The sequence below is a fragment of the Microvirga yunnanensis genome (genome assembly GCF_025460875.1).
Genome location: NZ_JAMXFI010000001.1, coordinates 1 through 57,671 on the forward strand (window position 1 = coordinate 1; position 57,671 = coordinate 57,671).

Consider the following 57,671-nt stretch of genomic DNA (forward strand, 5'->3'; position numbering starts at 1 on the left):
TTCGTCAGGCGTGTGCCGGCGGATCAGCGCGCGGACCTGCGCTTCCTGCTCGGCCTCGAGAAACCGTCCCGTGCCAGGGGCCGGGCCGCGCGGCCCGCTGGCCAACCCCGCCCGGCCCTGCTCGGCGAAGCGGCGGCAGATGTCGAAGACGCCGGTGCGGGTCAGACCTACCTGCGCGGCAATGGCCTCATAGGTCAGCCCGCTCTCGCGCAGGCCGATCACCTGCCGCCGGCGCTCCTCTTGCGCGGCTGCTGGCAGCTTGCGCATATCCACATGCTTCATCCCGCCGACTTGGGGCAACTGACCGCGGATTTCAAGAGCACCCGAGCCGGATCAATAAAAAGCTTGAGGACAGATCAAATCCACAATGGCGCGATGTAACGAAAAGCCTTTCTGACAACCTGGTCAGCGAGACACCAACCGGGCGCTCTATGACGGCCAATGAGGTTCAGAAGCAGCTTCTCCGGCGCCTGGATCGGCAAGTCTCCACCCGAATTCCGACGGGTCTGCGAGCACTGGACGCGCGGCTAGGTGGCGGTCTCCACCCAGGTACCCTCACGATGCTGGGCGCCTTTGGGAAGACCGGGAAAACCACGCTCTGCGCCACCATCAGCTACAACATGGAGGCCGCGAATATCCCTCACCTGATGGCGTGCCTGGAGCGGGGTGGAACCGAAGTCGAGGAACTCAAAACGGCCAGACGGCTCGGCTGCAAGGGCTTCGACCTCGGTAAGTACAAGGACAAGATCGCAGCTCTCGCTCCAGCCAAGCGCTGCTGCCACTATGTCCACGACACGGCCATGACCGTCGACGACCTCCGACACGAAATCCTGTATCACAGACGACGCCACGGTATCGTCGCGGCCCTCATCGACTTTTGGCAGTTGATCCAGGGGAAGGAAAAAGGGGAGTCCCTTGATGCACACCTTACCCGGGTTGCTCAGAGGCTTCAGGCTACCAGTGTCGATGCCGATATCCCGATCTTCATGACCAGCCAGCTCAGCGACAACGGCCGGAGCCGTGACAGTTCAGCTGCGCTAACCGCCTCAAACCTCTTCCTCATCCTCCACCGGGACAAAGATGCTTCCGAGGCGTGGATGGAAACCATCGTGAGCAATATCACCGACGAACTCGATATCGGCAGCATCGGATCTCCCCAATTCATCCTCGACCGGGAGGCTGGGCCCCATTTCCGGGACATCACCACACTATAAGGGACGGAAGGAGCATTTCCGATGAACAAGCCGACCCAGCTCGCTCGCCTGAGGACACAGGCGGGGCTGACCCAGAGGGACATGGCCAGTCTGCTTAAGACCAGCCAGCCGTGGGTTTGCCGCCTGGAAGCGGACCCCGATGCGGCGACTGTCCGATCGCTACGGCGGTATCTCTCGGCGTTGGGCTACGATCTGGCTCATGTTCCCGCAATAAATGGCAATTCCGCTTCATAGTAATTCGTAAAACGGTTATAGAGTGATCCTCGGAACGAATTCCAAACCGTTCACGAATCATAGGTGGCATGTCGCCTATCAGCAGAGAGGGTTTCAATGAGGTACAAAACGCATCTGGCAGTCGCGGCCTGCGCACTTGCCGTAACGGCGCTGATGGCTGTCGACAGCTCGGCGTCCGCTCAGGTGTTCGGCGCCCTGGAGACAAAGGGCAAGAACGCCTTCGAAAATATCAAGAATCTGTCGTTTCTGGTTGGTGGCTTCGGCATCATCGGCCTCGCCGTAATGGCCTATTTCGGCCGTTTTCAGTTCAAATGGCTCTTCGCCCTTGTCGGCGGCCTTGCGCTGATCGCTGCCTCCGGCAGCATGATCGACTACGTTACCCAGAGCGGTAGCAACTCCGAGCAGGTTTCGATCACCCAGACGGACTTCGGCGATACGCTGACCGCGCGCTAATCTGTTGATCGACGGTCGAAAGTTTAACCAAGGGGGCCCTTTTCGGGCCCCTTTTTGTCGACGACTGCTCCCGAGCCGAGGTAAAAGGGGGGACCGAACTAAAATTCTCGAATCGTACAGAACAATTCGCTAAGCAGATAAAGGTGCCGTCGTGCAGGACATCGACACCAAGATTTACCGGCCCGTCTCGATGCCTCAGAAATTCGTCGGCGCTCCCCTGCTGCCGGCCGTGTTCTCCCTGTGTTTCTCCGTCCTCAGCTTCCTTTTCCTCGTCTTTTATGACTTTGGGTTGCCGAACGCGCTCGTCGTTCTGGGCTTCCTGGTCTCGATCTTTGTCGGCCACGGGGCTCTCGTCATGCTCGGGGGGAAAGAGCCGCACATGACAACCCTCATCCAGACAATGCGCTACTCGCTCCAGAAGTGCCGCCGGATTGCCGGCAAATCCCAACGCCGGTTCTGGCCCTGATCACTCGCCCTTCACGTCGTCACGAAAGCCGCTCACATGAGCCAAACCCTAGACCTTCTCCTCACCTATCAAACAAGCCTTCGCGCCGTTGCGACGGTTCTTGGCGCCGGGGCAGCGGCCGCGGGCCTCGCCTTTACGATTCCATCGGTTGTTGACCGCCTTCGGCCCCCTGCCCGCCAGGAGACCTTGGCCGACTTCTTGCCGTTCATCGAGTTGCTGCCGAACCGCAAACACATCAAGTGTGTCGCTGACCGGTACATATCCATCGTCGAGATCGGGGGTGCGGAGCTAAATCTCAGCTCCTTCGAAACCCGGGCCGAGCTCTTTCTGGCCCGAAAGTACATGCTGGACGAGGCCCAGCGGTCAGCTTTTGCTGAAATCCGGCTGTTCACGACCAAGGAGCGCCTCCCGATCAAGGCATCGCCAAACCGGACCAATCCTCTGCTCCAGGCAATCTCAGAGCAATGGAATAAGGATTTCAGCCACGCATACTCCTTGCGCCACTTCGCGCTATTGGTGGTCAAGTCCAGCGACGACCAGGAGGCCTCAGAACTGCTGAAGCAGTCCGAGGATTTCATCCTCCGTACGCTCAATGCTTATGACTGTCGGGTTCTCGAGGAAGGTCCGGATCCGACAACAGGTCCGGCGGCAGTACTTGCCCGCCTGATTAGCCCTGTCAGCCGCCCGTCCCCCAAGGTGGCGGGACTGGAAGAGCGGGCAATGAACCGAATGATCGCCGTGGATTCGATTGACTTCGGCTCTGACGACAGCGGCATCTTGCATTTCTCGAATGGCCGTGAAGAGAAGCTCGCAACCATTCTCGGCGTCCGGGATTGCGGCGAGAAGACCTCGGAGAATGCCTATAGGGAAATCATCGGCATCGATGCCGAGTTGGTCATTCACCATGCCATTCAGCCCCTGAATACCTCGCTCCAGATGGCGAAGCTGAAGCAGGAGCAGATGGCCGCCCCCATGATGACGCTGTCACAAAATGCGTCCTACGAGATCATGGAGGCTATCAGCCTTCTCGACGGGCAATCCGAGATGAAGGCTACGCTGCACAACTACTCGATGAATGTTGTGATTTACGGCCAGACCCCAGAGGATATCGGGGAGATTGAGAACGAGATCGTCTCGACGATTTCCCGGACCGGCGCCACCTGCGTTCGTGAGTTGATCACCGCTCAGGCCGTCTGGTTCTCGATGTTCTCCTTCGACCGGCTTTGGCCCCGCCAATTCAGGTTTATGAGCCAGAACGTCGCCACCAACCTGGTCCTGCATAAGCCGAACATCGGCCTAAGAAAATCGGACTGGTGCAACGAGCCCCTCAGTTACTTCCGTTCTGTAACCGGCGAGGCCTACGCCTTCCAGTTCCACGCAACCGAGGACAAGGAGGCGGTGCCCCACTGTGTCTCGATTGGGCCAACCGGAACCGGTAAGACGACCCTTGTGAGCTTCCTCGCTGCCCAGGCGCTCCGCTTGCCTGACCTTAGGGTTTACCTGTTCGACCGCCTCAACGGCTGTGAAGTGTTCGTCCGGTGCGCCGGCGGCGACTATGTCACTTTCGACGGCGATGCCTCCTCCGCCAAGATGAACCCGCTCCTGCTGGCGGACACCCCCGACAACCGTCAGTTCCAGCAGCGATGGCTGCGCCTGCTGGGCGACGCTAAGGATGCCTTTGATGAGGAGGAGATCACCCGAGCCCTAGACATCAACTATGCGCCTTACCTCGATGCCAGCTTCCGGAAGCTGGACTCTCTTCACAAGGCAGCCTTCTCGCCTCACGGCAATCTGAGGAAGTCTCTTCAGCCTTGGGTCGATCCCAACATGCTCGGCGGCTATTTCAATGCCGAAGAGGATAATCTCGACCTGACAAAGACCCGCCTTGCGGGCTTCGACATGACCAAGATCCTCGGGGACCACCGGTTGGCTCCCCCGATCGTCGACTACATCATCCACCGTATCAGGTCGAACGCCACCACCACCGGGTCGCCTTCGCTCGTCTTCGTCGACGAGACCGAACCCATGCTTCAGAACGAGCTCTTCCGGAACAACTTCGTGAAGGTTGGTCTGCAGGAGGCGAGAAAGCTCCGCCAGGCCTACATCTTGGCCTTCCAGCGGCCGGAAGCCATCAAGGCGACCGGGATGTCCGAATTGATCCGCGGCCAATGCCAGACCGTCTTCTTCTATCGAAACCGCAACGCCAAGGCTGAAGACTACGACGATTGGGGTCTCAACGAGAGCGAACTGGCCTTCGTCCTCGGCAAGGACTTCGCCGGGCCGGAGCATAAGTACGCCGTCCTGGTGAAGAAATACTCCACCGGCCAGTCGGCCATCCTCGACATCGACCTGTCCGTTCTGGGCCGCTACCTCAAAGTGTTCTCTTCCGGCCGTCCAGCGGTCATCGAGCTCACCAAGGCAATCGAGAAATACGGCAAGGACGCGTTCCTCGAGCCCTACCTGAACGGCGAATTCGCCGCCCGCTAGTCCGCCCCCCTGACCAACAGAGGCTATCATGACCCTACGCTCCCTTCGATCCCGGGCATCGGCCATCACGTCGATGCTGGCTGTTATGCTCATGTCCGTCTGGCTCAGTGCGGCAGGCGGAAGTTTCGCCAACGCCCAGGTGCCTGTTCTGGACTCCAACGTTTTCGGCCAGGTCCAGCAAACGATGAAGACCGTGGCTAACCAACTGGGTCAGTTGCAGAACATCCTTGGCACGGTGAACCAGTTGCAGCAGGCAATCGGCCAGCTTGGACCGAGCCAGATCTCCGGGATCCTCGGCCACCTCTCTTCCATGTTCTCGGAAATCAAGGGCGCCGGCGGCATCGGTCAGATGATGAGTTCTCTCCATGGGATCAAGGCCACTCTGGGCTCCCTCGAGAGCTTCGGTAACCTTGGACGCAATGGCAGCTTCACGTCTTCCTTTAACACCCTGCAGAATGCGTTTGGCCAAGCCTCACAGGGCGTCGGAACGGTCCAGAGCGGCATCACACAAGCGCTCTACGTGAACAAAGCCGCTGGTACCCAGGCGGATGTCGAAGCCATCAATGCAGTGCGGGCCATCAACACTCGCACCGCGGCAACCAGCGCCATGGCAATTGCCATCCAGGGCAAGGACCAGGTTTCCAAGACCTCTCAGGACATCCAAAAGATCTCGGATCAGGCCAAGCAGTCTCAGGACATGCGCGGCGACCTCGCGGTCAACAATGCCATCATGATCAAGATGTTGGAGCAAGTCATCCAGAGCAATGCCCAGCTCTCCGCCATGCTTCATCTTCAGTCGGCCAGTGCTATTGGCAACGACAGCTACAACAGCCAGTCCAGCGGCCAGTAAGTCGCCTGTTCCCGCCAACGAAATGAGAAGTGCCATGCAACGCAAGAAGGTCGTACTCGCTTCCACGGCGATTATCGTCGGGCTCTTTTCCAGCGATATGATCGGGCAAGCCAATCGGCCTCTCATCTCGGAGGCTGCCGGCAGGTACCATCCAACCCCATGCGAGATCGCTTCCGGCGGTACGCTGTGGGGTTGGTTCCCCTGCCCCATCATCGATCCCAAGCGTCTGGCAGATGAAGTCCAGACGACGCTGGACGAGAACTTGAAGCTGGGTGCCCTCGTGGAACAGCTTCAGGAATGGCAAAAGACCCTCAGCAGCGTCACGGCACCGATCTCCCAAGTTAAGGCCTTCCTCACCAGTCTCTTCTCATTTGCTGGTTCAGCCGGGCCTCTCACGACCTTCATGGATGACGGGAGGGTCAACCTTCCCCAGGTGATGGCCTCAGCCAACCCAGCGAACGTCCCCGACATGTCACGGGCGGTCGCAGACTTCTTTTTCCGCCCTGGAACGTCCAATCCGGCAGAACGGACGCAACTGTCCCGCTCGGTCTACACCGACGGCTTGGGGGCTGCAGTGGCCGCCAAGTCCGTGGTCACCAAGAACCAGGATGAAATCAAAAAGTTGTCCGAGGAGGTCGGAAAAGCCAAGACGCTCCGCGATGACTTTGTCGTTAACGCCAAGATCCGCCTGACGCTCCTCCAAGCTCTTGAGGAGCGCAATCGCCTCGTCGCCCGCCTCACATCAGGCCAGGCCGTCAGTCACCTTCGGCAGATGGGCCAGGATACCTTCGCTAGCAACAGCAGTTGGACCTCCAACTCCAACGCGTACGGAAATCCCCAAGCCTATGCGAACAGTGTGGAGCAAGAAGCCCGATCCGAAGAGGCTGTAAGCGCGAAAGCACTGTTGCAGGCTCAGGATGCTCTAAACGCCGGCCGCCAGTCACTTGTGTATGCCGTCGAGCTCCACAACGGCCTTATCACCGGCCACAATCTGAACCAGAGCATTCAATCCGGCGGCGCATCCGACTCCAACTACTTGAGAGAGGAACTGCAAACCCTCAGCCAACGGTATGGCGCTTCTCTCGATACACCAGAGCAGGTCCATGCCTTCATCAACAAGCTCGCAGCGGAGACCCAAAAGGGCATCCGCACCGCTACGCAAATCATGCAGCAGCATCCCTCTCTCGCTTCAGAAACATCGCTGCGCCGGGTGATCACCGACCAGCAGATCGTTCTGGAAAATCTACGAAACGATTCGAGTTACCAGTCATACATCTCGGTTAACGCAAACGTGCCTCCATCAGGCACTCTGACCGACTGAACCGGCCTGTATTAACCATTTGAAACTATTACATTTTAACTTACCTAGTCATTTCCTACTCATATCCCCGCGGATTGTTCCCGACCCCGGCGAAATAGATTGGACGACCGAATTTAAAGGTATAGAAGCGAATTAAAGAACACCGATCACCAGGAAAGATCGAATGTTGATTCGCATTTTTGTCGTCGCTCTTACTGCCCTTACTCTCAGCGCCTGCGGAACATTGACCCAGGACGACCCAATCGGCATCGGCCGCTCGCCCAACGACCTGAAGAAAAGCCCTTGCGCCTGCATTCAGCTGCCAAACGCAGCGAATGACGTGCCTGTGCTGCCAGTTTAATCCTTTCAATCGGCGTCGTTTACCATGACCTCCAGCGTCTCCCGCCTCCAGCGTCTCACCGATCGTATTTCTCCTAAGAAGGAAGGGGATGCTGCACCCGCAACCTCGGCGCCCGAGCCCCAGATTCATGCTGAGCGTGTGGCCCTCTTCCCCTCCGTCTCTAACCAGAAGCCCAAGGACAAGATCGGCGGCTACCTGCGTGACCATGATGCGCCTCATGCCGCTGGCCGGCGCGCTGCAGTCTCGGACAAGCTCCTGATTGCCGTCGCGGGCGTGTCGCTTGCCATCAATGTGGTGCAGGCTGTCGCGATCATGCAGCTTATCCCGCTCTACCGGGTCGTACCTTTCTTCGTCACCTGGTCCGACAAGTCCGATCAGGTCGTTCGCGTCGAGCCGCCGACCGGCAATCTGAAATCGCTGGCGATCCTCGAAGAGGCGAACGTCCGTGAATACGTGACGATGCGCAATACGATCACGGATGATCCGCAGCGCACGATCTATCAGTGGGGCACCATCGTCCGGCTGATGTCCTCTAAACCCGTTTACGACCAGTTCCTTGCTGAGACGAAGCCTGTTTATGACTCCCTCAAGGAGAGGCGCTTTACCCGCAGCGTGTCGCTCAAGAGTGTTCTGAAGATCCAGAATGGCTACTGGCAGGTTGAGTTCGACGTCATTGACCGGCGCATCGGCTCCGGCCTCACCGACGGTGGCGACGAACGCAGGACCTTCGTTGCCCAGCTCCGCGCTCAGAATGTCGAGCAAAGCATCAGCTACGACAACCGCTTCCTGAACCCACTCGGTTTCACTGTTACCGCTTACACAGTGGCGTCCAAAAAAGACTAAGCCGTCGCGGCGCCAACAAGATTACCAGGACCTTACACAATGACCTCCTCGCGCTCTCGTCACCTCTCAACCGCCGCGCTGGCTGCCTTCATTGCCACTTCTGGATTGAATGCTGCTCTCGCGCAGGGCACTCTGATGGGCCCTGCCGGGCAGATCACCCAGGCACAGGCAAATGTACCGGTCGACTACGCGAAACCGGGGGTTCCCGGCCTCGCGCCGGAGCCTCTCGATATGCCCTCGCAGGTGACGGCACAAGGAACGGCCAGAATTGCGACGGCCGTCGCCTCGAAGCCCCTCGGCCTGGAGCAGAAGGCTTGGCTCGACCCGAACAAGCATAAGTCCCCTCGCCAGACGCGCCCTGGTTTCGTGAAGATTTCCTGGCGTCCCGATGATGTGATGGAGGTCAACGCTCGTGAAGGCCTCCTGAGCGTGATCAAGTTCCCGCGCCAGGAAGAAGTCGTTCAGGTGATGTCCTCGGATCCCGGTTCGTTCGAGACCTCGACTGCCCCCAACAAGCGGTCGGTTGCCATTCGCGCCATTTATCCAGGCGTAGACGGTAACCTGATCGTCTATGGCAGCTCGGGCAACGTCTATAACTTCTATCTGCGCTCTCTTCCCTTCAATGCTGATCGCCTTCCCGACACGACGGTTGAGGTTGTGGTCGGCGGCATGGAGGCGGGAACCGGTGAGACCCTTGCGTCGACTGCACCTGTGTCGATGCCGTACACGAACTACAAGGATCTCTACGAGCCCGCTGTGAACAAGGCGACCGCCTATTTCGATGCCGGAGGACGGGAATATGCCCGTGGCGCTCCGGTCAATCCGGGCGATATGCGCAACAACATCAGCATCGAGGCCCGCTCGCAGGACGATGCGGTCATCGCCCCTATCCGCGCCTGGCACGACGGCCGGTTTACCTACCTGGATTTCGGCCCCAACGCCTCGTCAATGACCGAGTGGCCTGTGGCCGCGCTTGTCATCCAAGGTGTCGAGAGCCCGGTCGGCACCCGCGTTGCCGGCAAAGACCGATCGATGATGGTTATCGAAGCCATCGGCAATATTACGCTGCGCAATGGCGGCCGTCTTGTCTGCCTGCGCCTCGCTCGCCCTCTGGACGATAACCGTTACGCCAAGGACGCGCCGATCGTCGACCCGCGTCGTACTGTGGTGGTCAAAAAGCCGGTTTTCGTCGAGCGTGAGGTCCCGGTCGAGGTCCAGAAGACCATCGTCATCGAGAAGCCGGTCCCGGCGCCTGCGGTACGGCCTGTTCCACCCGCTCCCCAGCCCCCACTTGTCCGGAAGGGCGCGATTGAGCCCGTCGAGAAGAAGATCGTCGCATCTGCCGCTCCTCTCGTGGCTCCGATGGCCATTCCCGGCCCTGCCGTTGCGCCGGCTCCGGCCGCAGCTCCCACCCCTGCCGCGGCTGTAATTCCCGCCGCCCCGCCTCCGGCTCCCGTGTCCAGCGCGCTCATCCTCGGCCCCTACACAAAGGCAGAAGGCGAGCAGGTTTGGAATCTCTATCGGGCGGATAATCGCCTGCAGGCTGGCAAAGCAAAGCTGTCTTGGCAGTCCCAGGCCGGTGGCTCTCTCAAGGCAGCTCCCGCCTCGGGCCGGGCCATGATCAAGATCAGCGGTGTCGATCCTTCTGCGGCGACCTCGATTTGTGATGTCCGTCGTCGGCATGGCGACACCTGCCTGGTCGCGGAATAAGGGGCTAGACAATGAGCGATGATCCCAAGCGCAAAATCAAAATCCGGCTCCTTACCGCTACCAGCGCCTTTGCGCTTTTCGGTGTGACCCTGTTCCTTCTGACACTGCCTGAAAGGAATACAGCGCTTTCTATGAAGCAGGCTGCCCTGCCGCCGTCCGAGCCTGTCTTTGCACCTGCCCAGCCGGAGGCGCCAAAGGCGCCCCCACGTGAGGGTGATATCTCCCCTGATCGGGCCACGATCGAGGCACGCGACATCCCGGCCGGAAAGGAACGCTTCACGTCGACATTCTCGATCCGGGCGACGGATATGCCGGCGACCATCAAGACGGTCAACATGCCCTATGCCCAGGAAGCCGGTATCCGCCTCGATGCCAGCAACTGCGAGGGCGTCCGGCTCGAGGTTGAGCAGGCTTGCCTTGTCCAGTTCGTCTATGATCCTGCCATCCCAGGCCGCGTGGATGGCCGCATCCTGATTACGGCCGCCTCGGAGCGGTCGGACGGTTCGATCCGCAATGTCACGAAAGTGGTCAGCGTCGATGCTACCGCGATCACCCCCGTTGTCGCCGAGCCCGTAGTTCTTGCCCCGGCACCGCCGCCGGAACCCGAATACGATCCAGCAGCGGAGGCAGTTCTCCGAAACAGGCGGTCGGCTAGCCTTCTGACCTCGCAGTCGGATGCTGAGAACCTGACCTACCTGGGCCCTCAGCGGCCTAGCGAGGAGGATTGGGAGTCCATCGGCTATAAGCGGAACTCCTCAAGCTATCCGGTCGACATGAGCCGCGTCGTCACGATGGACAAACCCATCCCGGCGGTGATCAAGATCCCGATCGATACCCGCAACGCCTCCCGTGCGGTTGCTACCGTCGAGCGGGACATCTATGGCGGCGACGGACGTCTCGTGATCATTGAGCGCGGATCGACGCTCATCGGAACCGTCGAAGCTATCGGCTCAACGGGCGAGGAGAAGGTTGCGATCGCCTGGGAGCGATTGGTTCGACCCGACGGCGCGGCGTTCGCATTCCAGGCCACCAGTGGCGATGCGATGGGACGTGCCAGCATCCCCGCGCACATGGATAACCGTTGGTTCGAGCGCTTTGGGACGACAATGCTGATGTCGGCGCTCAACGTGGGCGTGACCTTGGGCCTCAACGGCTCCCAGACGGTTGTCACTTCGGTCAGCCCCTATGGAGCCGGGTCAGCCAATATCGGCCAAGACGCCAGAGGGATTGCCACCCAACAGTTCCGCGAGGATACCCAGCCCCTCATTCAGCAGTTCACCGAGGAGCAGTTGGCTCTGCCGCCCATCCGGACCGTTCCGGCTGGAACACGTATCACCGTGTTCCCAAGCACCGATCTCTGGCTCAAGCCGATCAATCCTACCCAAAAGATGCGTGAGGAATACGCCAGCAAGGTCCGCGCCACCCCAGAGTATCAGGCAGCGCGCAACAATCCTGCTCGCTCTCTAGGCCAGGGTGCAACTCAGCAGGCAGGTACGGCAGGCCCGAACCGCTTCAATGCACCGATCGGGACCAGTGTCCCGCAGTACATGCAGAACGGCGGCGTGGTTCAGAACCCGACGGCAGGCATGAACAGCCCAGTGGTTCAGGACCTAACCCGGGCGGGAAGCCAGAGGCGAGGACAAGCCGACGACAGCCTGGATTTCATCACTGCCCCATCGGCGAATGAAAAGCTTCAGCAGCGGCAGCAGTCTCGCCAGAACTCGCAGCAACAGTCGGCAGCTGGGACCCCGATGGGTCAAAACTGGTCGCCATTCTAGGAGATGGTCCCATGAGCAACACCAGCACCCAGGTCCTCCTCCAGAGATTCATCGGGCCTCTCTATGAGCGCCTCCTCCACCCTGACGTGGAGGAGATCGCCATCAACAAACCCGGCGAGATCTGGGTCCGCCGGCGCAGGCCTGACGAGCAGGGGCGCCAGTGGATCCCCGAAGAGGCTCCCGACCTCACAGGACGGTACCTCGAGAACATCTGTCACATGGTGGCCAACCTGCAGAACATCCCGAACTTCGGCGCAGCCGGAATGCCGGTGGTCTTCGGTACCGTTCCAGGCGGGCATCGTTTCGCGGCCGGAATTGGTCCCAACATTCAGTCCGAAACACCTGAGGGAACCAGCGAAGAGGGCTCGATCTGCGTTTGTGTCCGCCAATACAACAAGGAGCAGACGGTCGATCTGCAGGACTACGGCATCACACCAGGTCAGAGGCTTCGCCCTCCGGTGGCCTCGATCTTCACCCGAGCGACCGACCCTGATGATCCCTTCGCGCAGATTGTAAACTCCCTGACGCGAGGCGACCACATCCTCCTCTCTGGAGCAACCAGCAGCGGCAAGACCACCTTTCTGAACCGCCTTGTCTCGTTCCTCGACGACCGTAAGCGGATCCTCACGGTCGAGGACACCCGCGAAATCCGGGTTCTCCAACCCAACCGCGTCCACATTCTGATGAGCCGTACGCAGCAGGCCAACAAGTTCGACTATCGTGCTGTGCGCGATCTGATCGTTCGTATGACCCCCGATGTGGTTATGGCCGGCGAGATCTCGAACTCGAACGCGGCCACGATCTGGGAACTCATGACCACCGGTCACGGCCACTTCATGACGACGATCCACGCCAGATCCCCGGACGAGGCGCTGACCACCTTCATCAACTGTATCTCAAACGCCCGGTCGATGGCGGGAAACACGGATGCCATCGATCGCGACGAGCTCCGGGCTCAGATGGTCGAGCACATCCGCGTCATTCAGATCGAAAAAGACTCCCTCGGCCAGCGTCGCATTTCAGCCGTTGCCTAACATTGAGGCTCATATGATTTTCCTAGTCGCCATATTCGTTCCGCCGATCTCCCTCGTTATCCGAGACGCCAAGTATGACGCCATTGCCAGTCTGGTGATGATCTGCCTTTGCATTCTCCTCGCGCCAGCCGTTCTCCCGTACATCTGGATTGCGGCTATCGTGCACAGCTTCCAGGTTATCCGCCGACAGGACGATGACCGGAGAACCCAGGAGATTATCGCCGCGATCAAGGGGCGTCCTGCCGTGAGCGACCATGCTTCGGCTCCGGCTCCCGAAGCGACAGTAGGCGGCCAGATCGCCATGCAGGCGGGAGCATAGATCAATGGCTACGAAACTCCCGAAGGGGCAGAATCTGAACGCGACTTTGACGGCGGTCAACTCCATTGCTCTCAATGTCCTTCCTGCACAGCATTATGCGGCACATCTCCTCCCGGCTCGGATGCTGTTAAAGGGGCTGCTGCTGGCCTTCCTCGACGATCGTGCGCGAGAGCCCGCCCTGGACGACGAGGATGCTCCTGATCCGACGCTTGAGAGCTTCGCCGACGCCACACTCGCTGACCTTCACAGCCATATGGCGGGTACCAGTACCCCTCTACTGCAATGGCTCTCTGAGAAGGGCACACTCGGCAAATCGGACACACCTCTGCGCCGGATCGCCGCCACCCACCTGCTGACGGTTCTGCAGGATCAGCCAGCGGCCCGTTATGGCGTCATGGCTGTGTTCGATGCTCTAGGCCAACACATTACGGACGGCTTCGCGCTCGCAGGCGCCCAAGAAACGCCTGCTGAAGGCACTGGTGCCGAGATCCCTACAGTCCTTTCCGCAGCCGCGTGAGATCTGAGACCCGGGACACTCAACGTCCCGGGCAGCTACACCCTTCGCCCTCAATTCCGGTTTCTGTCATGAAGCTCCACAATCCGTTAAAAACCGAGTATCTGCCCGAACACATGACGGAAAGTCAGCGGAAGCATTACCGCTGGCTCGGAATCACCGCGGCTATTGGCCTTCCGCTCGCCGCTGGAACAACCCTATGCACTCCCCTTTTTCGGTGGCTCATTGATCAACCGTTGAACCAGCGAACCCTGGATGGGGTCGGGGCGTTCGTCGGCCGCGTGGCGGGTGGCGACATACTCTCGATGAACTATGCCTTTGTTGTCTCGCCCAACTACGGCGGGTTTGACGCGCTAAAGGCATATCTTGGGGTCGCATTTGTCAGCACCGTTGTTTACATGGCCCCGGCGCTCCTCAACCCCTATCTTCGCCAGGTTATGAAGGGCGGCTTTGCCGACTGGTGCGACGACGAAACCCTCGGAGAAATGGAGGCTCGGGAACAGGTCGGCATTAAAGGTGGGCACCTGATGGCCCTTGGTCGATGGCCAAAAGGCCCTCGCAAAGGGCAGATGGTCATGATGATCGAGACCCTTTCCGCTCTGTGTCTTGCACCTCCCGGAACTGGTAAAACCGCTGCCTTCGTGGTCCCAACGCTCCTAAAGGGCGACAACGTTTCCTTCATCGTCAACGACCCGAAGCCTGAACTCTACGAGATGACCGGGCACTATCGGTCGACGGTGAGCCACGTCTTTATGCTCAACTGGGCGAAGGTTGACGAGCCCAACTACATCCTGACGTTCGATACGAACAAAACGGGCCCGTTCTGGGACGTGTTTCTTGAGCTTTATGGCAAGGGCACCAAGGGGCAAATTCCCGAAGAACTGGTTGTCGGCTACAAGGCCCGCGAGGTTGCCGGAGGTAAGGAGGGCACATTCGAGGCCTCGGTCGCTCCTACTCGGATCAAATTCGTCAAGGATTGGGTTAATGAGCGGGACGGCGCGGGAGTCTATACAGTCCGCGATCCCGTGTTCTATCCGCGGTTTAACTTTCTGTCGCCGAAACTTGTCCCGCCGCAGGGACCTGACCGGGACACCTACCTAGACACCGTCGCCAAGACCCTGATCCCGAATCCGGATGGCGGTAAAGGAAATGACTACTTTGTGACCAAGGGCCGGGCCGCGCTCACCGGATTTATGCACTACCTGATCTCGAAGGTAGGCGACAAAAAGAACTATGACGGGCTGCCGGCAAAATGGAATGGTTATGAACCGTCTATCCCAATGTTGTCGGACTGGCTGGCCGTCTCCCAGTTCGAGAGCACCAAGAAGACGGGCGACGAGGATCCCATGGCAGCCATGGGTGCCGACAAGATGGGAGACTGGATTCGCACCCTCTGCGACGACGTTGTCCCTGCCGAGCAGGGCGGCAAGTTCCCCTCCCCGCGCGCCTTCGTTGAGCTAAGCTCGCTCGTCAATATGGCGGATAAGGAAAGATCCGGCGTATTCGGCACAATGGATCAGGCGCTTTTGCCATTTAAGAATGCTGCCGTTGCTCAGAGGACTTCGGCCTGTGACTTCACCCCGGATGACATGCGGGGCATGAAAGCTCCCGGATCGGACGAGATCAAGCCGGTGACGCTCTACATCTGCGTGAACCAGGCGGAGGCCGGGGCATTCGAAACCGTCACGGCCCTTCTCTATGAGGTGTTCTCACAAAGCCTGATCTCCTACGGCCCCGGAGAGTTCAATCACAAGACGGGCAACGAGCTCGGCCCCTTCCCAGTATGTTTTGCCCTGGACGAGTTCGCCAAGCTGCCGCGTATCGAGTCGGTGATCACCGGCCCCGACCTTGGCCGCTCTAAGAAGGTAAGCTACCTCCTTGCTGCACAGGACTTCGGCCAGATCCGAAAGAAGTACACGGCTGAAGACGAGTCGGTGATCATCACGACGACGGCCGTCAAATACGTTCTTGCGCAGAACAACACCGACACCATCGACAAATTCAAGAAGATGGTCGGTGAGACCACCATCCAACGGGCGCAGAAGACCTACAACGAAGGACTCTCGAAGTCCGCAAACCCAATGGCCTGGAGCCGGTCCGAGCAGATCGAAAACATCAGTTTCCTGCGCAATGAGGACGTGGCTTCTTTGAAACCTGGCAAGAACATCGTCCTCGTCCAGAACTTTCTGAACCGGCCAATGAAGCTGGATACGCCATACTTCTTCAAGGACAAGGAAATGGCCGAGAAGGTTCGCTCCCGCGGCAAGGGCCCGATTGCGACACAGACCATTCCAGACTTCATTCTCAAGGACCGCCTGAATGCCGTCGATCCCGCCGAAGCTGCGAAAAGGAAAGCCGGTCGGCTGAGGAGAGAGCGGGACGATCAGGACACACGACACCTGACGCCGGAGGTCGTGGCTTATGAGGGCTGAGGGACGGGCATAGCCCGGGTTAATGCTACTAATGCATGCTTTCCCTCCGGTACCCCCGATCTGCTAATGCCTGGATCTTGGTCGCTTCGCTGCATGCAACTGTGGCGATAATGACCTAGGTCTGATTAGGAGAGTTTGATGATCCGCCTATCCGCACAATGTGCCGCACTTGCAGTATTCCTATGTTTGTCTTCCGGCCAAGTTCTGGCATCTGGTAGCTTTCCTGTCGCGTCCTGCGCCGGATGGAGTGGAACTGCTGTTGAGCAGGATGGAATAGACACGCCGTCAGCAACAATGACCGGCATGGTCACTAAGGCGGATCTACAAGAATACTGCGAGCGTGACCCCGGTGGGGAGACAAAGCAGAACGGTGGCAAGCTCACTGTCGCTCAGTGCGTTGCAAAGTATCAAAAAGAGGAAGGACGCACAGTTCTGACCTCCAAAGCCAATTGCAGGACTGGCACGATCGAGTTTCGGTATGGCAACAACGCGCCTCAGCGAGCGCGCTTCCCTCTTAAAGATGACGAGGATACATCCTGCGCCTCGGGAAAGCCGCCTCTTATTGCGCAGTTCGTTATTATGTGCCCGCCCGCAGCACGTCGGATGAAGCTAAACTAAGCGAGCTGAACGGCGCGAGTTTCTGAATGCCCAGAATGGAAATATGGTGGATCCAAACACAACAGGATCCATCATGAATTACTGGCCCGAGGAACTCGCTCCAAAGAAAGCTCCAGACGACGCGAAAGAGCCATTCCAGGATTGGTGGCGGCGAGTCAGAAGTCGATTCCCCAATATCCCCGCTGACGTCGGAGAGCAGTGGCTTTATGATAATTGGGGCAGCTCCCCATACGGATATCTGATTTCCCAACCATATCGCTTCGACGTGGCTGTCTGGGACTCAGCCAGATTGGCTGAAATCCGGGAACGCACCTACGATTGGGAGATTGGCGGGGAAAAGTCAGAAAATAAGGGTCGGGTTATCATTAGGAACCTCGGCGAGTACGAATTCAGAACTGCCCGCTATTTGGTCGACCACCTGAGTTTTCCAAGGCCGATCATCGTTCTCGACAACCGAGACGGGCACCTTCGCAAAGGTATTCCTCCAGTCCCAGAGTCGGAGAACCTCCCCGCATCCTATTTACTCATTGAGGGACACCGCCGCTTCCAGATGGGGCTCTATCTCCAATCGATGGGGAAGCTAAATCCAACGGTTGAGCTATGGATTATGACAGCCGGTTCTCAAAACGCTTAATTGAACAGGGCCCAAAACCCAGAAAGTAACCGTTACGGCAGGGAACGAAATCAAGAGGGAGACTGAATCTCAGAGCATCTCGGAATTGGGAGCGAATTCGAATTGATCGATCAAACCCCTAGAAGAGAACGCCATGCCAGATTTAGCAGCCACGATCTCGGCACATCCGTCGAACGACACATCTCTCACAGACGGCTTGAACCCCCAACAAAAGGCAGCGGTCAAAGCTTTTCATAGACCGCTGCTGGTCCTATCCAGCTCCGGAACCGGCAAAACCCACGTTCTGGCGACCAAATTCATCTACGCGGTTCAGGTCCTCGGCTATAAGCCGGACGAGATCATGGCGGTTACTTTCACCAGGAAGGCTGCTCATGAGTTGAAGGAGCGCATCGGCCGGAAAATCGTCGCTGACGTCGAAAACCTTTATGTCGGGACGTTCCATTCTCTTTCATCCCGCATGCTCCGGATCCACCAGGCGATCCATACCGGCGAGAAGCCATTCACGATCGTCGAGCCGGAAGAGATCAAGATGACCCTCACGGGCATCCTCGCGAGCCTGGATGGGTTTGGGAACTCGTCGAGCAGCCGAGAGATCGATAAGCGGATCAACGCGCTCCTCAAGACCATCGATGCTGCAAAGAATATAGGCGTCAACCTCGGCTCCGATAGCAACTCGACATGGATCACGAGCGCTCCGGGAATCTCCAAGGAGGATAGTGATATCCTCGCCCAGTATGAAAAGACGATGCGGGAGAACCGCTGTCTCGATTACAACGATCTGATCCTGGATTTCATCCGGCTCACGAACAGCAACCCCATTGTTGCGCGGTCCTGGCGAAAGAAATTCAAGCTCGTCCTGGTGGACGAGTATCAGGACACCAATCCCGTTCAAGAACGCTGGCTGCAGATCTTCTCTGACGCGGGAAACAATCTTGCGTGTTTCGGAGACGATGATCAGGCTGTCTATGGATGGCGCCATGCGACTGTCGACAACATCCTGAACTTCGAGAAGCGGTATCCCAATTCCGTCGTCATCAAGCTGGGAATCAATTATCGCTGCCCTGAGCAGATTGTCCGGAAAGCAGGGAAACTAATTTCCGGCAACCAGAAGAGACACTCGAAGACGGTCCGATCCGGCAACAAGGGTCAGGGCGATGTCGCGAGCATTTCCTGCAACGGACAGCCGGGGATGCTCAACCAAGCTCTGGTCCTGATCCAATCAGTTGCGAAGGCCCAGCCCAGGGATATTACCATCCTTGCCCGCACGAACAGCGACGCCGATGAGGTGGCCCAGTTTCTCAGCCGCCACGGGGTTAACATCTTTCGGTTCAATCCCGATGCGGACTCTTCCCCGCAGCTCCAGACGTTTCTTGCCTGGCTCCGCCTGCTCGCAAACGAATCCGACAGCCCGGCAGCGATCAAGATCATGACCAGCCTCGCCGGTCTCGGGACCGCCCAAGCCGTCTGGCGGGCCGCCAGGATGGAGGGCGTTCCGGTAATGCAATGGCTGAGCAAGCGTGCAGATGCCGGCAGCCTGAGGCAGGACGGACTTCTCCGGCTGATGGATATCTATCAGGGCCTCAGGAGTGCGACGATGATCTCGAGCACATCCGAGATGATCGAGCTCGCCCTGACCTATACGGATCTCGACAAAGACATTGAGGCCCTCAACCCAGCCCGCCGGGCTCGCTTCTTCCGCCAGTACATGGCGATCTCGGAACACGCCCATCGGGTCGAGGATCTCGCCACAATCATCGCGACGGCCCAGACGGAGATCGCCGACGTCGATGGCCGGCCGGATAACGCGGTGGCGGTTTCGACGATGCACGCCATGAAAGGACTGGAATCGCCCGTTGTGATCTCCCCCGGATGGAGCAAAGGGAAATTCCCAAGTGGCTTCGATAAGGGAGATGAGATCGACGAGGCCCGCCGCCTTGCCTTTGTGACCATCACCCGCGCGTCAGCCCGATGCTTCCTGCTTTGGGATAGCCAACTCGGCCCCTCTCCGTTCCTGACCGAAATGGGTCTGGCCTGATACCGTCCGAATTTCAATCAGAAAGAAAATCTCCCATCATGACCAAATCACGGCTCGCTGGTCTTGCCAGCCTGGTCGGCTTTCTACTGACCGTTCCCCTCGCCAACTACTTCGTCTCGCGGATCGGCACGATTTGCCTGCCCGACGGCCCCTGTCTCATCCCAGTGGCGCCGGGGATCATGTCCCCGAGCGGCGTTATCTGGGCCGGGGCCGCCCTTATCCTCCGCGATCTTGTCCAGCGGCAGCTCGGGGTCGCGTGGAGTACGGTCGGAGTCCTGATCGGGGCCGCACTCAGCTATCTGATCAGCCCTGCCTTGGCCCTCGCAAGCGCGGTCGCCTTTTTGATTTCCGAACTCATCGATCTGGCTGTCTACACCCCGCTCCAACGCAAGGGTCTTGTCATCGCCGTCGTCGGGTCCAGCCTCGTTGGACTATTGGCGGACTCAGTATCGTTTCTCTGGCTGGCCTTTGGCTCGCTCGACCATTTCGCCGGGCAGGCCCTGGGGAAAGCGTGGATGATCGTTCTATCTCTGCCGCTCCTCTATTGGCTGAGAAACCGGGATGCACGAGAATTGAGATCAAGCAATCGCCTCCCGAAAGGACCGGCGGCCGCTCGTTTCCAGACATCGTAGTTCCAGCACGCCGGGGGAGCCCTCCTGGCTCCTCCGAGATCGCATTTCATGGCCCACTGTTCCTACCTGCGTGCCAGCCTCGTCCTTTCTGTTGTTCTTTTTGGAGCCACAGCGGCACATGCCAAGACCACAAAGAAGGCAGAGAACGTGGCCCAAGCTCCCAAAGTTGAGACCGTCAGCGCAACTCAGGTAGTCCAGCCGGAGAGTTCAACATGCCGGAAGGTTCGGCGCCGGCTTTGGGTTGAAGATCAAGGATGGGTCGTTAGACAGGTTTCGAGCTGTTCCTAGGCTCAGTGCCTCTCAGGGCGCGACCACTCCATTGGTGAGAACAAGGCTACCATTCGCTTCCTGCACAAGTCCCTCGATGCGGGCGTTACACTGAGACTTTGGAACTGGGCCACTACAGTTCGCCAAAACCCATTTCATGCTTCCCAGGTCCAGCGTACCCCGATCGAGAATGATGTCTCCCACCCGTTTCGACCCATCGTATACGGCACAGGAAGGCGTGCTCATCCCGATCAGGTAAACGGTACAGAATTCGACTGCGACGTGTTCTCCGATCACTTCCCGCCACAGGCTGATAAAATCACGGCTGTCGAGGGAGCCATTGGCAGCCCGCTTCAACTTCAGGGCCTTGCCGGAGGCGTCGGATCGATTTTCCTCCGTCCGCTCCACGGTGCATTCGGTTTCGTGAATGGTCTTCAAGTAGCGAAAGTCGCTTCCATCGAACACGAAATAGTGGAACCCGCTCTTTCCGTCGCTCGGATCATGCCAGGTACTTTCATCGTGCTCGAACTTCCCAGTCATCACGATGAGCGAACTGTCCAACTCAAATCCGAAATCTGGTCCACCCACATAATGTGTTTTGTCGCTACACCAATCCCCGGTGCCCGTGACGAGGCTGAACGGAAGCATCTTAACCTTTCCGGTCGCCACATTAACTACGGCTCCACGATTGCAGCCGGTCCCGCAGCCCCACGTAGTGATGACGTATCGGCCGGCGAAGTTCGGGGGTTGTTGAGCTGCTTCCCGGATACGGGTGCGGTAGTTGTTCTTGTCTGGATCGTCTAAAACTGGTTTTGCGTTGGTGCCCTTGTGGATTTTGCTGGCCGGATAATCCGGGAATTGTGGGACAGACACCCGAGATTTCTTTGGCAGGGCGGCCTCTGCCTTCGCGACCGCAACTTGCTCCTGGGCAGACGTCTTTGACGCCTCGAGTGTATGCACCAGTGATGGATCTGCTTCGCCCGGCTTAGGGTTTGGCTGATGAGTGCTGGGCACGGCTTGGACGGCCTCTGTCGCCACCTGGACACCGTGACCGGTACCCGATGTAACTTCGGCCTGCCGCATGACTTCGCAGCTCGTCCGTGCCCAATGCCCATCAGGCGGAATATCCGAGGTTTCTGGCTCCTGATCATTCCGCATACGGAATTGCCTAAAGGATTCCGAGATGGCGTTGAGGCTTACCGAGCCAATCTCACCAGCCGCGTCCTTATATAGGCGCAGCTCTCCTCCAAGCTCTTTCTCGGCCTCGGATGCTCCCACCGCAACCAGGATTTCCTGATTGTCGTTCCTCCGCCGTTGCTGCCGGAATTGGAAGGTCTCGCCCGTTTCGATGATTCTCAAGTCCCACGGCGCGTCAGCTTTCCGCGGATCGGAGATCAGGAAGAATCCGAAGGCGTCCTGGATAGGTGCGAAGACGATCTTATCAGTGTTGCACGGATAAGGACCGGGCGCGTACCGCAGCCGGCCGATCATCTGGTCAACCGCACGGGGCAGGTCCTGAAGGTATGCACCGGCCACGAAGCCAGACCCGGTTCCCGGGCCAAAGATCCGATCATGCTCGGCTGACATTCGGTCGACATCAGCCTTACACGCCTTGAGGCCCTCGCTAAGATGGGTAAAGACTTCCTCCGGCTGGTGCTGCCGCTTTAAGGTCCGCTGCACGTGGTCAGCGACACATTTCGTGGCAGCCCTGACAAAGGGCACGTGAGCCCTTCGTTTGGCCTCTCCGGAAGCCTCCTCCGCTGAGAGGCGAGCACCCATTCCGGTACTCGCACAGATAGCTAAAGACAAAACCCCAAGCACGAGCCCCTTAGATAGCATCCTTCTCTCGCCCCCACCCATAGCCGCCCAGTATGAATACCGTCCCAAGGGAAGTAAACGGATGCCGGGTGATCCAAATGGCGCATTGGTCGGGATCTTCTTGGGGAGCCCCTCTCGGAGAGACGAAGACAGTCAATCCCCATAAGAAAAGAGCGGCCCACCGGACCGCTCTCGTAGACGAATAGATTTGATTGATGGATCACATGCCCTGGCTATTCTGCTCCATCATCCGCCGACGCATCTGAAGGCGGGAGAGTTGTGCTGGCTGCGCGGCCTGGTTCTCCGCAGCAGGCTTTTCCTCTGTGGCCGGCGCGGGCCGATCCTGGGACTGAAGGGCAGCCTTATAGACGCCACCCTCAGACCGGCCCATCGTCAGCCGGTAGCCAGACGGCATGCCGAAACGCTCAACATGGATCTTTTCCAGCGCATTGAAGCCACGACGAAGGGAGTCCATCGGGATCTTGTCCTGCTGATCTAAAGTGACCCCGCCCCCCAAGCGCTTCTGATCGTCAAACTCGAACCGCATGAATGCGCCGCGTAGGACGAACTTTGCCTCCGTGCTCTTCCCAGACTTCAGGTTCTCGACAGCCGAGGTGATACGATCTTGGAACGCCTTATCATGGTCGATGGCTCGCGCCAGCTTCTCGACTTCCGGCAGATGGTTCTGGATCGCGTGGTCAAACCGCGCAAACTTCTCCTTGTTATCCAGTTCCTGGAAGCGCTTTACCGTCCGGTCGAGAACCTCGGTAATCTCCTCACGAGTCGCCTCACGGATCATATTTAGCTGTTGATCCCGCCGTTCCGGGTTTCGGTCACCCGCCAGCATGAGCCCGCCACGGATATAGGCCGCCACCAGCTTTAAGCCCTGCTGGCTGGCTGCCTCGGCCCTTGCGGAGTACGCAACCTGCTCGTCACTCACCTGACCCTGCTGCCGGCGCGGTGGGGTCGAAGCGACTTTGGTCGATACCGGAGTGGCAGCCTCACGGACCTTCGCCATCTCCGGCTCTCGGCTGATGGCATCCGCTGCGCCGAAAAGGATCGCCTCGAGATTAAGCTGACTCGCCCGGTCTTCCTTCCAAAGCGCATGCGATTTGGAATCCACTCCGTAACGCTGGACGGCAGTATGGTTAACATCCGGGATGGCGCCCATGGGGGCGGCGTAGCAGCCATACTCCTCGTTGTAGCTGGCCCGGATACCCGCTTGGCCGAGATCCTTAATCATTGTGTCTGCTTGGGCGCGCGGTGCGAAGAACCCGGTCAACCCTTCGGACACCAGCCCGAGAGCCACGAAATCAAGTCCTGACTTACCACTCACACCAGCTTCCACGCTCACCTGACTTGTCTGCATCGCGGGATCTCCGTCTCCGATAGCGAATTAACGACACAAGACCTGTAGCATAAATTCGGGTACAATGCACGTAATTCGGCACGATTTGCAAAACTCGGTCGCCCGAAAGGCAAAAGGCATGTCTGGTCAAACAAACCTATTGGTTTCCAATCCCCGGAAAAATCGATGAGCCCAGATCCAGACTATGTCATTCAGGCCCGATACGTCCCGACGCTCCTTGGCCTCAAAAAGACACCATCCCCTTGGGAGCTTTGGCACGTACTCAAGGGCAATATTCCCTCGGCGCAGGTCGAATCTAGCCGCGGCTTCTGGAGCCGCCGCCTCCACCGAGAGTTCGTGATCGGCCTGCAGGAACGATACTCCTGCATTCTGTTCGATCGGAGCAAGGAGCAGATTTACCCGACCAGGCAGATCCTCTCCCGCCACCTGGTAGAGGTCCGGTCTCGCGGACAGCTGCCCCTCAGCCACGATACCAAGCACATCCACTTGATCCAGATCTCATCCGAGAACTACGCGATCAACTGGAATGTAAACGGAGTTGTCCAGGCTCCTCCTTATATTGTGGCCGAAGTTCACCCGATCATGGCGGCGCTCGGCATCGAAAGCCTCGCGGTCGCTTTGATTGTGGCCGGCGGCGAATTCGAGGCATTCGTCGAGATCGATTTCGATCCTCCCCTCTGGGAAATGATCAAAGCGGCTACGACCGACTTCATCTTCTCCCTGGACATGGACGAGGAGCCGGCCCCTGATTTCGCCATCGACGGGGACGCTATCGAGAAGCGGTACCGCCCGACGAATAGCGATCCCGCCGATTACTCGGAGGATCGCGCCTTCAACAAGCTCGTCACGGAGTACGAGGCCATCACCCAGGAGATCCAGGGGCTCGAGCGGGATGTCCGGGAGAAGGACAAAGCCAAGCGCAAGCTGAAGGCTCAGCTCATCACAGCCCTGGGGAACCGGTCGGCAGCACAGGGCAAGGGCTTCAGGCTCCTCCGCGATGAACACCACGTCGGGGAGCAAAAGCGAGCCGCTTACTCCTATTCGACCCTCAAGATCGACCGCCAGACACAGGCGGTCTGATCGCAAGCTACTGATTTCAGATCAATTTTTAGAGGTTCAAATGCCTGCACGCACTAACTCAGACGTCGTGAGAGCTTTAAAAGAAAAGGTCGCCAACGAGAACAAAAAGGACCGCCAAGGCGATAATCGGTCGAAGCTCTATTATGTCAAAATGGAGTACGACGCGACCAAACTGGACGAGATTTTCGGTCCGGAGAACTGGAGCGCGGAGATTCTCAATCAGGAATCCCGTGTTTGGGAGCAGGATCTCGTCAGCTTCAAACAGAACAAGCAGGAGGTTTACAAAGCTCGGGTCGCATCGGCCTGGGTCACTGTTCGGTTGACCGTCAAATTCCCTGACGGAAGAGAAACCTTCCGCGACGGCGTCGGCGCCGGTGACGCGATCCGGCGCGCCGACAATCCAAACTCTGTGGAAGCCGAGGGTCTGGCCCTAAAAGCCGCCGGAACGGACGCCATCAAGCGTGCTGCAACCCTCCTCGGCAACATCTTCGGCCGCGGCATGGAGAAGGACGGTACGCAGCGGTACGATTATGATTACGTGCCACCTTTGGATGATGAGGCGGACGAGGAAACCCGTCCCACCTCGGACGTCGTGATCGCCAATGACGTCGGCCAGCCCCAGAATCCGCCTCAGCAGCAGGTCCAATCCCAATCTCGGCCCCAGGCGCAGACGCGGCCCCAGCCTCAGTCCCAGTCGCCGCAGCCGAGGACACAGGCTTCGGCCCAACAACCGTCGTCCCGTCCTCAACAGCATCACGAGCCAAATGTCACCAGCGGCCTGTCACGCCAGGCACCGGAACACGCTCCAGTGGCACCGACCGCCCAGCCGCAGCATGCCTCCCAGCCCGGGCCGGCGGACGACTTCGATAACGCCCTGAATCAGGCCTCCGTCGATGTCCGCACCCTCACCGATCCGCTCTCCGAGCACCTCCGGCTGATCATTCCACAGGGAAACCTGATCGAAGTTGGTATCCCTGAGCGCTGGAAGAACATCTTCTCGCAAATCAATGAGGCCCGGAAGAACTGGGTCACAACAGTCGAAGATGTAGCCACGATGAAGGCTCACATGGCCGACTTCCGGAAGCGTGCCTCTAACGAGAACATCATCTCGGGCACTTCTGCCGGTGCGAAAGACATCAAGCATTACTTCGACACGATGGACACGTTCATCGAAAAGCGCCGTCAACATATCCTTGGCATAGGCCAAGCGGCGTAGGCCTAAACGGGCCCCGCATCCTGCGGGGCTTTTTCTGTGCTCCCATCAATAATCCCTTGGAACCAGGGGAAAGTGAAAACCCCGAAAGCTCGTTGAGTACAATGTCAGAGAACCTCAAGCTCTCCGCAGGTGACCTTGCCAAACAGATCGGAAGTGGCAAGGAGCGCCGCTACAGCGACGACGAATGGGAAACGCTGTGTCCCGCCCATGATGACCGCAAGCCGTCCCTCGTCATTACGCAAAAGGGAGACCGACTTCTCCTCTACTGTCGGGCAGCCTGCGCCCAGACCGTTATCCTCGATAGGCTCCGGAGCAAGTACCAGATCGAGCCCAGGCAGCTCGGACGCACCCAGAAGCGCGAGTTGCGGTGTGATGGCACCCAACCGCGCCAGCGCGTTGCGCCCATGGAGCGCCGGAAGAAGAAGGGGCTCCCGGACGGCGCGATCTACGCGGGCACGTCCCAACAGGGAAAACCGCCTTCATTCCTCCTCAAGAACAACAATGGGGTGTGGTCTTGGCACGACAGGCATGGCCGCGAGTGCTTTTACACAGTGCGTTTCGATGACCCAGAAGGCGGCAAAGATATCAAGCCCCTCACCCCCTGGATGATTAAGGGCAAGGTGCAGTGGATCCGATATGCCCCTCCGGATCCGCACCCGATGTACGATCTTCACCTGGACGATGGTGAGTGCCCTGTCCTCGCCGTCGAAGGGGAAAAGACCGCCGAGGCTGCCAAGAAGCTTATTACCCGGCCTTCGGAGATCTTCGGCGGCGCCATCCCGTGGACCACCACCACCCTTGGAGGTTCTCGGAAGGTCCACATGGCCGATCTTGACCCGTTGGAAGGCCGGGACCTGTTCATTGCCCAGGACATGGACGCCGCCGGTCTCAGTTATGCGTCCCAGTTCCTGCGGAGTAAGGCAAGGTCCATCACTTTAATTCGGATGCCACGATCCGCGCTCCCTAATGCAAGGGGCGCTCGGGCAGAGGATATCGAGCCCGGATATGATTTGGACGATTTCCGGCAGGAAGGCTGGACACTCGACCATTTGGAGGAGATCGCCCGCAAAAAATACCTGCTTTTCCGCCTCAGATAACAGATCAAGTGACGAAACCGATATGAAAAGTGGCAAAACTGCGTTATAATTCGTTTTGCCGGGATACCCCATCCACCCTTTGTTCTTTTCATCGTGCCAGGAGCAAACTCCCGATGAGCGCTAAGTCCTTCCTGAACCACTCCGATGCCCCGTTCCGGCGAGACATTACTGTCATCACCATCGGCGATCGTCACCCGATCCAGGACCCCAACCGCCCGCAGTTCGGCAGCGACCGTGATAAGGCTGCCTCCTTCGCATTCCACATCGAGCAGTCCCTGACCCAGGACAACGAGCTTGCTCGCGCTTCCTACTGGAATGAGCTTCGCACCATCGCAGCTGTCGCCACCCGTGGCGTCCTCTCGGCCGAGCAGGGCCGTGGCCAGGTGCGCGACCGTGCCAATCAGGCTCTTGAGGCCAGCGACGTCGACCTGACCCCCCGTCAGATCGAAGGCACCATGAATGTCACGATGGCCAAGCGCCAGTTGACGGACCTGATGCCGAAGAACCTCACGGTAGCCCAGACCAATCAGGTCCTTACCCGGCTCGTCAATGAGGCGATCGGTACCGCTCAGGGCCACATCATCACTGATGACAGCGACTCGACGGTTGTTCGCCTCCGGAACACGCAGGCCTATCGCACCCTTAACAAGGCTGTCGGCGATATCTATGCCGATACGACCGTTCCCTTCAAAGATGACGAGGATGAGCTCGGGAACATCAAGGATGTCTCCGCGGACCGCCGCGAGCAGATGACCCGCCAGATCCTTCGTTCTTCTTTCGCTCCGGAGGGCAAAGCCCCGGCACAGCAGGCGGCAGACCCGTTTGTCGGCAACGAGACTTTTGAGCAGGCCGTCTACAACCGCCTGCGCCTCGGCTCGATGATCTCCGAGGTAATTTCTGACGAGAAGGAGCGCCGCATGTTCGCGGCCTTCATCGACAATGCCGCCATGGGCGTCCTCGACGGCACCAAGGACCGCCCCGAGTGGATCCTGCGTACCGACATGGACAAGCAGAAGGAAAACTACGACCAGCTGGTGGCAAGCGGCTCTGACCGGGCCGAGAAGCACAGGTTCACGGCTGACCTCAATGCGCTCGCCAAGGAGGTTCTCGCCTCAGACCTCTTCCAGAGCCAGAAGCAGGCCCTGGCCGACCTTCAGAAGAGCGGCCTGGAGCGCAATGCGATCACGGCTGCCATGGGCCGCCACGCCTCGCAGCAGATGGACCGGACTGATTTCGTCATGGCTTCCCGTCAGCAGGCGCTGATTGCCGAAGCCTGGGTCTCGTTTGCAGCCTCGGCTGGTCCGAACGTGCCATCCCGCACCGCAATCGCGAACGCCGCCAAGCAGATCCGGGAGGACTTCTCCCGCCCGGTCGAGATGGCGTCTTACAAGAAGGCCGAGGACGGCAAGATCGTCCCGGTGAAGATGACGATCCGCCCTGCCCTCTTCGGCCCCGAAACCAGCGGGCTGAAGTTCCCGACGGTCGCCGTTGAAGGCTCCCGCTTCTATAAGAATGCCGGCGCCATCAATGACTACGTGGCTCAAATCGCGGTGGCCAACAAGGCTCTTCCGCCCCACACCCGCACCAGCCTCGTCGTCACCGTGGATGACAAGTCCAAGTCCTATAAGGCTCTGACTGAGGCGGCCGAGAAGAACGGCTTTGGCGTGATCAACGCCACGGTCTCTGCCAAGACCACCCGGATGAAGATTGTCGGGGAGAACGGCGCCAAGTCGTTCAACGAGCGCAAGATGCAAATCACTGTGCCGAACCCGTCCAACCCGGATGAAGCCTTTGATCTGTACTCCCGTGAGGGTCAGCGCGCCGCCCGTGGCAAGCTCATCGTCCTGCATCCGGATGGCAAATCCGACAACCAGGCCCGTATGATCGGCTGGCAGGTCGCCCAGTCCATCTCCAACAAGGTCGCCGTCTTCGGGCTTGAGCAGAACGACTACAACACCTGCCAGCACGTCCGGCGCGGTGTCGAAGGGGGCAAGCAGATCGAGGTTCGGGACAACGCCGGCGCTCCGGTCAACTTGGAGGAAGCCTACAAGACTGCCGTCATGGGTGCTCCGACCCCTCAGGAACGAGCTCGCCGTGAAATCCAGAGCTGCGCTGCCGGTCTCATCAATCCGGAAACTCCTGGCATCAGCCCGGAGCAGAAGACCATCGCCACGGTCAACAGCCTCGCTCTGGCCCAAGTGTGCGGCATCAAGAACCTCGAGGTCATTCAGAAGCAATTCTCGACCTTGGGCGATGTGGTCGAGTTCGCGTCGCGGTCCGGTAAGAACGTCGTGACGCTCAGCAAGGAGGAAATGGCATCCCTTCGCCCGGTCGCTGCTGCCCTCCGGGGTGGTGTCGAAAAGCTTCGCAACCCGGCCGCTCTGGAGGCCCTGCTTCTCGCTTCATCCATGAAGGTTGAGGCAGCGAAGCAGAACGATATGCGCTATGACCTGACGTCGGACTTCGCCAAGGCTCGCGCCCTGCCTGTCGTGGTCTACGGAGAGCCGTCTGTAGGCAACGCTGTTGCGATCATCGGTCACGACAATGAGATCGGAGCAAAGACGAAGGGCGCTATCGAGCAGCTTGTCGTCGAGGCCCGTGACAAGGGAGCGATCATCCACACCACCGCCGAAAAGGGCATTGGTGAGGCTGTGATCGAGGCAGCTTCGAAGCATGGGGCGAAGTTCGTGGCATTCTCCCCTGACCGGGACGCTTCGGGTCTGTCCGACAAGGCTGTCGACGCTCTGTTCGATGCCATCAACAACGGCAGCGGCTCCATGGTCTCAGCCCAGGGCTTTGGCAAGAACGAGATGGCTGCGAACCGGACCAAGGTTTTGCAGATGGCTACCGAGACGGCGAAGAGCGTCGTGCTCGCCGCCGCCAACGACAAGGACGTGTCAGCCCTAATCGCGGTTGAGTCCGGTCAGACCCGTCCGGTCGCCACCCTCTCGCCGAACCCTGAGGAGTTCTTGAATTTCACGGCGAATGTCGCCCTCACCCGCGAAATGGGAACCATCACGGCCAAGACCGGCCGCGGCGGAAACACCATCAGCCCGGTGGGTGTCGGCTTCCAGGGTGAGGACGGAGTCTTCGAGAGCAACGGCTACAACGCTGACGGTGGCATGGACCCACAGTCCAGCCCGATGGTTCGCGTTGCGTCCTTCTCTCGTCCGGCCACGGTCATCATGAAGACCGGCGAAATGGGGGCGTTCATCGAAAACGTTGAAGCCGGAAAGGCCAACACTCTGACCCGCGACGACCTCAATGGTCTGACGGCGGCTCAGATTGCTCTCAAGTATGGAGTTGTGAGGCACCCAAGCGAGTACGAGCAAAAAAGTGCTAAATCCCCTGAAGAGATCTCCGTTGCCCTCGCGGACAATGACAAGCGCGAGTTGGAAACGAAGCTCTCTAAGCTGGCAGCCAATGACAAATTCCGTGTGGTTGCCAGGGCCCAGCAAAATGGGGTCGGGATGTAACCTCTTCTAACAATCTGGTGACCATCAGCCCCGGCCCTCGGCCGGGGCTTTTTCGTTTCAAAGGAGGCAGACCATGATGCAGGATGTTCAGACCCGCCAGCAGGCTTTCTTCACTGTAGGTGAATGGGATGGCCGCTCGGTTCATGTCACCCGTCGGGTCTATCAGCGCGCCATTGGCACGGATCCCGATTTCACCGGCTTCGACGGAGCCGATATGCGAGCCTTGGCCCTGGTTGAGGCTTTCGCCAGTGCCGCAGCGGCCCTCCTCCGCTCTGACCCGGAGACAAAGTCCGTCACCTTCTCCCACACAGTTGCCGATCGCGACTGGAATGGAGATCCGGAGAAAATCGAGGATCAGCGCGTTGCGCTCGTCGCCACAATCTCCCGCCGGTCTGTCACCATTGATTTCAACGTTCGCCGCGTCTCCTACGACAAGGCCGACGAGGCCCGCTGGATCGATTTGTGCTCCAAATCCCGCCGGCGCTTTGCCAGGGATGTGTGATCCCCGCGACTATTAACCATCTAATCCGGCGCACGAAATAAGAAGCGTTATTTCTGCATTACACTTCGCGCTTGAGCGGGGTATACACGGATTATGAGCTACCAAGTTTCTTGATTTGCGAATCAACGGAGAAAGCCATGTCTTGGCTTAATCAAATCTCCCTCTGCGGGATCGTGAAGGGCGATATCAGCATTAAATCCTTCGACGGTTCGGGAGGGATGATTGCTGAGTTTACCCTCACGACCAAGGCGTCCTTCACCAAGGGAAAGGGCTCTCAGAAAGCCTCTGTCGTGGAAAAGGACGAGAACCACCGGATCGTGGTCTACTCAAAGGAAATCATCACCGATGAGATCCAGGGCGTTCTCAAAGAGGGCGACTGGGTTACCTTGAGCGGCCGTCTTCAGTATCGCGCGGACAATGAGGGGGATTCTGGATCTCCCTACATCTCCATCAAGCGCGGCAACCACTTCAATCGTTTCAATTTTGCTCCCGCCGACGCGGCGGAAGTGAATCCCGAGCTGGCTGCTCCCAGCGAGCTTGCCGCATGACCCTTCGCCTCGTCTCCTCGACGGATCGAGTTTCCCACCCCTCCAACAAGCCACGTGAAGGTTTCCTAGCTATGGTCCCCCAGCCCAAACCCAATGACTCAGGATCGCGCGTCGTCGTTACCAAAGTGGTCGTCGAGCAATACGCCGTTGAAGGCCAGCAGACGCCAGCCAGCATCATCTCCAGCCTCGAGCGGCAGCTTGGCGACCAGTTCACCCTGAAGCGCATTTCCATAGCCGAGCCATCCGAAGGCGGCCTGATGGGCGCTCACGTCCTGAAAGAGTATGACGCGAACGGCAAGGATCTGGCCCGTCGCAGTGCAGACATCGTCGACCGTGACAACAAGCTGATCGTCCGTTTCCGGTTCGACGGTGAAGAAATTGCCGGAATCGAGTTCAAGGGCAACGGAAGCGCAAAAGCGGTGATTGCGCCGCAGCTCGCAGCGCTTTGGCGTGACGGTTCAATCGAGATTTGAAAGTGGCGGGAACCCAAACCCCAAAAGTTCTGACGGCCGAGGGCCGGATCGTCTTTGTCGATTTCGAGACTAAGACGGTCCACCCGACCACCGATACAGGATCAGCGGACACCGTGATCATCGGAGCACTGACTCCGGAGGGCGCGGTGAACGTGGGCGGCCGGGTTTACCGATTCATCGACATCGCTGGCAAACGTCCTGACGTCGCTGTCAGGGCGGGCCGCCTCATCGCGCTTATCGGCACAGAGGCACGCCACGAGCCCGCCACCCAAAAAGTCGCCGTACGAAGTCCCGAGAGGGCCCTAGAGCCCACCGGAGGTTAGAAGGATGGGTTCCCATGTCTCTCGATCTCGTTTCTGCCAATCCCTTTGATCAGTTTGATCTCGACGAGTCCGAGACCCCGTTCCTGCCTTCAACCCCCGACTATGCTCTGGAGGACGATGTTTTCTCCGAGATCGAAGATCATAGCTCCCTTGGGCATGCTGCGGTCTTCGATGCTGAGGAATCCCGCGTCAAAGCCCTTACCAGCCTCATCGAGATCCAGGAGGCTGCCGTCACCCACGGGATTCATCCCCTTCTGATCCTGGCCGGCGCCGGAACTGGCAAAACGAAGTCCCTTACCTCCCGCATCGGGTTTCTCGTGGGCTCCCAGCGAGTTCAGCCCCATCAGGTCCTGGCTGTTACGTTCACCCGTAAAGCCTCCCAGGAGATGAAACACCGTCTTGCCGCCATGATGGGCCCGGTGGCGAAAGCCATGGACGTCGGCACCTTCCACGCCATTTCGGCTCGCCTCCTCCGGGACAATGCCGATCGCGCCGGGCTGGAGTCCAACTTTTCCGTCCTCGACGCTGACGACCAGAAGAACGTCGTCAAGGATTGCTATGCCAGCCTGTCCTATGGCGAGCACATTGTTCCCCCGGATTCCACCGACTCCCGCCGCCAAGTCGATTATGCGTTCATCCTCGACTGCATCGAGGCCAAGAAAACCGGTCGCGGCTTCCCGCCGAACTTTAACCGCGGCACATTCCTGACGCCTCACGGAATCGAGCAGATGTACCACCGCTATGAGCGTTCCAAAGAGCGCATGAACGCGGTTGATTACAACGATATCCTGATCAAGTGCCGGGACCTTCTGCGCGACGACGAGGCCGTTCGCCGGTACTATCAGACACTCTGGCGTGCCGTCCTGGTCGACGAGTATCAGGACACCAATGACATTCAGCAGGAATGGCTCGACCTGATCACCGACCACGGGCAGGGCTGCTATTTCACCTGCGTCGGAGACGACGACCAATCGGTCTATAGCTTCCGGGGCGCCAACATCGACAACATTCTCAGTTTCGCCGACCGCTACCCAGGTGCCCGGATCATTCGCCTGGAGCAGAACTTCCGCTCGACCCGTGCCATCCTTGATGCCGCGAACCATGTGATCGCCGGAAACGAGAGCCGCCACGGCAAGGCCCTCTTTACCAAGGGGACCCAGGGTAGCCCTGTTCTCGTCCATGAATTCTCGGAAGATCGGGGGGAGGTCTCCTGGATCGTCGACGACATCGAGCGCAAGCTCAAAGCCGGGATCCGCCCGAGCCAGATTGCGATCATCTCCCGCGCCTCCATGGAGCTCAACGGCTTCCAGCCGGCGTTGACCATGCGCCGAGTCCCCTTCACCGTTACGGCAGGGCGCAAGTACAACCAGACTGCGGAGATCAAGACCCTCTCGGCGTATCTCCGCCTGATGCTGAATCGTTGCGACAACGCCGCCTTCGAATATGCGATTGACGCCAAACCCAGAGGGTTCGGCAAGGAGAGCCTCGCGAAGCTGTCGGATACCGCCCGGATCACCGAGCTTCCGATGATCGACATCCTGGCGGACCAGATTCGGAATGGCGCTATCCGCAAGGCCGCCATTGAGAAGGTCAAGGCCTTCATCGAGTTCATCGACGAGATCGGTGACGACTACCGCCTTGGTGTCCCGCTCGACGAAGTAATCCAGAAGGTCATCGCTGAGTGCGGCATCAAAGAACATGTCCAGGAACTCCGCGAGAAGGCCGAGAACCAGTCGGACCGCAAAAAGGCCGATCAGTTCCGCAAGCAGGCTTCGGCCATCGAGGAGCGGGTCGAGCAGTACCTCTTCCATGCCAAGGAGCAGACGAACATCCAGGATTTCGTCGACTCGATGAGTTTGCTGGAGACGGACAGCTCTGTCGATGATGCCGTCTGGCTCGGCACGATTCACGCGGCCAAGGGCCTGGAGTTCGATTATGTCTACCTGGTCGGCTGGGAGGAAGGGATCTTCCCTGTCGTTCGCCCCGATACCGACCTTGAGGAGGAGCGGCGTTTGGCCTATGTGGCGATGACCCGCGCCAAGCTCAGCCTTCTGATCAGCTATGCCAAAAGCCGGATCAATCGAACCAACGACGGATCAGAACGGCGCCCGAACGTCTACATTAACGATATCATCGAAGCCAATCTGTGCACGTTCAAGCAGTTCCATTAGAGCAATGCCCTTGCTTCCTTTCCCGAAGCAGGAGTTGAGGATATGACCTTTTAATTCCCCAGGTAGGAATCCACGATGATGAAGACCCTTTTGACCTTTCTCGCAGCGACCTTCGCTCTGTCCGGCGCTGCTCTGGCTCAGGATTGGCAGGTCCTGACCTACAACAATCTGACCACGCCGTCCGCTGCGCCCCCCGCAATGTTGCAGATCTGGGGTGACCTTATTGCCGACAACAACCGGTATTTCCGCGATGAGTTAAAGGATCCCCGCTTTAAGACCGGCAACGCTCCGGCCGAGTTCCTGTCCCACACTTTCACGGATGGTCAGGAACAGATCACCGTCAGCCTGATCAACATCGCTCGTCGGTGTGATAACGGCGCGAACTCGGCATCGAGCACGGACCTCCACGGGATCTGCCCTCTGCGGGTTGTGGTTACCGGCCCAAGCGGCTCTAAGACCACACGGACTACGGGTTGCTTCCTTGTTGTCCCGCCAGGCGATCCCTCTGGCCTCGACCCGCGCAAGAACGCCACCTACGCCGCCTATGACCCAAAGCAACGGACCGTCACTGTTCGCGCTCTTCGAAACGGCCGTCCACTCAACGGCTGCACCGCGACGGTGAAGATCGGGTAACAACCGAGGCGAAGTAAAAGGCCAATATGGCGAAATAAAAAGCATATCCGGATAGAAAGAGGGCTGACGCCGTGGTAACCCACGATATGGCGTCGGCCCTTTTTTTGTGCAAGGGCCGATGATTTGAGAACGCAACCACGGTATCGGCTGAATGAGAATGAGCGCCCCCTTACGCTGGATTGCCTTCCTGGCGATCCTCATGGTCGGATATGTCGGCTTCATGTCAGAGGCTTGGGCTGGGAAGTCGCAACTCGGTCCCAAGACGAATTACTCGGCCAGCGACATCGCCAACGCCGTTCGCAACTCCAATCTCAATCCGAGCCTGCGGCAGTATGCCGACCAGATGGGCAACCTCGGGATGTTCGAATCCTCAGGTAATGCCGGCATCTATAACGGTAGCTGCTGCACAGGCGTTTTTCAGCTCAACCGCTCCAATTTGGCTGCCGCCGGCTACACGCCCGAGGAATATGCGAACGCAGGCTTAGACGAGCAGGTAAGGGTGTGGGCCAACTTCACCAACCAAGGAGCCAACACTGCCGTCGTGCGCCAGCTTCAACAAATGGGGACCTTCGACGGCCAGCCGGTCGACGGCGCGATGATCATGGCCTGCATTCAGCTTGGTACAGGCAACTGTCAAAGGATGGTTCAGTCCGGCAAATGCTCCGGCTTCTCAGACATCAACGGAACCACGATCTGCGCGATGGCTCAGAAGATGCGGAACGGAGCCTCTACCCCTACCGAGGTTTCCGACCCGTTCCAGAACATCGCGGAGGGAACCGACACCTCCGATCTGTCCTCTCGCCCGGATCTCCAGGTTCAGGAATGCTGGGGCTGCGACGGCGTCGCCCGCGTTGTTGAGATCACCGGCCGCATCGGTCCCGCTCTCATCAACAAGTTCGGCACGGAGGCAGCAAAGCTCATGGGGCTTATCTTCAGCATCGTCTTTGCGCTGCTGATCGCCGGCAGGCTGTTCTGGATCTCCCGGTCGGGCGGATGGAACGACATCTTCTGGCTGGTAATGCGGTTTACCTTCGTGATCACGCTCATTGGAACCGGATCCGTCTACACCGAAATCGTCCGCCCCTATGTTCTCGTGCCGTCCATGTCTCTCGGTGGGGAACTCGGAACAAAGCTGGCCAATGTTGGAAACAACGCCTTCAAGAACAACAAATCCACCGGTGTGTGCCGGTATGATCGGATCAGCGGAACCGATCAGGAAATCATCCGGGCCGGCGAGAGCGTGATCAAGCTGGTTTGCGCTGTCCATCTGACCGTCAACGAAGCAATCAAGAAAGGTTCGGAACCAGCAAGCAAAATCGAAACGGCTGACTCCTCAGCAAGGAGCACAATAGTCAGTTTCGCCCTCTCGATCTTCTTCTTCATCGTCTTTGGGCTTTACTGGCTGGCTCTCTTGCTCTTCGCCTTCCAGATCGTAGAGGCGCTGGTTCGCATGGGCTTTTTCGTGGCCTTCGCTCCCTTCCTTGCGTATGCGTGGGTCTACAAGACCACCCAGAAGACATTCACCAATGCTCTCCGGAGCTTCTTCTACGGTTCAATTCTGCTCGTCATGTCGGGCCTCCTGTCGGCTATCGTGCTCTTCGTTCTCGCCCAGGGAATTGAGAAGGCGGGTAATCCGACCGCTATTTCGATCGGCAGCGCACAGGGAATGGGCAACGCCATCTACTTCCTGATCTATTCCTTTGCTACCGCAACAATGGCCGCTTCGATTATGCGGGCCGCCCCCAGCCTTGCCGCATCGATATCCAGCTACCAGGGCATGGCCGGCGAAAACTCGTTCGCTGCGGGCGCTGTCTCGAGCATCATGCATGGAGCCCGTGTGGCGGCCTCTCTGGGCGGCACAGTTGCCCTCGGCGCTGGAGGCCTGGCAGGCAGGGGAGCCGGGTTTGCCGGTCCCAAGGTCTGGGATTTCCTCAAAGGTGCCGCGAAGAATTCCCTTGGGGGCGCCAAGGGGATTCCGAACATCCCCGGGGCGGCTTCGACCACGCAGACGGTCAGAGCCTTCTCCGCTGGCCCCTAGCCACATCGTTTTATAATCAAGAAGAGCCCTCGGCCGGCTGGCGCGAGGGCTTTTGATTTTTGAATTAGGTTGACAACAACAGGCCCGGGAAACTCTTATGGGGCAGAGATCACTGGTGACTGTTTTGAAATGTTATTGCTGATTAGTGAAGTGTGAAAATCGGGACGCTAGAATCCCCTAAAAGAAAGATCATCACATGTTCATCTTCGCCATCATCCTCGCTTTCCTCGCGCCGTTCTTCTGGCGTGTTTTCTGGAAGAGCTACGACGAGTTCGACGAGCTGGAAGACCGGTTTCTCGCCGGCTTGCCGGAGATCGTCGGACACATCATCGGCGCTCTCGTAGTTGCCGCGCTCCTTGCGCTGGGCCTTTACAAGTTCGCCGAGTTTTCGATCGAGGCTTCCGCTGGCACCGCAATCACGGTCGCGGCCGTGCTCCTGCGGCTTAATCTCGGCACCTTCGAGAGCCGGATCATCAGCAGGATCGTCGCTTCGGTCCATGGCGGAGTGATGGCCCTTAAGGCTCGGAGCATCCGGTAGTATGACCAAAACAAAGGGGGCGGCCCGCCGGCCGCCCCCTTTTCTTATTCGCCCTTCGTGTCCTCGTCTGGCCCCCTAGGTCGCCTCGGTTGTGCGTGGCGTACCAGCCCAACCAGTCTTCTGCGGGCCTCAGGCTCCCGCGCTTGCCAGCACAGCAAGCCAATCAGCCCGAACAGAACTACGACTGAAAGGCCTAAAACAACTCTGATCACCAACTCGCCCCCGGTTGACGTCAAGAACGTGAGGCTCAGGTATCCCACCACCCCGATTACGCCCAACAGGGCCAGTTCAGCGCGGCGGCGGTATTTTCTGTCCCGGGTGCCGGAGGACTCGAACCAGCTCATGGCTTAGGCCCTATGGGTCCGAGAGGTTTCCTCCTCGAGGAGCTTTCGCTCGACATACTGGCAGAGGCTCGGGTAGGTCACCAGAAATCCATCACCCGTGGGCTCCTCACGGCGACAGAGAGCAGGCTTTAGGTTCTGATAGTCTGCCACAGAGCCCCAACACGCGAGGATATAGTCATAGATCCGCCCCTGCTGGATTTCGCGCTCCGAGATCTCGAAGTGGTGGATGAAAGGGGCGCCGTCAGAGTTCCTGAGGAAAATCACGCTGCACTTGGTTTTCGGCTCATCCTGGACGGCTCTAATTTTGGCTACGGCGTTCATCAGCGACAAGGCTCCATGGGAAAGTTTCGACAACTTGGCGGAACTCAACTTCGCAAATCAAGATTTGCAATGCGTTGGAAGGTCGGTATAACTCTTACCATAAAGGTCGGGTTATAAGCACACATAAAAACCCAAAAGGGTTGGTTCCCATGCGCGGCACACCATTTGCGATTGCCAACAGCTTCAAGAGCGCCTCGCTCGCTTTCATCTTCCTGGTTGAGATCGCTGCCCCGTACTTGCCTGACTTCGCGGCAAGATACGTGGTCGGCACGCTTCTCCCGATCAACGAGCGTTATCCCATTCTCCTTGTTCTTGTCGTGATCCTTGCAGCCCTCTTCATCGCAGCCTCCATGAAGGAAGTTCGCTATTGGATGAGGTTCGTCTTCAACGGACTTGTCACGCTGACCGTGATCACTGCACCGATCGTGGTGCTCGCCCGCTTTGTCCCTCTCACTGTTGCTGTTGCCGTCGTAACGGTATTCTTCCTTCTGACTGGGCTTATCATCACCTTCCTCACACCCCGGTCAGATAGCCGACTCGCCTGACGCAGGTCGGCTTCAACACAAGATCTAGCTCAGGACTGAAATGCACATCAGGCTGTCACGCGCTGATATCGACCGCTATTGCCAAGACACCAGAGATTACGAAGACCTCGACCAGCCGGAGCTTTGGCTGTCCCGTAAAGCCCGGAAGATCTTGTTCCATGCTTGTGGAATAAGCCCGAAGCTGCAGGACACATTGGAAGCCTACTATGGTGGGCGGCTCCCGTTCGTCTTGGCAACCGACCCATTCCGCCTTTACGCGGAGATCGACGCCGTCTCCTTCGACAAGGCCGCTCGTCTTTGGCGGAGAACCGCGGAAAGCGCAGACCGGCGCTGCATGCTCCGAGCCGCAATCCTCGAAGCGTTCGATCACTTCGAGCGGGCCGGCCACACCTTCGCTGACAGCCAGACGATTCTTGACCGGATGGCGACGACGTCCGGCGCATCCATGCAGGAGATCGAGTGGGCGTGGCGCCAAGCCCTTGAAACTGGCCTTATCGTAGAGCTAAGCCTGCATGGTATCCGGCGAGCGATGCTCAATCGGGTGTTCTATGAGGAAGCAACCATAGCGAGTGAGGTCAAGCAGCGGCTTGGAACGATACCCTTCTCGGTCACGGCTGCGGATGTAATCCGCCACGCTACGCGTCTGGGTATCCCGCAGATCGACGACAGCCAGGTCAAGGCCGTCATAGCCGCCTGCACTCACCGTACCACGATCATCTCCGGCGGACCGGGAACCGGGAAGACGACCATCATCAAGATCATTGCATCGATCCTGATGGAGGCAGACCAAGCCCTTGTCCCTCTATGCCTCTCCCTTCCCGCCCGGATCGCCAGGACGATCCACGAGAAAACCGGTTTGGCCGCAGACACGCTCCACAACCGGCTCGAGTACATCGATGGCACGTTTGGACGAAACAAAGACAACCCACTCGATGAAGGGCTCATCTTCTTGGAGGAGGCCTTCATGGTCGGGAACTCCCTCGTCCTTGCCCTCCTCCGTGCGCTGCGCCCATCGGCGAGGCTCGTTATCATTGGCGATGCGGAGCAAATCGCACCGATTGGCCGAGGCAAACCGATTGAAGCCCTCCTTGCTTCGGGGGCGGTCCCCTCCGTCATCCTAAACACGAATCATCGCTCGGGAGCAGGATCTACGATCCCCAGCTCAGGTAAGCGGGTCATGAAGGGGCTTATGCCCATGGTCGGCCCCGACATCCTCTATACCCAGACGATAGGGCCCAAGGACACGCTGTTGGCTGTGACCAAGGCCTGGCACGCGGCCAAAAACGCAGTGGGCGTAGACAATGTCCAGGTGCTCACCGCCCGTCATGAAGGCCCAGTTGGGACAAAGGCGATCAATGACGCTATCACCGGCCGGAGGGAATTCGCCGTCGGGGACCGGGTCATGCAGCTAAAGAACGATCGTGATCAGGACTTCTTCAATGGTGAAACCGGAACTATCGCGGACATCAGTGAAGGCACCATAAGTGTGGTAACCGATGCAGGAGTTGTGGCCGAATTCGACCTTAGGGCCACAGGCACCCTGTCCAAGGCCTACTGCATCACCTTCCACAAGTCGCAAGGCTTAGAATTCCATACCTCTATCGTTGTTGCGGATCCGGGCAATGCGAACATGCTTGACCGCAATATGCTCAACGTCGGGATCACCCGAGCGCGCCAAAAGTGCGTCATCATCGATGAACGAAACCAGTTGCGCGTCGCCCTGTCCAAGTCATCCAGCGCCAAACGCCGGACGCTTCTCGCGCCCCTTATGGCGACCTCTCCTCAGGTTCACCGTCTCGGAACCTGATGTTTAATTCGGATTTCTGTGGTATATAGCGGCCTCCAGTGACTAGGAGCGCCTGCGATGGACGATGACAGCCTCGAAGACCAGATCAACCAGACCAGGCACAATCTCCCTGTGCGGCTTTCCGAAATCTATGGTGACTGGTCCCATGGCTGGACTACTGGACCAAGCCTTCGAACGGCGACAGTGGAGGCCGCAGGCGACGACAAGTCCAAGGAAGCGCGCGACAAGCCCGAGGTAAACGATCGTCAACGGGAGCAGTCGCGCCCGAACCACACCCTTGCGAACCAGGCGCGCAAGGTCGGAAGGTCTTTGAAGAATGCGGCGCTCTCTGCAAATGACCCTGGGCGCGAAAACCTGAACTCCGCTTCCCAGGAACTGAACACGGAAGCTGCGGATATCGCCTTTGCAGGAACTGCTGGGCTCATCCGAGGGCTGAAGGCGGGATACGCCTCGCACAAGAAGCATGCGGAAAGGTCCCAAAAGGGAAAGGAGGGCGAGATTGTCTCCGCCGATCCCGCAGCAATCGACGCCTTCATCGCGAGTTTGCCCCCTCCGCCAAAAGCAATCGCTCCGCCCCTTAGGCAGCTTCCCGCTCCGGGCCGCTACTCCGGAGCCGAAAGGGATTGATCATGCTGATGGATCGCCAAACTGTTTCAGATGCTGCTCTTGGACTTGTCTCCCAGGGCGTAGGGTCAGCCACGGATTGGGCTGCCGACAAAATCTCATCAAAGGTTGCCGCTCGCTTTGCCGCAAAAGCCGGTTCACGAATGATCCCGGGGATCGGAACCGCTCTCTTGGCCTACGATGCCGTTGACCTTGGCCTCTATGCGATCACCGGGAAGTCTCTGTCCGACCGTATCGGCGAGACTTCCGTCGGCCAGACAATCGGCTCAGCCGTCTCCAGTGCCGGAACAAGCATCTTCGGCGCAGCCGGAAAGCTCTTCGACAACATGGGATTCGCTTCGGCCGGCAACTATGTCCGTCAGGAGGCCTCCTCCTATTTCTTTGGAGCGGAGGTTCCAAATCCATCTCCAGCTGGACGCGCAGCAGCCGTCTCTCAGGATAAGGCTCAGGTAAACGTCCTCAAGGACTATCTCCCGTTCGGCACAAAGCAAAATCCCCGGAGCGTCATCGATCAGGCTCTCAAATTGTTCGGATCGGCAGAGCGCATGGATGATTCATCTATGCCTGCACTCGGCAGAAGGAGAGGTCGAGACTTCGGTCTCGAATAGACGAGGTCCAGGGGCACAAATGACAGAGGATGTGCTCTCGATGATGAACTATCTCTCCCCTCCCCAAGATGGCCGGTCCCAGCCGGCCATTTTCGTTGATAGGCCCACCTCAGTCTTCTTGGGTGAGAAACGGGCCACGAAGGATAACGGCGACGGACTGTTCTCGTTTACCGTTGCGGTTCGGCCGGCTGACATTCCCGACGACCTGAAGTTCGCTCCCGCACGCAGCAACTTTAGGCTCGCCGTCGCGGTGATCACTGATACTGGTCCGCTCATGGGCGCAACGAAAGCCCAGCGGCTGCCAATCAGTGATCTCGGAAACGGTTTGGTCTCCCTTGCGTTCGCAGTTCTTCCGAATTCTCTTGCCAACGAGATCCTCTATTCGAAAAGAGGAACGCAAATCAGGATATCAGCCCAGCCCGATCCGACCGACGACGTCGACCATACTGGTTACGCCCCTGAACAGCGCCGGAAAACAATGCAGAGGATTGTTCTCCTCTGCAAAGAGGACGAGTTTCGCCACTGGCTTGGGAAGCACCACGACCCGGCCGGCCTGATTGAGAAAGCCTCCCGCTCACCAGACCTGTCCGAGCAGGCCGCGGCGGAAGCCATCCTGAGGAGAATAGGCGCTCATAGCCGAGCCGAAATCCTGAGAAACGCCATCGTTTGTGAACGTGCCGAATTGTTAATTCGCCTTTGGAGAGAAACCCGCTTCGATCCTATCCCAATTTCCTTTGGCATAGCGGCCTGATCCGGCCTGCAAACGCTTGAATTGTTGCGCGTAAAAGTTCATTTTTGACATCAACGATTTACGATTTGAGTTTGTTGATGGCTGACGACGCCGAACTGAAAAAGTTAATATCAGGCGCAGCCGAGAAGGTGCTGGAGCTTGTGCAGAATAAGCATGAGCTGCAGCATACGATGCTGATGCTTGATCCCCAGGACGTGATCCGCTCGATCAGCGTTGCATCTGACCTCGTTGAGGAGATCACCTCCAGCTGTGACGATGAGGATACCGTCAACGAGTACCTCCGCGACAGCTACGCATCGATCCTGCGGGTTCACAAGGCAACGTCCTATGCCATAGTGACACCGGCATACTTCGAGGACCCGAAAACCAGCGCCAGCGAGCTCGTTGTCGTTCTCGGTGCCTATACGGATAGCAGCAGCGTTACTGGTTACTTCCCAGTCAGGCAGGAAGGCTCCACTCATAAGGTCGAGCCGTTTGTCGCTGATGCCGAAGTGGAGAAGATCTTCCATTTCAAAGGTCTTCTCGCGCCCATCACGGTTCACTGAATTAGCCATGGCAACCAGTAAGCCAGATTGGTGGCAAACCCCAAAACCAGACACTCTGAGATCACCTGTGAACGGGCTAAAACTCAAGCCCGAACCCAGATGGCAGGACCAATAAAGCCATGCGCAGTTATCTCCCACCCGGAACGCAAGCCGGGCCCATCAGCCCCCAACTCCCGACATCTTCCTGGAATGGCCTTGCCATTATCGGGGAGGCCCCTGGGCGCCAGGAGATCATCAATGGCGTCCCATTCACTGGACCGGCCGGCGATCTGCTCAATAAGGTCCTCGAGCGTGTCGGTATCAACCGCGACGAGACACTCATCACGAATTGCTTCGCTCACCAGCCGGCGTGGAGTGCCAATCAGGACGGCAAGCGTCGTAACAACGATATTCTGAATTTCTTCACCCTCGACCAGACGATCGCCAACCCCAACCTGCCTTCCTATCGCGGCCGCTATCTGCTTGAGGATCTTGCGGCAGATCTACGAGCTACCTGGCGCCTTCTGCGTGAGATGAAGCCGAAGGCGATCTTGGCGATGGGCTCAACAGCGCTTTGGGGCATCGCCCATTTGGAAGGCCTGACAGAGAACCGCGGCCAGACCCTGAGCACACGCGCCTGCGATGCTCCGCTCATTCCGACATTTCATCCGGCCTTCGTTCTTCACCGCAAGGACGACGCTCTGATCGACAGGATCGAAGAGGATATGAGGAAAGTGCTTCCTCTCCTCTGACGTAAGCAGAAGATCCAAACCTAAAACCCCAGAAATCATTGGCTGCTGCCTTAACCCGTTGAGGATTCTCAATGTCCGGGAACAATCCTGCCTATTCTCGCTACGCCGCAAATGCTGCCGCACTCGCACTACTCGCGGAAGAAACAAGCAATTACGCCGACATCGACAACCATATGTCGGATCTGTCCGCCAACAATGACAACGACTTAGCGGGGACCGGCACCCAAAAGCCGCAATTCGACAACCATAAACACCAACAAAGTGCACTCGATGCACTTGTAGGGGGCCTAATTTTAGATAGTTTCGCTGGAGGTGGCGGAGCATCTACCGGGATTGCAATGGCGCTTGGACGCCAGCCTGACGTCGCTATCAACCACGATGGCGAAGCCCTCTCAATGCATGAGGCCAACCATCCTGAAACGATCCACGTTCGCCATGACATTTGGCGTGTCGATCCGCGCAAATATACGAATGGTCGGCCCGTCGGTCTAGGGTGGTTCAGCCCAGATTGCCGGAGCCACAGCCGCGCGGCAGGCGGCAAGCCAAAAGCTAAGAATATCCGTGACTTAGCATGGGTTGTTGTGCGCTGGGCGAAGGTCGTTCGGCCCAAAGTAATCCTTCTTGAGAACGTCGAAGAATTTGCCGAATGGGGTCCGCTGACGCCCGAAGGAATGCCTTGCCCGAAGCGCAAAGGCCAGACTTTTGCGGAGTGGGTCTCCAAGCTCGAACGCTTGGGTTATCGCGTCGAAAAGAAAGAGCTCCGCGCATGCGATTTTGGAGATCCAACGATCCGCAAGCGTCTCTTCATGGTCGCACGCTGCGACGGTAAGCCCATCGTGTGGCCGGTTCCGACGCATGGTGACCCCAAGAGTGCCGACGTGCAATCCGGCAAGCTCCTGCCCTGGCGCACGGCCGCCGAAATCATCGACTGGGAACGTCCCTGCCCGTCGATATTCATGTCGAAGTCTGAAGCACTGCGCTTCAAGGCTGAGACTGGCATTCAGACGAAGCGTCCGCTGGAACGTGCCACCCTAGCTCGCATAGCGAAAGGGGTGCGCAGATACGTGATTGATGCCAAGGAACCGTTTCTGGTCTCCCTCACACACCAGGGCGGAGATCGGTCGGAGAGCATCAGCGACCCTATCCGCACAATCACCGCGGCCAATCGCGGCGAGAAGGCACTCGTACAGCCCTTCATGACGAAGTTCCGCCAGGGCGCCGTCGGATCCGCTGCGAACGACCCGCTACCGACAGTCACCGCCAATAGCTTCGAAAAGCGTCCTGGGTGTGGCGTTCCGATGGGGCTCGTCGCGCCGGTCATGACCTATGCTCAGCAGGGCGGCCTCAATCGGTCCCCTCAAAAGCCTCTGCATACGATCACTGCAAGCCGGAAGGATCAGAACGCCGTCATCGCTCCTTATCTGGTGCCCCGCTATGGCGAGCGCGCTGGCCAGGAGCCCCGCACCTACCCGATTGACCGCCCCACCCCGACGATCGTTCCCGATGCGAATGGAGGCTCGCTAGCAGCCGTATCGATGATCCGGCATTTTGGCGCGTCTATCGGATCAGCTGCTGATGAGCCTGTTGGCGCGGCGACAGCCGGCGGCGGCGGCAAGACTGGCATGGTCGCCACGTTCCTCGCGCAGAACAACACCGGCGTGATCGGCCACTCGGCTGACGAGCCCCTCTCAACAATCGTTGGCAAGGGCTGCACCCAGAGCGTCGTGGCCGCTCATCTGACCAAGTTCCAGGAGAACAGCATTGGCCAGATGCCGGACGAGCCGATCCACACGGTTATGGCGGGAGCCCCACGTCATGGCGTAGTCGAGACCCACATGGTCACGGCACCGCATGTGATCAACATGAAGGGCTCGGACATGCGGTCCTCGACCGCAACTGATCCGATGCCGACGGCAACTGCACAGGGCAACCACATCGGGACTGTGGGAGCGTCCCTCGTCGCCTATTACGGCTCTGACCAGGACACCCCGGTCAGCGATCCGATTCACACGATCACAACTCGCGATCGCTTCGGCCTCGCCGATGTGAAAGGCGGCCTACCGCCGCTCGCTCCCGAGCTCTTAGAGAAGGCTCGCAAAGTTGCCGATTTCCTGCGGGAGTTCGGCTGCTGGGATGATCGCGAGATCGTGACGGTGGGCGCATACGTCGTGGTAGATATCGGACTCCGCATGCTGACCCCTCGCGAACTTGCCCGTGGTCAGGGTTTCCCGGATGACTACATCCTGGAGGCCGTGCACGATGGTAAGCCACTCACGCGTACTTCGCAAACCCGCATGATTGGCAACTCGGTTTGCCCTGGTGTTGCCAAGGCTCTCGTGCACGCGAACGTCGTGGTCGCGTCGATGATCAAGGAGCCACCGCCGGTCTATCGCGCATGGGGTGCCCAGCTCAAAGCTCGATTGCAGGCACGCGAGCAGCAGGCCAGCATTGAACAGATGTCGTTGTTCGGTGAGGCGGCCTAAGGCCGCCTCATCACACTTCAGGGTCCAACATGATTGATGAAGGCGCCAGGGTAACTGCCATCGAAGCGTACTGTCTCGGCAAGCTTATCAGTGAGGCTGGTGAGCTTGGGCAAGTCGCCGGGAATGCCCTCTGCTTCGGGATCGACACACCTGACCACGGCAAAGCCGCTCGCGTGCGGATCGAAGAAGAACTCGGCGATTTGCACGCGGCGATGACGTTCGCAGCCTGCCATGGGATTATCCGCAGTCATGCTGTGGCTCATCACTCGATCCGCAAGCTCCAGAAGCTGCTCGATCCCAGGCAAAAGGATAATCTCGGCCGCCCACTCGCTCCCCAACCCGAAAACACCTCAGCAAGTCCCATCCCTCCGCTCTTTGACCCGCGCGTTCCAAAGAAAGAGGCTGCGGAGGAGCCCTTGATGGTCTCTGGCCAGGTGGCTGACGCCATCCGCACGCTTACGGAACACAGCCAGGTAACGGTCGATATCATGCTCCGCCGTCTCCTGAAGCTCGGCCCGGCGGTCTGCTTTGCGCAAGACGGCTCCGTGGGATACCGGGATCCTGGTACTGGACTGACGCTTCCTGAAGGATTCGAGATCTTTCGTGTCTGGCAGGGTAAGACCTACCGGGCGAAGGCCAAAGGGGGCCAGTGGGTCACGCCTGAAGGACAGCGGTTCGATAATCTCAATCGCTTGAACGCGAGCCTCGGGAAACCCAACCCGGAGAATGCATGGATCGTCTGGTATTTTCTGGACGGACAGGGACAGCGTCAACTCCTAAACAGCATCCGCCCTCTTCCGAAGCCTCGCAACCGCCGTCCCCGAACACGCCAAGCGAACTCATAAATCGCTTCCCAGTCAATCGAGATCAGGCCTGCAGTGAAAGCTGCGGGCCTTTCTTGTTCGAGCCCAGTTTCCCTTAAACCCCAATATTCAAAGGATCAGGTGTGAGCAATCCTGTCATTGAGGTCTCCGAGGACCTCCGCGATAAACTGCTTTTTCTGCTGAACGACCATCAGAGCGACGAGGTTCAGCAGTTCATCGACAAGCTCCGCAAGGACAGCCTACGGGACTTCAAAGGGTTTATAGCCGGAGTTTCCAATCTCCCTGATCTCTCCCCTGTCAATCGGGCCCTCCAGGCAACTTGGTGGTTCATCGAAAACGTGCGTGAAGACGACTGGCGCCGGAACGAGATCTACTTTGAACTCCGCAGCCTCGTCCGCCAGGTGTCCTCTCAAGAACTATCGGCACCCGAGAGTAAACCCTCCACGTACATCCGGTTCGAAACCGGCCGCGAAGATCGGTTCAGCGAGAACCACGGTCCCTTCGAATTCGTCCAGGCAACGAATGGGACAATCCGGGTCGGCTCCGACGGCGAGCGAGAAATCGCCCAGTTCGTAGATGGGCTCTGGCACACCACCGATGACGGTCAGACTTGGTCTGATTTTGTGATCTTCACCGAGAACAAGCCCAATGCCTGAGACCCGCAAACGTTTTCAGCAGGGTATGCGCGTCCGGTGCACCGCCCTCTTCGCCGGTATTCCGAAGGATACCCTCGGGACCGTTGGGACGGTCGCCACCGGTCGGGGACCTTCGGTCTACTGCGACCCAGCCAAGAACATGGTGTTTGTACGCTGGGATAATGGTCAGCAGAAGGGCGTTTTCCGCGGCGAGATTGAGACGTGCAACGAACCGCGCGTAAGAGCTTGAGAAAAGGAGAACGGCATCAGTCAAAGAACTCCACAGGGTCGCCGACTGCGAGCCATTCCCTCAACTTAATTCGCCGCGCAGCTCGCTCTATCCCGAGCTCAGCTTCGATACAGCTGTCTCGCTCCTTCTTTGCCAAGATCGCGTCTGCCGCTTTGCCGGATCGCATGTCACGCCAGAAGGTGTCGTCGGCTTCCTTCTCTGCGACAGTATTGCACCTCGCCATCAGCCATTCCGAGATTTCTGGCGGATAGCCGAAGAAATCCTTTCGGATCTCCAACGCGCTGGGCACATAGATCTCACGGGATGAAGTGCCAAACATAATATCAATGTACCTTGATTGTACGCTCATATCCCGCAGGTACTGAGAGATGGGTTCACGAAAAGAGTTTATCGCTTTGGTCGATTGCTCAAGCGTCAACTTCTGATTTGTGCGAGGATCGAGATAGGCCCGGTGGATTCCGACATACCCCTCATTCCTCCAAGCGCCAGCGGCATAGATTAAAAAGCATGCTGATGCGCAGATGCAGGGCTGATTCCTGTACCGAGGTGATCCAGGCAAGCCCAGAATCCCCTGCTCGATACAACGTGCTCTCTCACCTCCGGCATACTCCCCGTTGGCATAAACCTCATGATCCATCATCGGAGCATGAACATTCAGGAGCTGCGCCCTTACTTCCCGGCCAATCTGCATTGCAAGACCAACGTTTCCGCCAGGTGAGCGCAAGATCACCGATGACACCCGAGCCGGCGCAGCACCAAGCACCTTCTCGAATTCAACGAAATCACCTTTTTCAATCACGCCACTAATCAGAATGCTGTCGGGCTGTACATTGTCACAGGTGCCACCAGCAAAACATGACCAGGATACAAGTTCTATCGTCGCGCCGACTGCTGCGCCCGAAAAGGCTCCGAAGCAGCTTATCAAAATCGCCGCGGCAAATCTCAGCCTATGCAACATTCTTCCCCCCCCTGCACGACGACCCATCCTTTGACATTCAACCACAGCGGTTTGACCGTAGGAAGCACTCTCAAGTGGGTTGGTCATGACACATCAAGGCTTGGAAAACCGAAGTGGGCCGGTAGGGAGGCTACTCCAAGCTCTGAAATCGCTTCAGCCCCCTCGCGAGCCCGCCTCCCACGAACAGGCGGGCTTTTTATTGTGCATCTCCAATCACCCGGTGGAGAGAAACCATAGAACAAACCCCAAAAGCAGGAGCCGCTATGACCGAGCGCGAAATCGAGCAATCCACTAATGAGGGATCCGGCTACACGCTCCGCATCGTTGAGCTATCTGGGAACTACGCAGGCTTTCGTGTCCAACGCCTCGAAGAGGGAATTCTGCAGAGCCAGCCGTACTGGTACCAGCTTGCGTTCGAAGACACTCTTGATGCCGCCCGCGAGGAAGTCCGCTTGATTCATCTGGCCGGCGTCGAGCTCAAATCGCTCACCCGAGAATACATTTCCTTTGGCCGGAACGGTCCGTACACCCCCGATGGCTCATCGGCCGACTACGGCTACAAGTACGCAGAAGGGGTCTGGAAATACAATACTCCCGGGCATGGATTTATGGTCCTCGATGAGGAGCGGAACCAGCAGATCCACGAGGCGTGGAGGAATACCCGCGGCTTCTACGAGGAAGACGTCTGCTGGGCTATTGTCGCTCACCATTACCCGGAGCTGTTTACGACGCGGGATCGTCGCGACGCCAAGCGCACCCTCATCAATTACATGCCTCACGAGTACATGGCGGTGACTGGCGAGACACTCGCGCAGTCCGACAGCATGCGACTCCAGGAAGAAGCCTTTATTGAGGCATCCAGGGACAAGTGGGTGTCTATCTCGGCGAGCTCAGCCGGCAATGGCATGCTCAAGATCACCGCGACCATCGGCGGAAACAGAGCGTTTCGATCTGTTTCTCACAAGGAAAAGACCTTCCTTGTTGCAGAAGCCGAGTACGAACACCGCGCGAAGTTCGGCATGATCATCGATCCCGAAATTCACCAGGAGGTCCTACCGGACCACCCTGTCCTGGCCGCCGCCTGAAGCCGCACCCAACAATCGATTTGGATTCTTACATGATTGAGTTGACGGCGCGACCGCCGCAGTTGGATTTTTTCGAAGACGCCGAGAGCCCCGTCATGGCCGCCGCTGGCTTGGGGGTCGACAGTGTAGCGATGTTGATACACATGGTCGAGAATGGCGAACGCGTGGACGTTGCGCTATTCGCCGACACCGGAAGTGAACGACCCCAAACATATGAGTACCTCCCAATCTTCAAGGCATGGCTTGAGGAACGGGGCGTGCCATTCCACGTTGTCCGATACGAGCCCAAGAATTTCAAAAATTATCCGCCCTACCGGACGTTGGAAGCTAACCTCCTGGTCAATGGTACACTGCCGTCCAAGACGTTTGGCTATGGTTCATGCAGTCAAAAATGGAAGATCGCGCCGCAGGAGCGGTGGACGGAAAGCTGGGAGCCTGCTCGTCGCTGTTGGGCTGCTGGTGGCAAGGTCATCAAACTGATAGGGTACGACTGCAGCCCGGCTGATCAAAAGCGCTACAAGGATAGGGAAGGATACGACGATCCGAAGTACTTGTACAGATACCCACTCAGAGAGCTGGGCTGGAAGCGCGAAGATTGCATCGAACGCATCAAACAAGCTGGTTTGCCGGTTCCGATTAAAAGCGCTTGCTTCTTCTGCCCCGTTACGAAGGCCCACGAGCTTCACGATTTGGAAAAGTCTCTTCTTCGCCGGATCGTTTTGATAGAAGCACGGGCCAAACCGCGCTTGACGACAGTTCAAGGTCTTTGGCGCACTCCGGTCAAAGGCTGTCGAGGTGCGACTCCTCGCCCAGGGTCAATGACAGAGTACATCCTTGAGAAGGGCCTCCTTCCAGAGGAGGAGGTACGCATGATTGCCGAGAAAACGCCTCAACAACTCATCTCTTGGCAAGAGTCTGTCGGCGGGATTGAGCTTTCTAAGCGCCCCGATATGCAGCAGTGGATTGAGTTCTTCAATATGACATCGGGCGATCTGATGAGAACGCCTTCAACGCCGACGATCTCTGAAGGGTTTCAGAAGAAGGCTGCATAACGGCCATGTCCCCAGTCTTCTGCTGTTCCGATCGCCGCCATCGAATTCATCCACAGAAGATCGATTTGAGCAAAATCGGCTCTGCAGAAAAGCGTAGAAGCGCAGCATACACCTGAGTTATCTGTCGCATCGTGAGTAACATCTGATCTCCGGAGTAATCCCGTATGAAGACCTCTATCATGCTGGCGGTAGGCCTCGCTGCTCTCGGACTCGCAGCATGCTCCTCAGAAGACAAGGCCGTGTTGGCTTGCTCTGAGTTCGCCAACGCATACAAAGAAGCAAGGCTCAAGCCGCTGCCCAACTCGGCCCCGGCAACTTGGACCTATGACCAGGCTGTCATCAAAGGCCAATCGGTGGAAGGCAGGCTCGTCAAAGCTCGTGAGGGTTCTGAAACCAAGTATGACGATCTCGCCTGTAGCTTTGTTTACACAAGGGGCTCGAACGAGCCGGAAAAGACGTTCAAGTTGGACGTCGTTTCCTGGTCTTGGTTGAACAAGCCCGGCCACTACGCAAGGATTCTCGGTGAAGACACCGGAGCATTCGAAAAGGCGCTGCGCGATAAAGGGCTTGATCGGATCAGTTCTTCTGACACCAAGCTGGTGGTGCCGTAATAGCACTCCTCCCAATACAGCTGACTCAACTCTTCGATCAAGCCGCTGCTTATCATCCGGTAAGCAGCGGCTTTGTTCTACCTGCTTCGGCCTAAAACCTTCTCTGAACGATCAGGATTTCGTTTCATTTCAAGACTGGAATTCACATGGCTGAGGGAGACGTCGCTACGCTGGTCCTCGCTTCGAACGACGAGGCAATCGCTATTCTGTCTATGATGGAAGGTATGCTCGACGTGCTTAAAGACGATGGGCTACAGAATTCATCTGACAGTGAAGATCTTGAGGCCGCTCGGGTTTGGCTTTCCGAAATGCTCGAGCTCCATCCCTTCCCCGCTCAAATTCCGATCGAACTCTCGGCAGCAGAGCAAACCATGCTCCGCAATGCCATCTCCAATGTGAGTGACCAGGGAGAGTTTTGGGATGACGTTGAAGGCTCCGAGAAAGCCTTCACGGCTCACATTGAGAACTACAGCGGAAATCCGTAAAGACGAGACAAATATAGATCCCGGTCTTACCAATTGGAGCAACGAGCCTGCTCCAGCCGGTAGTTCTCCGCTGTGTCTAGAGGCGCATTCAGGCGGCGCGACTCTTCCATCATTCGGTTAAATACTCTCGCCGTCGCCTCAACCATTGTGTTGAACGCAAGCTGCTGGGCTTGCGGAGAGCTCAAGTGCCGCTGGTTTAGGGTCCCGGCAGCCTGGTTGATCTCAAACTGCAAGCTGCCTGCATGATTCAGGAGCGCGTTCCGGTAGATCCGAACATGTTGCATCTCGTGTTGGCGGATATTCTCATACTCACAGCTTCCTGGTCGGTACTTGGCCGCGATGAACACTTGTATTGGTTCTTTGAAGCCGAAGGTGACCGTCACCACTCGAGGCCGGTAGCATCCGGGCGTAACCTCACCCTGCAGCTTCAGATCGTATGACGGCCGAGCCTGAGCTAGTCCGTTGATATGCCATCCCGAAGGCGCCGACGACCGCACCTCGTAAGCATTCCCGGACGCTGAGACCACATTTTGCGCCGTTGTCAGAAGCACCTGGGGCTCAGGCGTAATGACATTCACCTGGATGGGCATCGGTCGACACTGAGCGTAGGCCGCCCCCGGTAGGAGCAACCCTGCAGCCACCGATATTAGGGTAATCGTCCGCACCAGTACCTCCTGATCGGCTCCTGGCCGAAATAGAAATCATTATTCCGTTTTATAAAGCCTATCGCCGGGGCTCGGAAGCCCAAACCAGCTGAAAAGTCGCACCACCCCGAAGGTCAGAACCAAAGTGTCTACGGACTGACCATCAGCAAATCCCCATAAAAGGAGAGATCATATGCCCACACTCATGCTCAAGACGTTTCAGGCTTTCCCCGCCGAGGGACCGAACGGCGCGCCGCGCACGGCTCTTGCCCGCCTTCCTGAGACGATCCCCTTCCCTGACCGCGCGGTGCCGATCACATCTGCTGCCGACGCCCAAGCCGCATTCGATAAGTACTGCGAGGATGCCATCGCTAATGGACGGCCCGCGCACGCGTTCGGCGACCTTAAGAAGGGCGACCGTGCCCCCCGCGGCTTCAAGGCATTGAAGCTCGATCGCTACGTCAACGTTTGATCTTTCAGCGACCAACAGGACGCTACATCCTTATGGCAACACTCATCCTATCTTCTCACCCGGCATCGTCTGACGGTTCCGGATTCAATTCGATCCACTTCCATCTCGACGGGTCAGAGCCACCGCTTCCTCAGGAATCCGTCGAGATCCGAACTGCCGCAGACGCAGCGGCCGCGTTCGAACAATATTCTGAGAGGGCAACCGCGAGCTCAAAAGGCATCTGGATCACGGCCAGCCTTCGCAAGGGCCAGCGTGCGCCCAGCGGCTTCCGGAAGCTGAAACTGGATCGCTTCGTCAATGTCTGACCGCCAAGCGCAAAGCGAGCTCCTCAGCAAGGCTCTGGTTATCGAAGGACGTGGCGACACCTTCGCCATCCTCGGCCCTTCTGGAGACGAGGTGCTAGCCGAAGTCCGATACCATCCGGTCGACGGCCTCGAACCTCTCGAGACCCCTTCCGGCCAGCTCGCCACACAGATGGCGGCCGCGCCGGTGCTCTTAGACGTTCTTCAGGACGCCAAGGATGAGATCGAAAACATGCTGGCCGATCTCGTCGACGCTTCTGAAGGGCACGTTCTTGCAAAAAGGACTCTTTCCAAGATCGAAACGGCTATTGCGCTGGCGTCACGGAATGCGCCCGACGCGACCTGATGGACCACAGATTGCGGGATCGCTTCAGACAACGCCATAGCCGCGCCCCTCGGGCGCGGATTTCAGATGAGGCCCGGGCGTTAAGCGCCTGGGCCTTTTTCTTTTTTGTCAAAACCAACGTTGGAATTTCCCACATCAAAACCCCCAAACGCTGGCTTCGGCCACGCGGCTTTCGGCCAAAGCCAAACGAATGAGATTGTCCATGATGTCAGAAGCTTCGACTGTCGCGATCAACCTCGCGGATCAGATCGACGAGTGCCGTGAATTTTCGCGCTCGAAGCGCGTGAATATCAGCGAGATCGCCACTCGATTCGGTATCAGCCTCAAAGAGGCCCGGTCACGCGTACAGCTCACGACGGTTGCTCCCCAGATCATCGCCCTCTTTCGGCAGGGCCACCTGGATCTGGAGCAGATCGAGGCCCTGAGCATCACGTCCGACTTCAAGGCCCAGGAAAAGGTCATCTTCCATGCCCTCAATGAGTGGGCGGCCGAGCCCGATCAGATCCGCCTCATCCTGAGCCCCATGGGCATTTCCGAGGGACACCGGCTGGTCGGGTTCGTCGGCCTTGATGCCTATAAGGCCGCCGGTGGCTTCGTTCAGCGCGACCTCTTCGGCGAACCAGGCAACGGCACCCTGTCCGATCCGTCCCTGCTGGTTCAGCTGGCCTCCCGGAGGCTCAATGCCATCTCCGGCCAGGTCAAGGCGGAAGGCTGGAAATGGGTTACGACCGGAAGCGCTCCGGACGCTGCCTGGGATATGATCCCCTATCGCTCCCCGGATCTGTCGCTTGCGGCTCCTCTGACCGCCGTCACAATCCCGAGCGAATGGATTGCGGTCTCCGGTGCCCTGATTGGTGTTGACGAGAAGGGCGCGCTCAAGATCCAGCGCGGTCTCGTAAAGCCTCAGGACCTCGAGGCTGTAAAGCAACTTGCATCGGCGAATGAGAATGTCCCGGCCGCCCAGAGGGTCGAGATCGTCACCGAGCCCCTGTCTCTCCCGCTGCAGATCGAGCAGCATGAGATCTCCGCCTCTCTTGAGGCGGCATCTGCTCCGGCGGGTGAAACCCTGCTGTCTGAGGCTGAAAGCACCTCACCGGTGGTTCCGCCCGAAGCACCGGCGGACAATACGGACCCGTTCGTCGGCGATGTCGTTATCGACACTGTTCTGGACGAGGCCGACCTTGTTTCGATCGCTCCGGACGACGAGCTCGACGGGCGTCGCAACTATCGCATCCAGCCCGGCGAACTGAAGCGCCAGGGATCCTGGAAGGAAACTGCCAGGCGGAACATCGACATCATCGAACTCGCCAAGGCCATCACCGCTGAGGGCCGGGAGGCCACAGACGAGGAGAAGTCTCTCCTCACCAAATACACGGGCTGGGGCGCCAGCGAAGTCGCCAATGGCATGTTCGGCGTAGGCTACCGCCACGACTGGTACCAGCTCTCCGACCGCTTGAAGGCTCTCCTAACGGACGACGAGTACCAGGAGGCCAAGCGCACCACCCAGTATGCCCACTACACCAGCGAGGCGGTGATCACTTCGATCTTCAGGGGCATGCAGCGCCTGGGATTTAATGGCGGCTCGATCCTTGAGCCCGGTATGGGTATCGGTCTGTTCAACGGCCTCATGCCCGAGGATATGGCCGCAGCCAGCACCTACACCGGCATCGAATACGATGCGGTCTCGGCCTCTATTGCCCGCCTCCTTTATCCCCGAAGCCATATCATCACGGGCGATTACGCCAAGACGGCACTTCCGCGGGACTTCTTCGACGCTGCCATCGGAAACCCGCCGTTCAGCTCCACCAAGGTCCTGAACGATCCGGAGTACAAGAAGCAGTCCTTCCTCCTGCACGATTACTTCATTGCCAAGACCATCGATCGCGTCCGCGAAAGCGGCATCGTTGTCCTGATCACCAGCAAGGGCACGATGGACAAGAAGAACGACAAGGCCCGCCGCTACATCGCCGAGCGTGCCGACCTTGTGGCGGCTATCCGTCTACCCCAGACCGCTTTCAAGGAGAACGCAGGGACCCAGGTCGTGACCGACGTCCTTTTCCTGCGCAGGCGCATGGCTGGCGAGAAGGTGCGCCGGACCAGCATGGGCGCTGCCCTGTACCGCACGAACGAGCGCGGTGAGGCCGTCGGCGAGCCGGTTCTCTACCTGAACGACTGGATGGAGACGGCGAAGATCGAAGTTGAAGGCTACGACTTTGAGATCAATGAGTATTTCGTCGCGAACCCCAATATGGTCCTCGGCCGACACAGCGTCAGCGGCTCGATGCACCGGGCGGTTGAATACTCCGTCGACCCTCTGACTGACGTGACCATCGAGGATGCCTTTGAGACGGCTATCCTGACCCTGCCCGAGGGCATCTATGCCCGGCGACCGAAAACCTCATCGGTCGCCTCGACCGCGGCCAACGGCCCGACCATCGACCTCGACCCGAGCAACCGGAAAGTCGGGGGGCTGTACCTCTCCGAGGACGGGACTGTCATGCAGTTCGAGAACGGGATCGGCCAGCCGCTGACGCAGCGCTTCAATTCGTCCGGGAAGGCGATCGATCTGCGCCCGAGCGAGCTCTTCTGGCTGAAGGGCTACATCAAGCTCCGCGACGCCCTGAAGAAGGCCCAGGCGGATCAGCTCAACGACGGTAACTGGGAATTCTCGCTGGCTCGCCTCAACGAGACCTACGACTCCTTCGTCAAATCCCATGGCCGGATTCTGCAATACACCGTTATCGAACGGTCCAATCCCGATGGGACCATCACCGAAACCAAGCGCTTCAAGAACGATCCCCTGATCCGGATCGACGCCGAGGGTGCGCTTGCCTACGCCCTGGAAACCATCGCAGAGGATGGGGAAATTCGCCGCGGGCCGGTCCTTCAGGGTCGGGTGCTCAAGCGGGATCAGGAACCCGCTATCAACACGACCCAGGATGCCCTGTTCGTCTCTCTGAACCGCCTTGGCCGTCTCGACATCGACGACGTGTCACGCCTTGCTCAGCTGAGCCGCGACGAGGTGATCGCGGATCTTGGCACCTCGATCTTCAAGGATCCCGCTGGCTGCCAGTGGGTCATGGCCGACGAGTACCTGTCGGGCAACGTGGTCCAGAAGCTAAGGGACGCGATGGCCGCCTGCAGCCTCGATCCGAGCTACAAGCGGAACGTGGAAGCGCTGATGGAGGTGCAGCCGAAGCCGCTGGCGGCCTCAGACATCATGGTCCGCCTCGGCGTCAACTGGATCCCGACCTCCGACATCGAGGAGTTCGCCCAAGAGGTCATCGGCGACCGGATGAAGGTTGTCTATACGGCATCGCTCGGAAACTGGACGGTCACCTGTCATCATCATGCCGTGTCCGAATGGACCTTCGATCGGATGGAATCCTCTGATGTTCTGCAGGCCCTGCTGAACAGCAAGCAGATCAAGATCGTGGATCGCCATGAGGACGGCACTTCGACCGTCAACGTGGAAGCCACCGAGAAGGCGAACGACATTGCAACAAAGATGCGCGAGGCCTTCCAGAAGTGGCTCTGGACCGATGCCGACCGCACGGAGCGTCTCGTTTCCTATTATAACGAGAACTTCAACAACATCGCCCCGCGTGTCTTCGACGGCTCGCACCTGACCCTTCCGGGCCTTTCGCTGCGGTTCTCGCCCTATGCCCACCAGAAGCGGGCTGTCTGGCGCATCATCCAGCAGGGTGACGTGTACCTGGCCCACTCTGTTGGTGCAGGCAAGACTTTCGAAATGATCGCCGGCTCAATGGAGCAGAAGCGCCTCG

Annotated in this window: 55 protein-coding genes (1 of these 55 running past the window's edge); 49 read left to right on the top strand and 6 right to left on the bottom strand. The window is 58.4% G+C overall.

Translation table 11 applies throughout. The features are described from left to right. On the bottom strand, window positions 1-282 hold a 282-nt coding region (locus NF876_RS00005; protein WP_262266966.1), incomplete at its 3' end, for a helix-turn-helix domain-containing protein. A gap of 149 nt (window positions 283-431) precedes the next feature. Between NF876_RS00005 and NF876_RS00010 the strand changes: the two genes are divergently transcribed. The 19 genes from NF876_RS00010 (at window position 432) to NF876_RS00095 (ending at window position 19,914) form a co-directional block, all read left to right on the top strand. Beyond that, window positions 432-1,214 (top strand): DnaB-like helicase C-terminal domain-containing protein, encoded by a 783-nt coding sequence (locus tag NF876_RS00010; protein ID WP_262266967.1) that lies wholly within the window; start codon window positions 432-434, stop codon window positions 1,212-1,214. A gap of 21 nt (window positions 1,215-1,235) precedes the next feature. After that, window positions 1,236-1,448 (top strand): helix-turn-helix domain-containing protein, encoded by a 213-nt coding sequence (locus tag NF876_RS43300; protein WP_373371406.1) that lies wholly within the window; start codon window positions 1,236-1,238, stop codon window positions 1,446-1,448. A gap of 96 nt (window positions 1,449-1,544) precedes the next feature. Next, the gene (locus tag NF876_RS00015) at window positions 1,545-1,901 is read left to right on the top strand and encodes a TrbC/VirB2 family protein (protein ID WP_262030493.1); all 357 of its coding nucleotides are present in this window, start codon (window positions 1,545-1,547) and stop codon (window positions 1,899-1,901) included. 151 nt (window positions 1,902-2,052) lie between these two features. Then, window positions 2,053-2,367, top strand: a complete 315-nt coding sequence (locus NF876_RS00020) for a VirB3 family type IV secretion system protein (protein ID WP_262266968.1) — start codon at window positions 2,053-2,055, stop codon at window positions 2,365-2,367. A 36-nt stretch (window positions 2,368-2,403) separates the two neighbouring features. After that, a complete protein-coding gene (locus NF876_RS00025; protein WP_262030495.1) occupies window positions 2,404-4,854 on the top strand; it encodes a VirB4 family type IV secretion/conjugal transfer ATPase in 2,451 nt (816 codons plus the stop codon). Between the two features lie 91 nt (window positions 4,855-4,945). Continuing rightward, complete coding sequence (locus NF876_RS00030) at window positions 4,946-5,704, top strand: hypothetical protein (protein WP_262266969.1); 759 nt, start codon at window positions 4,946-4,948, stop codon at window positions 5,702-5,704. A gap of 34 nt (window positions 5,705-5,738) precedes the next feature. Beyond that, complete coding sequence (locus tag NF876_RS00035) at window positions 5,739-7,025, top strand: hypothetical protein (RefSeq protein WP_262266970.1); 1,287 nt, start codon at window positions 5,739-5,741, stop codon at window positions 7,023-7,025. A 163-nt stretch (window positions 7,026-7,188) separates the two neighbouring features. Next, a complete protein-coding gene (locus NF876_RS00040) occupies window positions 7,189-7,365 on the top strand; it encodes a hypothetical protein (RefSeq protein WP_262266971.1) in 177 nt (58 codons plus the stop codon). 24 nt (window positions 7,366-7,389) lie between these two features. Further along, complete coding sequence (locus NF876_RS00045) at window positions 7,390-8,208, top strand: VirB8/TrbF family protein (RefSeq protein ID WP_262266972.1); 819 nt, start codon at window positions 7,390-7,392, stop codon at window positions 8,206-8,208. Between the two features lie 39 nt (window positions 8,209-8,247). Beyond that, window positions 8,248-9,918 (top strand): TrbG/VirB9 family P-type conjugative transfer protein, encoded by a 1,671-nt coding sequence (locus tag NF876_RS00050; RefSeq protein ID WP_262266973.1) that lies wholly within the window; start codon window positions 8,248-8,250, stop codon window positions 9,916-9,918. Between the two features lie 131 nt (window positions 9,919-10,049). Further along, the gene (locus NF876_RS00055) at window positions 10,050-11,696 is read left to right on the top strand and encodes a TraB/TrbI/VirB10 family type IV secretion system protein (RefSeq protein ID WP_262266974.1); all 1,647 of its coding nucleotides are present in this window, start codon (window positions 10,050-10,052) and stop codon (window positions 11,694-11,696) included. Between the two features lie 11 nt (window positions 11,697-11,707). Further along, window positions 11,708-12,730: an ATPase, T2SS/T4P/T4SS family gene (locus NF876_RS00060; RefSeq protein WP_262266975.1), complete on the top strand. Its 1,023-nt coding sequence runs from the start codon at window positions 11,708-11,710 to the stop codon at window positions 12,728-12,730. A 13-nt stretch (window positions 12,731-12,743) separates the two neighbouring features. Next, window positions 12,744-13,049 (top strand): hypothetical protein, encoded by a 306-nt coding sequence (locus NF876_RS00065; protein WP_262266976.1) that lies wholly within the window; start codon window positions 12,744-12,746, stop codon window positions 13,047-13,049. 4 nt (window positions 13,050-13,053) lie between these two features. Next, window positions 13,054-13,566: a hypothetical protein gene (locus NF876_RS00070; RefSeq protein ID WP_262266977.1), complete on the top strand. Its 513-nt coding sequence runs from the start codon at window positions 13,054-13,056 to the stop codon at window positions 13,564-13,566. 68 nt (window positions 13,567-13,634) lie between these two features. Then, complete coding sequence (locus tag NF876_RS00075) at window positions 13,635-15,995, top strand: type IV secretory system conjugative DNA transfer family protein (RefSeq protein WP_262266978.1); 2,361 nt, start codon at window positions 13,635-13,637, stop codon at window positions 15,993-15,995. A 138-nt stretch (window positions 15,996-16,133) separates the two neighbouring features. Continuing rightward, on the top strand, window positions 16,134-16,613 hold the full coding sequence (locus tag NF876_RS00080; protein ID WP_262266979.1) for a hypothetical protein: 480 nt from the start codon (window positions 16,134-16,136) through the stop codon (window positions 16,611-16,613). A gap of 73 nt (window positions 16,614-16,686) precedes the next feature. Then, complete coding sequence (locus NF876_RS00085) at window positions 16,687-17,247, top strand: hypothetical protein (protein ID WP_262266980.1); 561 nt, start codon at window positions 16,687-16,689, stop codon at window positions 17,245-17,247. A gap of 133 nt (window positions 17,248-17,380) precedes the next feature. Further along, complete coding sequence (locus NF876_RS00090) at window positions 17,381-19,282, top strand: ATP-dependent helicase (RefSeq protein WP_262266981.1); 1,902 nt, start codon at window positions 17,381-17,383, stop codon at window positions 19,280-19,282. A gap of 38 nt (window positions 19,283-19,320) precedes the next feature. After that, window positions 19,321-19,914 carry a VUT family protein gene (locus NF876_RS00095; RefSeq protein WP_262266982.1) on the top strand — a complete coding sequence of 198 codons (594 nt, stop codon included), beginning with the start codon at window positions 19,321-19,323 and terminating at the stop codon, window positions 19,912-19,914. A 300-nt stretch (window positions 19,915-20,214) separates the two neighbouring features. Here the strand turns inward: NF876_RS00095 and NF876_RS00100 are convergent, their stop codons facing one another. Both NF876_RS00100 and NF876_RS00105 read right to left on the bottom strand, forming a co-directional pair. Further along, window positions 20,215-21,903, bottom strand: coding sequence for a hypothetical protein (locus NF876_RS00100; RefSeq protein ID WP_262266983.1), 1,689 nt, complete (start codon window positions 21,901-21,903; stop codon window positions 20,215-20,217). 316 nt (window positions 21,904-22,219) lie between these two features. After that, window positions 22,220-23,368, bottom strand: a complete 1,149-nt coding sequence (locus tag NF876_RS00105) for a hypothetical protein (protein ID WP_262266984.1) — start codon at window positions 23,366-23,368, stop codon at window positions 22,220-22,222. A 165-nt stretch (window positions 23,369-23,533) separates the two neighbouring features. Here NF876_RS00105 and NF876_RS00110 point away from each other — a divergent pair, with 165 nt between their 5' ends. Both NF876_RS00110 and NF876_RS00115 read left to right on the top strand, forming a co-directional pair. After that, window positions 23,534-24,448 (top strand): hypothetical protein, encoded by a 915-nt coding sequence (locus tag NF876_RS00110; RefSeq protein WP_262266985.1) that lies wholly within the window; start codon window positions 23,534-23,536, stop codon window positions 24,446-24,448. Window positions 24,449-24,488: 40 nt separating this feature from the next. Then, window positions 24,489-25,664, top strand: coding sequence for a Rad52/Rad22 family DNA repair protein (locus NF876_RS00115; protein WP_262266986.1), 1,176 nt, complete (start codon window positions 24,489-24,491; stop codon window positions 25,662-25,664). Window positions 25,665-25,768: 104 nt separating this feature from the next. On the opposite strand, the gene NF876_RS00120 is transcribed toward NF876_RS00115, so the two are convergent. After that, window positions 25,769-26,047: a hypothetical protein gene (locus tag NF876_RS00120; protein ID WP_262266987.1), complete on the bottom strand. Its 279-nt coding sequence runs from the start codon at window positions 26,045-26,047 to the stop codon at window positions 25,769-25,771. A gap of 21 nt (window positions 26,048-26,068) precedes the next feature. On the opposite strand from NF876_RS00120, the gene NF876_RS00125 reads away from it, so the two are divergent. From NF876_RS00125 to NF876_RS00170, 10 genes are all read left to right on the top strand, one after another. Continuing rightward, window positions 26,069-26,761 carry a hypothetical protein gene (locus tag NF876_RS00125; RefSeq protein ID WP_262266988.1) on the top strand — a complete coding sequence of 231 codons (693 nt, stop codon included), beginning with the start codon at window positions 26,069-26,071 and terminating at the stop codon, window positions 26,759-26,761. A 113-nt stretch (window positions 26,762-26,874) separates the two neighbouring features. Beyond that, window positions 26,875-30,237, top strand: a complete 3,363-nt coding sequence (locus NF876_RS00130; protein WP_262266989.1) for a hypothetical protein — start codon at window positions 26,875-26,877, stop codon at window positions 30,235-30,237. A gap of 73 nt (window positions 30,238-30,310) precedes the next feature. After that, window positions 30,311-30,739 (top strand): hypothetical protein, encoded by a 429-nt coding sequence (locus tag NF876_RS00135; protein ID WP_262266990.1) that lies wholly within the window; start codon window positions 30,311-30,313, stop codon window positions 30,737-30,739. 137 nt (window positions 30,740-30,876) lie between these two features. Next, a complete protein-coding gene (locus NF876_RS00140; protein ID WP_262266991.1) occupies window positions 30,877-31,287 on the top strand; it encodes a single-stranded DNA-binding protein in 411 nt (136 codons plus the stop codon). Then, a complete protein-coding gene (locus NF876_RS00145) occupies window positions 31,284-31,760 on the top strand; it encodes a hypothetical protein (protein ID WP_262266992.1) in 477 nt (158 codons plus the stop codon). Before NF876_RS00140 ends, NF876_RS00145 begins: the two co-directional genes overlap by 4 nt. A gap of 2 nt (window positions 31,761-31,762) precedes the next feature. Continuing rightward, window positions 31,763-32,083 (top strand): hypothetical protein, encoded by a 321-nt coding sequence (locus NF876_RS00150; protein WP_262266993.1) that lies wholly within the window; start codon window positions 31,763-31,765, stop codon window positions 32,081-32,083. Between the two features lie 14 nt (window positions 32,084-32,097). Next, window positions 32,098-34,254: an ATP-dependent helicase gene (locus tag NF876_RS00155; RefSeq protein WP_262266994.1), complete on the top strand. Its 2,157-nt coding sequence runs from the start codon at window positions 32,098-32,100 to the stop codon at window positions 34,252-34,254. 75 nt (window positions 34,255-34,329) lie between these two features. Beyond that, window positions 34,330-34,887, top strand: coding sequence for a hypothetical protein (locus NF876_RS00160; protein ID WP_262266995.1), 558 nt, complete (start codon window positions 34,330-34,332; stop codon window positions 34,885-34,887). A 157-nt stretch (window positions 34,888-35,044) separates the two neighbouring features. Further along, on the top strand, window positions 35,045-36,925 hold the full coding sequence (locus tag NF876_RS00165; RefSeq protein WP_262266996.1) for a hypothetical protein: 1,881 nt from the start codon (window positions 35,045-35,047) through the stop codon (window positions 36,923-36,925). A 196-nt stretch (window positions 36,926-37,121) separates the two neighbouring features. Further along, window positions 37,122-37,463 (top strand): hypothetical protein, encoded by a 342-nt coding sequence (locus NF876_RS00170; RefSeq protein ID WP_262266997.1) that lies wholly within the window; start codon window positions 37,122-37,124, stop codon window positions 37,461-37,463. 347 nt (window positions 37,464-37,810) lie between these two features. Here the strand turns inward: NF876_RS00170 and NF876_RS00175 are convergent, their stop codons facing one another. Continuing rightward, window positions 37,811-38,128 carry a hypothetical protein gene (locus NF876_RS00175; protein WP_203447121.1) on the bottom strand — a complete coding sequence of 106 codons (318 nt, stop codon included), beginning with the start codon at window positions 38,126-38,128 and terminating at the stop codon, window positions 37,811-37,813. Between the two features lie 149 nt (window positions 38,129-38,277). Between NF876_RS00175 and NF876_RS00180 the strand changes: the two genes are divergently transcribed. The 10 genes from NF876_RS00180 (at window position 38,278) to NF876_RS00225 (ending at window position 47,702) form a co-directional block, all read left to right on the top strand. After that, a complete protein-coding gene (locus NF876_RS00180; protein WP_262266998.1) occupies window positions 38,278-38,673 on the top strand; it encodes a hypothetical protein in 396 nt (131 codons plus the stop codon). Window positions 38,674-38,713: 40 nt separating this feature from the next. Beyond that, window positions 38,714-40,480 carry an AAA family ATPase gene (locus NF876_RS00185; RefSeq protein WP_262266999.1) on the top strand — a complete coding sequence of 589 codons (1,767 nt, stop codon included), beginning with the start codon at window positions 38,714-38,716 and terminating at the stop codon, window positions 40,478-40,480. Between the two features lie 57 nt (window positions 40,481-40,537). After that, window positions 40,538-41,107 (top strand): hypothetical protein, encoded by a 570-nt coding sequence (locus NF876_RS00190; RefSeq protein ID WP_262267000.1) that lies wholly within the window; start codon window positions 40,538-40,540, stop codon window positions 41,105-41,107. Further along, window positions 41,104-41,712, top strand: coding sequence for a hypothetical protein (locus tag NF876_RS00195; RefSeq protein WP_262267001.1), 609 nt, complete (start codon window positions 41,104-41,106; stop codon window positions 41,710-41,712). Before NF876_RS00190 ends, NF876_RS00195 begins: the two co-directional genes overlap by 4 nt. 40 nt (window positions 41,713-41,752) lie before the next feature. Continuing rightward, window positions 41,753-42,463, top strand: a complete 711-nt coding sequence (locus NF876_RS00200; RefSeq protein WP_262267002.1) for a hypothetical protein — start codon at window positions 41,753-41,755, stop codon at window positions 42,461-42,463. 77 nt (window positions 42,464-42,540) lie between these two features. Continuing rightward, the gene (locus NF876_RS00205) at window positions 42,541-43,008 is read left to right on the top strand and encodes a hypothetical protein (RefSeq protein WP_262267003.1); all 468 of its coding nucleotides are present in this window, start codon (window positions 42,541-42,543) and stop codon (window positions 43,006-43,008) included. A 119-nt stretch (window positions 43,009-43,127) separates the two neighbouring features. Further along, window positions 43,128-43,739: a uracil-DNA glycosylase family protein gene (locus NF876_RS00210; RefSeq protein ID WP_262267004.1), complete on the top strand. Its 612-nt coding sequence runs from the start codon at window positions 43,128-43,130 to the stop codon at window positions 43,737-43,739. A gap of 71 nt (window positions 43,740-43,810) precedes the next feature. Beyond that, complete coding sequence (locus tag NF876_RS00215; RefSeq protein WP_262267005.1) at window positions 43,811-46,222, top strand: DNA cytosine methyltransferase; 2,412 nt, start codon at window positions 43,811-43,813, stop codon at window positions 46,220-46,222. A gap of 29 nt (window positions 46,223-46,251) precedes the next feature. After that, a complete protein-coding gene (locus NF876_RS00220) occupies window positions 46,252-47,067 on the top strand; it encodes a hypothetical protein (protein WP_262267006.1) in 816 nt (271 codons plus the stop codon). 101 nt (window positions 47,068-47,168) lie between these two features. Then, window positions 47,169-47,702: a hypothetical protein gene (locus NF876_RS00225; protein WP_262267007.1), complete on the top strand. Its 534-nt coding sequence runs from the start codon at window positions 47,169-47,171 to the stop codon at window positions 47,700-47,702. A 245-nt stretch (window positions 47,703-47,947) separates the two neighbouring features. Here NF876_RS00225 and NF876_RS00230 read toward each other — a convergent pair whose 3' ends face one another. Next, window positions 47,948-48,889: a COG3904 family protein gene (locus NF876_RS00230; RefSeq protein ID WP_262267008.1), complete on the bottom strand. Its 942-nt coding sequence runs from the start codon at window positions 48,887-48,889 to the stop codon at window positions 47,948-47,950. A gap of 263 nt (window positions 48,890-49,152) precedes the next feature. Here NF876_RS00230 and NF876_RS00235 point away from each other — a divergent pair, with 263 nt between their 5' ends. The 8 genes from NF876_RS00235 to NF876_RS00270 all read left to right on the top strand — a co-directional run. After that, window positions 49,153-49,974, top strand: a complete 822-nt coding sequence (locus NF876_RS00235; RefSeq protein ID WP_262267009.1) for a DUF7007 domain-containing protein — start codon at window positions 49,153-49,155, stop codon at window positions 49,972-49,974. A 32-nt stretch (window positions 49,975-50,006) separates the two neighbouring features. After that, window positions 50,007-51,026, top strand: a complete 1,020-nt coding sequence (locus NF876_RS00240; RefSeq protein ID WP_262267010.1) for an adenine nucleotide alpha hydrolase family protein — start codon at window positions 50,007-50,009, stop codon at window positions 51,024-51,026. Between the two features lie 164 nt (window positions 51,027-51,190). Continuing rightward, complete coding sequence (locus NF876_RS00245) at window positions 51,191-51,637, top strand: hypothetical protein (RefSeq protein WP_262267011.1); 447 nt, start codon at window positions 51,191-51,193, stop codon at window positions 51,635-51,637. Window positions 51,638-51,783: 146 nt separating this feature from the next. After that, window positions 51,784-52,122: a hypothetical protein gene (locus NF876_RS00250; RefSeq protein WP_262267012.1), complete on the top strand. Its 339-nt coding sequence runs from the start codon at window positions 51,784-51,786 to the stop codon at window positions 52,120-52,122. A gap of 837 nt (window positions 52,123-52,959) precedes the next feature. Next, window positions 52,960-53,238, top strand: coding sequence for a hypothetical protein (locus NF876_RS00255; protein ID WP_262267013.1), 279 nt, complete (start codon window positions 52,960-52,962; stop codon window positions 53,236-53,238). Between the two features lie 32 nt (window positions 53,239-53,270). Continuing rightward, window positions 53,271-53,543, top strand: a complete 273-nt coding sequence (locus NF876_RS00260; RefSeq protein WP_262267014.1) for a hypothetical protein — start codon at window positions 53,271-53,273, stop codon at window positions 53,541-53,543. After that, a complete protein-coding gene (locus NF876_RS00265) occupies window positions 53,536-53,886 on the top strand; it encodes a hypothetical protein (protein ID WP_262267015.1) in 351 nt (116 codons plus the stop codon). The genes NF876_RS00260 and NF876_RS00265 overlap by 8 nt, the downstream gene beginning before the upstream one ends. 202 nt (window positions 53,887-54,088) lie before the next feature. Beyond that, on the top strand, window positions 54,089-57,671 hold the 5' portion of the coding sequence (locus tag NF876_RS00270) for a helicase-like domain-containing protein (RefSeq protein WP_262267016.1). The gene runs 2,558 nt beyond the window's last position; the window shows 3,583 of its 6,141 coding nt (coding positions 1-3,583); it begins with the start codon at window positions 54,089-54,091; its stop codon lies beyond the right edge, outside the window.

What these genes read in the sequence shown, in the direction of transcription:
- NF876_RS00095 (WP_262266982.1), top strand. Translation starts at nt 19,321, where the DNA reads ATGACCAAATCACGGCTCGCTGGTCTTGCCAGCCTGGTCGGCTTTCTA.
- NF876_RS00140 (WP_262266991.1), top strand. Translation starts at nt 30,877, where the DNA reads ATGTCTTGGCTTAATCAAATCTCCCTCTGCGGGATCGTGAAGGGCGAT.
- NF876_RS00165 (WP_262266996.1), top strand. Translation starts at nt 35,045, where the DNA reads ATGAGCGCCCCCTTACGCTGGATTGCCTTCCTGGCGATCCTCATGGTC.
- NF876_RS00250 (WP_262267012.1), top strand. Translation starts at nt 51,784, where the DNA reads ATGGCTGAGGGAGACGTCGCTACGCTGGTCCTCGCTTCGAACGACGAG.
- NF876_RS00240 (WP_262267010.1), top strand. Translation starts at nt 50,007, where the DNA reads ATGATTGAGTTGACGGCGCGACCGCCGCAGTTGGATTTTTTCGAAGAC.
- NF876_RS00125 (WP_262266988.1), top strand. Translation starts at nt 26,069, where the DNA reads ATGGAGCGCCGGAAGAAGAAGGGGCTCCCGGACGGCGCGATCTACGCG.
- NF876_RS00050 (WP_262266973.1), top strand. Translation starts at nt 8,248, where the DNA reads ATGACCTCCTCGCGCTCTCGTCACCTCTCAACCGCCGCGCTGGCTGCC.
- NF876_RS00170 (WP_262266997.1), top strand. Translation starts at nt 37,122, where the DNA reads ATGTTCATCTTCGCCATCATCCTCGCTTTCCTCGCGCCGTTCTTCTGG.
- NF876_RS00180 (WP_262266998.1), top strand. Translation starts at nt 38,278, where the DNA reads ATGCGCGGCACACCATTTGCGATTGCCAACAGCTTCAAGAGCGCCTCG.
- NF876_RS00055 (WP_262266974.1), top strand. Translation starts at nt 10,050, where the DNA reads ATGAAGCAGGCTGCCCTGCCGCCGTCCGAGCCTGTCTTTGCACCTGCC.
- NF876_RS00230 (WP_262267008.1), bottom strand. Translation starts at nt 48,889, where the DNA reads ATGTTGCATAGGCTGAGATTTGCCGCGGCGATTTTGATAAGCTGCTTC.
- NF876_RS00065 (WP_262266976.1), top strand. Translation starts at nt 12,744, where the DNA reads ATGATTTTCCTAGTCGCCATATTCGTTCCGCCGATCTCCCTCGTTATC.
- NF876_RS00215 (WP_262267005.1), top strand. Translation starts at nt 43,811, where the DNA reads ATGTCCGGGAACAATCCTGCCTATTCTCGCTACGCCGCAAATGCTGCC.
- NF876_RS00185 (WP_262266999.1), top strand. Translation starts at nt 38,714, where the DNA reads ATGCACATCAGGCTGTCACGCGCTGATATCGACCGCTATTGCCAAGAC.
- NF876_RS00145 (WP_262266992.1), top strand. Translation starts at nt 31,284, where the DNA reads ATGACCCTTCGCCTCGTCTCCTCGACGGATCGAGTTTCCCACCCCTCC.
- NF876_RS00255 (WP_262267013.1), top strand. Translation starts at nt 52,960, where the DNA reads ATGCCCACACTCATGCTCAAGACGTTTCAGGCTTTCCCCGCCGAGGGA.
- NF876_RS00135 (WP_262266990.1), top strand. Translation starts at nt 30,311, where the DNA reads ATGATGCAGGATGTTCAGACCCGCCAGCAGGCTTTCTTCACTGTAGGT.
- NF876_RS00040 (WP_262266971.1), top strand. Translation starts at nt 7,189, where the DNA reads ATGTTGATTCGCATTTTTGTCGTCGCTCTTACTGCCCTTACTCTCAGC.
- NF876_RS00155 (WP_262266994.1), top strand. Translation starts at nt 32,098, where the DNA reads ATGTCTCTCGATCTCGTTTCTGCCAATCCCTTTGATCAGTTTGATCTC.
- NF876_RS00110 (WP_262266985.1), top strand. Translation starts at nt 23,534, where the DNA reads ATGAGCCCAGATCCAGACTATGTCATTCAGGCCCGATACGTCCCGACG.
- NF876_RS43300 (WP_373371406.1), top strand. Translation starts at nt 1,236, where the DNA reads ATGAACAAGCCGACCCAGCTCGCTCGCCTGAGGACACAGGCGGGGCTG.
- NF876_RS00085 (WP_262266980.1), top strand. Translation starts at nt 16,687, where the DNA reads ATGAATTACTGGCCCGAGGAACTCGCTCCAAAGAAAGCTCCAGACGAC.
- NF876_RS00060 (WP_262266975.1), top strand. Translation starts at nt 11,708, where the DNA reads ATGAGCAACACCAGCACCCAGGTCCTCCTCCAGAGATTCATCGGGCCT.
- NF876_RS00265 (WP_262267015.1), top strand. Translation starts at nt 53,536, where the DNA reads ATGTCTGACCGCCAAGCGCAAAGCGAGCTCCTCAGCAAGGCTCTGGTT.
- NF876_RS00130 (WP_262266989.1), top strand. Translation starts at nt 26,875, where the DNA reads ATGAGCGCTAAGTCCTTCCTGAACCACTCCGATGCCCCGTTCCGGCGA.
- NF876_RS00115 (WP_262266986.1), top strand. Translation starts at nt 24,489, where the DNA reads ATGCCTGCACGCACTAACTCAGACGTCGTGAGAGCTTTAAAAGAAAAG.
- NF876_RS00030 (WP_262266969.1), top strand. Translation starts at nt 4,946, where the DNA reads ATGTCCGTCTGGCTCAGTGCGGCAGGCGGAAGTTTCGCCAACGCCCAG.
- NF876_RS00090 (WP_262266981.1), top strand. Translation starts at nt 17,381, where the DNA reads ATGCCAGATTTAGCAGCCACGATCTCGGCACATCCGTCGAACGACACA.
- NF876_RS00245 (WP_262267011.1), top strand. Translation starts at nt 51,191, where the DNA reads ATGAAGACCTCTATCATGCTGGCGGTAGGCCTCGCTGCTCTCGGACTC.
- NF876_RS00025 (WP_262030495.1), top strand. Translation starts at nt 2,404, where the DNA reads ATGAGCCAAACCCTAGACCTTCTCCTCACCTATCAAACAAGCCTTCGC.
- NF876_RS00220 (WP_262267006.1), top strand. Translation starts at nt 46,252, where the DNA reads ATGATTGATGAAGGCGCCAGGGTAACTGCCATCGAAGCGTACTGTCTC.
- NF876_RS00175 (WP_203447121.1), bottom strand. Translation starts at nt 38,128, where the DNA reads ATGAACGCCGTAGCCAAAATTAGAGCCGTCCAGGATGAGCCGAAAACC.
- NF876_RS00010 (WP_262266967.1), top strand. Translation starts at nt 432, where the DNA reads ATGACGGCCAATGAGGTTCAGAAGCAGCTTCTCCGGCGCCTGGATCGG.
- NF876_RS00200 (WP_262267002.1), top strand. Translation starts at nt 41,753, where the DNA reads ATGATGAACTATCTCTCCCCTCCCCAAGATGGCCGGTCCCAGCCGGCC.
- NF876_RS00105 (WP_262266984.1), bottom strand. Translation starts at nt 23,368, where the DNA reads ATGCAGACAAGTCAGGTGAGCGTGGAAGCTGGTGTGAGTGGTAAGTCA.
- NF876_RS00045 (WP_262266972.1), top strand. Translation starts at nt 7,390, where the DNA reads ATGACCTCCAGCGTCTCCCGCCTCCAGCGTCTCACCGATCGTATTTCT.
- NF876_RS00235 (WP_262267009.1), top strand. Translation starts at nt 49,153, where the DNA reads ATGACCGAGCGCGAAATCGAGCAATCCACTAATGAGGGATCCGGCTAC.
- NF876_RS00015 (WP_262030493.1), top strand. Translation starts at nt 1,545, where the DNA reads ATGAGGTACAAAACGCATCTGGCAGTCGCGGCCTGCGCACTTGCCGTA.
- NF876_RS00075 (WP_262266978.1), top strand. Translation starts at nt 13,635, where the DNA reads ATGAAGCTCCACAATCCGTTAAAAACCGAGTATCTGCCCGAACACATG.
- NF876_RS00035 (WP_262266970.1), top strand. Translation starts at nt 5,739, where the DNA reads ATGCAACGCAAGAAGGTCGTACTCGCTTCCACGGCGATTATCGTCGGG.
- NF876_RS00190 (WP_262267000.1), top strand. Translation starts at nt 40,538, where the DNA reads ATGGACGATGACAGCCTCGAAGACCAGATCAACCAGACCAGGCACAAT.
- NF876_RS00210 (WP_262267004.1), top strand. Translation starts at nt 43,128, where the DNA reads ATGCGCAGTTATCTCCCACCCGGAACGCAAGCCGGGCCCATCAGCCCC.
- NF876_RS00070 (WP_262266977.1), top strand. Translation starts at nt 13,054, where the DNA reads ATGGCTACGAAACTCCCGAAGGGGCAGAATCTGAACGCGACTTTGACG.
- NF876_RS00160 (WP_262266995.1), top strand. Translation starts at nt 34,330, where the DNA reads ATGATGAAGACCCTTTTGACCTTTCTCGCAGCGACCTTCGCTCTGTCC.
- NF876_RS00205 (WP_262267003.1), top strand. Translation starts at nt 42,541, where the DNA reads ATGGCTGACGACGCCGAACTGAAAAAGTTAATATCAGGCGCAGCCGAG.
- NF876_RS00260 (WP_262267014.1), top strand. Translation starts at nt 53,271, where the DNA reads ATGGCAACACTCATCCTATCTTCTCACCCGGCATCGTCTGACGGTTCC.
- NF876_RS00080 (WP_262266979.1), top strand. Translation starts at nt 16,134, where the DNA reads ATGATCCGCCTATCCGCACAATGTGCCGCACTTGCAGTATTCCTATGT.